This is a genomic window from Streptomyces griseoluteus (assembly GCF_004784465.1).
In the GTDB taxonomy this organism is placed as follows: domain Bacteria; phylum Actinomycetota; class Actinomycetes; order Streptomycetales; family Streptomycetaceae; genus Streptomyces; species Streptomyces griseoluteus.
In genome coordinates, this window is sequence record NZ_SRRU01000009.1 from 225,825 (window position 1) to 282,944 (window position 57,120).

Annotated in this window: 49 protein-coding genes and 3 pseudogenes (2 of these 52 running past the window's edge); 30 read left to right on the forward strand and 22 right to left on the reverse strand. The window is 70.2% G+C overall.

Going from position 1 to position 57,120, the window contains the following annotated elements; genetic code table 11:
* The 4 genes in view from hypF to hypE are tightly spaced (at most 47 nt apart) and all read left to right on the forward strand, a layout consistent with a single transcriptional unit that may run on beyond the window.
* On the forward strand, nt 1-279 hold the 3' end of the coding sequence (hypF, locus tag E5082_RS24410) for a carbamoyltransferase HypF (RefSeq protein ID WP_135793403.1). The gene continues 2,073 nt to the left of window position 1, outside the view; 279 of the gene's 2,352 nt are visible here — the last part of the coding sequence; its start codon lies off the left edge, out of view; the stop codon is at nt 277-279.
* 47 nt (nt 280-326) lie between these two features.
* Nucleotides 327-617, forward strand: coding sequence for a HypC/HybG/HupF family hydrogenase formation chaperone (locus E5082_RS24415; RefSeq protein WP_086695079.1), 291 nt, complete (start codon nt 327-329; stop codon nt 615-617).
* Entirely contained in the window at nt 614-1,759 is a 1,146-nt protein-coding gene (gene hypD, locus E5082_RS24420) for a hydrogenase formation protein HypD (protein ID WP_135793404.1), read from the forward strand. Before E5082_RS24415 ends, hypD begins: the two co-directional genes overlap by 4 nt.
* The gene (gene hypE / locus E5082_RS24425) at nt 1,752-2,825 is read left to right on the forward strand and encodes a hydrogenase expression/formation protein HypE (RefSeq protein ID WP_135793405.1); all 1,074 of its coding nucleotides are present in this window, start codon (nt 1,752-1,754) and stop codon (nt 2,823-2,825) included. The genes hypD and hypE overlap by 8 nt, the downstream gene beginning before the upstream one ends.
* A 55-nt stretch (nt 2,826-2,880) precedes the next feature.
* Here hypE and hypA read toward each other — a convergent pair whose 3' ends face one another.
* From hypA to E5082_RS24470, 9 genes are all read right to left on the reverse strand, one after another.
* Nucleotides 2,881-3,228, reverse strand: coding sequence for a hydrogenase maturation nickel metallochaperone HypA (hypA, locus tag E5082_RS24430; protein WP_135793406.1), 348 nt, complete (start codon nt 3,226-3,228; stop codon nt 2,881-2,883).
* 7 nt (nt 3,229-3,235) lie between these two features.
* Nucleotides 3,236-3,436 carry a hypothetical protein gene (locus E5082_RS24435; protein ID WP_135793407.1) on the reverse strand — a complete coding sequence of 67 codons (201 nt, stop codon included), beginning with the start codon at nt 3,434-3,436 and terminating at the stop codon, nt 3,236-3,238.
* Nucleotides 3,437-3,456: 20 nt separating this feature from the next.
* Nucleotides 3,457-3,663 carry a hypothetical protein gene (locus tag E5082_RS24440; protein ID WP_135793408.1) on the reverse strand — a complete coding sequence of 69 codons (207 nt, stop codon included), beginning with the start codon at nt 3,661-3,663 and terminating at the stop codon, nt 3,457-3,459.
* Between the two features lie 37 nt (nt 3,664-3,700).
* Nucleotides 3,701-4,285: a DUF5947 family protein gene (locus E5082_RS24445; RefSeq protein WP_135793409.1), complete on the reverse strand. Its 585-nt coding sequence runs from the start codon at nt 4,283-4,285 to the stop codon at nt 3,701-3,703.
* Entirely contained in the window at nt 4,282-4,854 is a 573-nt protein-coding gene (locus tag E5082_RS24450; protein ID WP_135793410.1) for a NifU family protein, read from the reverse strand. The genes E5082_RS24445 and E5082_RS24450 overlap by 4 nt, the downstream gene beginning before the upstream one ends.
* Nucleotides 4,847-6,640 (reverse strand): nickel-dependent hydrogenase large subunit, encoded by a 1,794-nt coding sequence (locus E5082_RS24455; RefSeq protein WP_135793411.1) that lies wholly within the window; start codon nt 6,638-6,640, stop codon nt 4,847-4,849. The genes E5082_RS24450 and E5082_RS24455 overlap by 8 nt, the downstream gene beginning before the upstream one ends.
* Before the next feature lie 69 nt (nt 6,641-6,709).
* Nucleotides 6,710-7,801, reverse strand: a complete 1,092-nt coding sequence (locus E5082_RS24460) for an NADH-quinone oxidoreductase subunit B family protein (protein WP_135793412.1) — start codon at nt 7,799-7,801, stop codon at nt 6,710-6,712.
* 84 nt (nt 7,802-7,885) lie between these two features.
* Nucleotides 7,886-9,349 carry a hypothetical protein gene (locus E5082_RS24465; RefSeq protein ID WP_190045217.1) on the reverse strand — a complete coding sequence of 488 codons (1,464 nt, stop codon included), beginning with the start codon at nt 9,347-9,349 and terminating at the stop codon, nt 7,886-7,888.
* Between the two features lie 126 nt (nt 9,350-9,475).
* A complete protein-coding gene (locus E5082_RS24470) occupies nt 9,476-10,135 on the reverse strand; it encodes a DedA family protein (protein ID WP_135793413.1) in 660 nt (219 codons plus the stop codon).
* A gap of 195 nt (nt 10,136-10,330) precedes the next feature.
* On the opposite strand from E5082_RS24470, the gene E5082_RS24475 reads away from it, so the two are divergent.
* Entirely contained in the window at nt 10,331-11,890 is a 1,560-nt protein-coding gene (locus E5082_RS24475) for a tetratricopeptide repeat protein (RefSeq protein ID WP_135793414.1), read from the forward strand.
* Here E5082_RS24475 and E5082_RS24480 read toward each other — a convergent pair.
* Nucleotides 11,857-12,885 carry a LysR family transcriptional regulator gene (locus E5082_RS24480; protein ID WP_135793415.1) on the reverse strand — a complete coding sequence of 343 codons (1,029 nt, stop codon included), beginning with the start codon at nt 12,883-12,885 and terminating at the stop codon, nt 11,857-11,859. The two genes, E5082_RS24475 and E5082_RS24480, sit on opposite strands and share 34 nt — an antisense overlap.
* A 209-nt stretch (nt 12,886-13,094) precedes the next feature.
* Between E5082_RS24480 and snpA (E5082_RS24485) the strand changes: the two genes are divergently transcribed.
* The 3 genes from snpA (E5082_RS24485) (at nt 13,095) to E5082_RS24495 (ending at nt 16,654) form a co-directional block, all read left to right on the forward strand.
* Nucleotides 13,095-13,763 (forward strand): snapalysin, encoded by a 669-nt coding sequence (snpA, locus tag E5082_RS24485; RefSeq protein ID WP_135793416.1) that lies wholly within the window; start codon nt 13,095-13,097, stop codon nt 13,761-13,763.
* Nucleotides 13,764-13,987: 224 nt separating this feature from the next.
* A complete protein-coding gene (snpA, locus tag E5082_RS24490; protein WP_135793417.1) occupies nt 13,988-14,659 on the forward strand; it encodes a snapalysin in 672 nt (223 codons plus the stop codon).
* Nucleotides 14,660-14,893: 234 nt separating this feature from the next.
* Nucleotides 14,894-16,654 carry an MOSC and FAD-binding oxidoreductase domain-containing protein gene (locus E5082_RS24495; RefSeq protein ID WP_135793418.1) on the forward strand — a complete coding sequence of 587 codons (1,761 nt, stop codon included), beginning with the start codon at nt 14,894-14,896 and terminating at the stop codon, nt 16,652-16,654.
* Here E5082_RS24495 and E5082_RS33045 read toward each other — a convergent pair.
* Nucleotides 16,634-16,879, reverse strand: a pseudogene (locus tag E5082_RS33045) (TetR family transcriptional regulator); the annotation flags it as partial. The gene E5082_RS24495 and the pseudogene E5082_RS33045 sit on opposite strands and share 21 nt — an antisense overlap.
* 226 nt (nt 16,880-17,105) lie before the next feature.
* Here E5082_RS33045 and E5082_RS24505 point away from each other — a divergent pair.
* From E5082_RS24505 to E5082_RS24525, 5 genes are all read left to right on the forward strand, one after another.
* A complete protein-coding gene (locus tag E5082_RS24505; RefSeq protein WP_135793419.1) occupies nt 17,106-18,155 on the forward strand; it encodes a YihY/virulence factor BrkB family protein in 1,050 nt (349 codons plus the stop codon).
* A 218-nt stretch (nt 18,156-18,373) separates the two neighbouring features.
* On the forward strand, nt 18,374-18,736 hold the full coding sequence (locus tag E5082_RS24510) for an STAS domain-containing protein (protein ID WP_135793420.1): 363 nt from the start codon (nt 18,374-18,376) through the stop codon (nt 18,734-18,736).
* A gap of 448 nt (nt 18,737-19,184) precedes the next feature.
* Nucleotides 19,185-20,447 (forward strand): SpoIIE family protein phosphatase, encoded by a 1,263-nt coding sequence (locus E5082_RS24515; RefSeq protein WP_135793421.1) that lies wholly within the window; start codon nt 19,185-19,187, stop codon nt 20,445-20,447.
* Between the two features lie 194 nt (nt 20,448-20,641).
* Nucleotides 20,642-20,929, forward strand: coding sequence for a hypothetical protein (locus E5082_RS24520; protein ID WP_135793422.1), 288 nt, complete (start codon nt 20,642-20,644; stop codon nt 20,927-20,929).
* Nucleotides 20,899-21,366, forward strand: a complete 468-nt coding sequence (locus E5082_RS24525; RefSeq protein ID WP_135793423.1) for an SRPBCC family protein — start codon at nt 20,899-20,901, stop codon at nt 21,364-21,366. Before E5082_RS24520 ends, E5082_RS24525 begins: the two co-directional genes overlap by 31 nt.
* Nucleotides 21,367-21,748: 382 nt before the next feature.
* Here E5082_RS24525 and E5082_RS24530 read toward each other — a convergent pair whose 3' ends face one another.
* Entirely contained in the window at nt 21,749-22,627 is an 879-nt protein-coding gene (locus tag E5082_RS24530; RefSeq protein ID WP_229918735.1) for an NAD(P)H-binding protein, read from the reverse strand.
* A gap of 63 nt (nt 22,628-22,690) precedes the next feature.
* On the opposite strand from E5082_RS24530, the gene E5082_RS24535 reads away from it, so the two are divergent.
* The 4 genes from E5082_RS24535 to E5082_RS24550 all read left to right on the forward strand — a co-directional run bounded on the left by E5082_RS24535 (nt 22,691) and on the right by E5082_RS24550 (nt 27,328).
* Nucleotides 22,691-23,287: a TetR/AcrR family transcriptional regulator gene (locus E5082_RS24535; RefSeq protein ID WP_135793424.1), complete on the forward strand. Its 597-nt coding sequence runs from the start codon at nt 22,691-22,693 to the stop codon at nt 23,285-23,287.
* Nucleotides 23,288-23,627: 340 nt separating this feature from the next.
* A complete protein-coding gene (locus tag E5082_RS24540) occupies nt 23,628-24,176 on the forward strand; it encodes a hypothetical protein (RefSeq protein ID WP_135793425.1) in 549 nt (182 codons plus the stop codon).
* Between the two features lie 265 nt (nt 24,177-24,441).
* A complete protein-coding gene (locus E5082_RS24545) occupies nt 24,442-24,915 on the forward strand; it encodes a hypothetical protein (RefSeq protein ID WP_135793426.1) in 474 nt (157 codons plus the stop codon).
* A gap of 1,048 nt (nt 24,916-25,963) precedes the next feature.
* A complete protein-coding gene (locus E5082_RS24550) occupies nt 25,964-27,328 on the forward strand; it encodes a PASTA domain-containing protein (protein WP_135793427.1) in 1,365 nt (454 codons plus the stop codon).
* A 474-nt stretch (nt 27,329-27,802) separates the two neighbouring features.
* On the opposite strand, the gene E5082_RS24555 is transcribed toward E5082_RS24550, so the two are convergent.
* Nucleotides 27,803-28,180: an STAS domain-containing protein gene (locus E5082_RS24555; RefSeq protein WP_135793428.1), complete on the reverse strand. Its 378-nt coding sequence runs from the start codon at nt 28,178-28,180 to the stop codon at nt 27,803-27,805.
* 162 nt (nt 28,181-28,342) lie between these two features.
* Between E5082_RS24555 and E5082_RS24560 the strand changes: the two genes are divergently transcribed.
* Together E5082_RS24560 and E5082_RS24565 are read left to right on the forward strand one after the other, a co-directional pair.
* On the forward strand, nt 28,343-28,822 hold the full coding sequence (locus tag E5082_RS24560; protein WP_135793429.1) for an ATP-binding protein: 480 nt from the start codon (nt 28,343-28,345) through the stop codon (nt 28,820-28,822).
* Between the two features lie 665 nt (nt 28,823-29,487).
* Nucleotides 29,488-30,714 (forward strand): serine/threonine-protein kinase, encoded by a 1,227-nt coding sequence (locus E5082_RS24565; protein WP_229918736.1) that lies wholly within the window; start codon nt 29,488-29,490, stop codon nt 30,712-30,714.
* A 233-nt stretch (nt 30,715-30,947) separates the two neighbouring features.
* Here the strand turns inward: E5082_RS24565 and E5082_RS24570 are convergent, their stop codons facing one another.
* The 3 genes from E5082_RS24570 to E5082_RS24585 form a co-directional block, all read right to left on the reverse strand.
* Nucleotides 30,948-31,364: a YeeE/YedE thiosulfate transporter family protein gene (locus tag E5082_RS24570; RefSeq protein ID WP_135793431.1), complete on the reverse strand. Its 417-nt coding sequence runs from the start codon at nt 31,362-31,364 to the stop codon at nt 30,948-30,950.
* The gene (locus tag E5082_RS24575) at nt 31,364-32,020 is read right to left on the reverse strand and encodes a YeeE/YedE family protein (RefSeq protein ID WP_135793432.1); all 657 of its coding nucleotides are present in this window, start codon (nt 32,018-32,020) and stop codon (nt 31,364-31,366) included. Before E5082_RS24575 ends, E5082_RS24570 begins: the two co-directional genes overlap by 1 nt.
* A 1,771-nt stretch (nt 32,021-33,791) precedes the next feature.
* Entirely contained in the window at nt 33,792-34,259 is a 468-nt protein-coding gene (locus tag E5082_RS24585) for a nuclear transport factor 2 family protein (protein WP_135793434.1), read from the reverse strand.
* Between the two features lie 701 nt (nt 34,260-34,960).
* Here E5082_RS24585 and E5082_RS24595 point away from each other — a divergent pair.
* Nucleotides 34,961-36,088, forward strand: a complete 1,128-nt coding sequence (locus tag E5082_RS24595; protein WP_135793435.1) for an alpha/beta hydrolase — start codon at nt 34,961-34,963, stop codon at nt 36,086-36,088.
* Between the two features lie 270 nt (nt 36,089-36,358).
* On the opposite strand, the gene E5082_RS24600 is transcribed toward E5082_RS24595, so the two are convergent.
* Nucleotides 36,359-37,660: a cytochrome P450 family protein gene (locus E5082_RS24600; RefSeq protein ID WP_135793436.1), complete on the reverse strand. Its 1,302-nt coding sequence runs from the start codon at nt 37,658-37,660 to the stop codon at nt 36,359-36,361.
* Between the two features lie 263 nt (nt 37,661-37,923).
* On the opposite strand from E5082_RS24600, the gene E5082_RS24605 reads away from it, so the two are divergent.
* From E5082_RS24605 to E5082_RS24615, 3 genes are all read left to right on the forward strand, one after another.
* Nucleotides 37,924-39,567, forward strand: coding sequence for an FAD-dependent oxidoreductase (locus E5082_RS24605; protein WP_444545211.1), 1,644 nt, complete (start codon nt 37,924-37,926; stop codon nt 39,565-39,567).
* 47 nt (nt 39,568-39,614) lie between these two features.
* Entirely contained in the window at nt 39,615-40,643 is a 1,029-nt protein-coding gene (locus tag E5082_RS24610) for an amidohydrolase family protein (protein WP_135793437.1), read from the forward strand.
* Between the two features lie 269 nt (nt 40,644-40,912).
* Nucleotides 40,913-41,170, forward strand: a complete 258-nt coding sequence (locus E5082_RS24615) for a hypothetical protein (protein WP_135793438.1) — start codon at nt 40,913-40,915, stop codon at nt 41,168-41,170.
* A 171-nt stretch (nt 41,171-41,341) separates the two neighbouring features.
* Here E5082_RS24615 and E5082_RS24620 read toward each other — a convergent pair whose 3' ends face one another.
* On the reverse strand, nt 41,342-42,844 hold the full coding sequence (locus E5082_RS24620) for an MFS transporter (RefSeq protein WP_135793439.1): 1,503 nt from the start codon (nt 42,842-42,844) through the stop codon (nt 41,342-41,344).
* A 382-nt stretch (nt 42,845-43,226) separates the two neighbouring features.
* Between E5082_RS24620 and E5082_RS24625 the strand changes: the two genes are divergently transcribed.
* Genes E5082_RS24625 through E5082_RS24635 form a run of 3 tightly spaced genes read left to right on the forward strand, consistent with a single transcriptional unit; the run spans nt 43,227 to nt 47,746 of the window.
* Nucleotides 43,227-44,054: an FAD binding domain-containing protein gene (locus tag E5082_RS24625; RefSeq protein ID WP_135793440.1), complete on the forward strand. Its 828-nt coding sequence runs from the start codon at nt 43,227-43,229 to the stop codon at nt 44,052-44,054.
* The gene (locus E5082_RS24630; protein WP_135793441.1) at nt 44,051-46,768 is read left to right on the forward strand and encodes a molybdopterin-dependent oxidoreductase; all 2,718 of its coding nucleotides are present in this window, start codon (nt 44,051-44,053) and stop codon (nt 46,766-46,768) included. The genes E5082_RS24625 and E5082_RS24630 overlap by 4 nt, the downstream gene beginning before the upstream one ends.
* Nucleotides 46,769-46,774: 6 nt before the next feature.
* A complete protein-coding gene (locus tag E5082_RS24635) occupies nt 46,775-47,746 on the forward strand; it encodes an antibiotic biosynthesis monooxygenase (RefSeq protein ID WP_135793442.1) in 972 nt (323 codons plus the stop codon).
* Nucleotides 47,747-47,826: 80 nt separating this feature from the next.
* Here E5082_RS24635 and E5082_RS24640 read toward each other — a convergent pair whose 3' ends face one another.
* Together E5082_RS24640 and E5082_RS24645 are read right to left on the reverse strand one after the other, a co-directional pair.
* On the reverse strand, nt 47,827-48,453 hold the full coding sequence (locus tag E5082_RS24640; RefSeq protein ID WP_229918737.1) for a hypothetical protein: 627 nt from the start codon (nt 48,451-48,453) through the stop codon (nt 47,827-47,829).
* A 104-nt stretch (nt 48,454-48,557) separates the two neighbouring features.
* Complete coding sequence (locus E5082_RS24645; protein WP_135793443.1) at nt 48,558-49,115, reverse strand: TetR/AcrR family transcriptional regulator; 558 nt, start codon at nt 49,113-49,115, stop codon at nt 48,558-48,560.
* Between the two features lie 91 nt (nt 49,116-49,206).
* Here E5082_RS24645 and E5082_RS24650 point away from each other — a divergent pair, with 91 nt between their 5' ends.
* Nucleotides 49,207-50,256, forward strand: coding sequence for a zinc-binding dehydrogenase (locus tag E5082_RS24650; RefSeq protein ID WP_135793444.1), 1,050 nt, complete (start codon nt 49,207-49,209; stop codon nt 50,254-50,256).
* A gap of 526 nt (nt 50,257-50,782) precedes the next feature.
* On the opposite strand, the pseudogene E5082_RS24655 reads toward E5082_RS24650, so the two are convergent.
* Nucleotides 50,783-51,540 (reverse strand): annotated as a pseudogene (locus E5082_RS24655) (MerR family transcriptional regulator).
* 121 nt (nt 51,541-51,661) lie between these two features.
* Here E5082_RS24655 and E5082_RS33050 point away from each other — a divergent pair.
* From E5082_RS33050 to E5082_RS24670, 3 genes and pseudogenes are all read left to right on the forward strand, one after another.
* Nucleotides 51,662-51,751: pseudogene (locus E5082_RS33050) on the forward strand (hydrophobic protein); the annotation flags it as partial.
* Nucleotides 51,752-52,748: 997 nt separating this feature from the next.
* Complete coding sequence (locus tag E5082_RS24665; protein ID WP_135793445.1) at nt 52,749-54,032, forward strand: MFS transporter; 1,284 nt, start codon at nt 52,749-52,751, stop codon at nt 54,030-54,032.
* Nucleotides 54,033-54,626: 594 nt separating this feature from the next.
* Nucleotides 54,627-55,178 (forward strand): hypothetical protein, encoded by a 552-nt coding sequence (locus E5082_RS24670; RefSeq protein WP_135793446.1) that lies wholly within the window; start codon nt 54,627-54,629, stop codon nt 55,176-55,178.
* 366 nt (nt 55,179-55,544) lie between these two features.
* Here the strand turns inward: E5082_RS24670 and E5082_RS24675 are convergent, their stop codons facing one another.
* On the reverse strand, nt 55,545-57,120 hold the 3' portion of the coding sequence (locus E5082_RS24675; protein ID WP_135793447.1) for a serine/threonine protein kinase. Its footprint extends 8 nt past the window's final position; 1,576 of the gene's 1,584 nt are visible here — the last part of the coding sequence; its start codon lies beyond the right edge, outside the window; it ends in the stop codon at nt 55,545-55,547.

Genomic DNA, 57,120 nt, shown 5'->3' on the forward strand with positions numbered 1-57,120 from the left:
GTGCCCGCGCCCGTGCTCGCCGCCCGCTTCCACCGGGGCGTCGCCGGAGCCGTCGCCGGGCTGTGCCGACGGGCCCGCGAGGCCAGCGGCCTGACCACCGTGGCCCTGACCGGCGGGGTCTTCGCCAACGCCCTGCTGGAGGAGGACAGCACCGCCCGGCTCACCGCCGACGGCTTCACCGTCCTGCGGCACGGCCGGGTGCCGCCCAACGACGGCGGCCTCGCGCTCGGCCAGCTCATGGTCGCGGCCCGCGTGCCCCGGCCGGGCCGCGCCCGCTGATCCGCCGGCCCGGCCATCAGACCACCCCAGACGAGACGGAGTGACCCATGTGTCTTGCAGTGCCCGGCAAGGTCGTCGCCATCGACGAAGGCGCCGACCCGCTCACCGGGCTCGTCGACTTCGGCGGAGTGCGGAAACAGGCGTGTCTCGAGTATCTGCCCGATGTGCGGGTGGGGGAGTACGTCATCGTGCACGTCGGCTTCGCCCTCCAGAAGCTCGACGAGGAGTCGGCCCGTGCCTCGCTGGAGCTGTTCGAACAACTCGGGCTGCTGGAAGAGGAGTTCGGCGACGCCTGGGAGCAGGCCGAGCGACAGGGAAGCGGGAGTGAGAACCGGTGAAGTACATCGACGAGTTCAACGACCCCGCGCTGGCGCGCCGCCTGCTGGACGAGATCCGGGCCACCGTCACCCGGCCCTGGGCCCTGATGGAGGTGTGCGGCGGTCAGACCCACTCCATCATCCGCCACGGCATCGACCAACTCCTGCCTGAGGAGGTCGAGTTGATTCACGGGCCCGGCTGCCCGGTGTGCGTCACCCCGCTCGACGTCATCGACAAGGCCCTCGCGGTCGCCGCCCGCCCCGACGTGATCTTCTGCTCCTTCGGCGACATGCTCCGGGTACCCGGCACCGACCGCGACCTGTTCCGGGTCAAGGGCGAGGGCGGCGACGTACGCGTGGTGTACTCCCCGCTCGACGCGCTCGAACTGGCCCGCAAGCACCCCGAGAAGCAGGTGGTGTTCTTCGCCATCGGCTTCGAGACCACCGCACCCGCCAACGCCATGGCCGTCCACCAGGCCCGCAGGCTCGGCCTGGACAACTTCAGCCTGCTGGTCTCCCACGTCCGGGTCCCCCCGGCGGTCGAGGCCATCATGACCGCCCCCGGGTGCCGGGTGCAGGGCTTCCTCGCGGCCGGACACGTGTGCAGCGTGATGGGCACCGCGGAGTACCCCGAGCTGGCCGAGCGGTTCCGGGTGCCGATGGTGGTCACCGGGTTCGAGCCGCTGGACATCCTGGAGGGCATCCGCCGCGCCGTGCACCAACTGGAGCGCGGAGAGCACCGGGTGGAGAACGCCTACCCCCGTGCCGTGCGCGAGGAGGGCAACCCCGCCGCGCTGCGCATGATCGAGGACGTCTTCGAGGTCACCGACCGCAACTGGCGCGGCATCGGCCCCATCCCGGCCAGTGGCTGGCGTCTCGCCGAGGCGTACCGCGCCTACGATGCCGAACACCGCTTCGACGTCACCGGCATCCGCACCGAGGAACCCGCCGTGTGCCGGGCCGGAGAGGTGCTCCAGGGACTCATCAAGCCCACCGAGTGCGAGGCGTTCGGCACCGCCTGCACCCCGCGCACCCCGCTCGGCGCCACCATGGTCTCCAGCGAGGGCGCCTGCGCCGCCTACTACCTGTACCGCCGCATGGAAGGCGGCCCCGCGCCGCGCGGATCGCGCGTTCCGCGTAAGGAGATGAACCCCGTTGGCTGACCTCACCGACGCCCCCGCGATCGACCCCGCCAACTGGACCTGCCCCGCCCCGCTGCGCGACCAGGGCGTGGTCGTCATGGGTCACGGCGGAGGGGGCGCCCTCTCCGCCGAGCTGATCGACCAGGTCTTCGCCCCCGCCTACGGCAACCCCACCCTCGCCGGGCTCGCCGACTCCGCCGTACTCGAACTCGGCGGCGCCCGGCTGGCGTTCTCCACCGACTCCTACGTGGTGCGCCCGCTGTTCTTCCCCGGCGGCTGCCTGGGCGACCTCGCCGTCAACGGCACGGTGAACGACCTGGCGATGAGCGGCGCGCGGCCCGCCTACCTGTCCACGGCGTTCGTGCTGGAGGAGGGCGTCGAACTCACCGTCGTCGACCGCGTCGCCCGCGCGCTGGGCGCCGCCGCCCGCGCCGCCGACGTCACCGTCGCCACCGGCGACACCAAGGTGGTCGAGTCCGGCCACGGCGACGGCGTCTACGTCACCACCGCCGGCGTCGGCCTCGTACCCGACGGCGTCGACATCCGTCCTCAGCGCGCCCGCCCCGGAGACGCCGTTCTCGTCAGCGGGCCGATCGGGCTGCACGGGGTCGCGGTGATGAGCGTGCGGGAGGGGCTGGAGTTCGGCGTCGAGATCGCCTCCGACACCGCGCCGCTCGCCGGTCTGGTCACGGCCATGCTCGCCGTCACCAAGGACGTGCACGTCCTGCGCGACCCCACCCGCGGTGGCCTCGGCGCCAGTCTGAACGAGATCGCCCGCGCCTCCGGCACCGGCGTCCGGATCACCGAGCGGGCCGTTCCGGTGCCGGACGAGGTGGCCAACGCCTGCGGGTTCCTGGGCCTGGACCCGCTCTACGTCGCCAACGAGGGCCGGCTCGTCGCCTTCGTACCCCGCGAGCACGCCGACGCCGTGCTCGCCGCGATGCGCGCCCACCCGCAGGGCGCCGGGGCCGCGCTGATCGGGGAGTGCGTGGCCGAGCACCCCGGCATGGTCACCGTCGCCACCGGGCTCGGCGGCACCCGCGTACTCGACCTGCCGCTCGGGGAGCAGCTTCCCCGCATCTGCTGAGCACACGAACCGGCCCCGTCCGGGAAGGGACGGGGCCGGTTCGCGCGTCCGGGGGTCAGGGCACCGCCTCCACGGCGGTGATCTCCAACTCCCGTCCGCTGCGCAGGTCCTGCGACGGCCGGTCGCAGGCGGGGCACCAGAAGAACGGCGGCATGCCCACCGCGAACTCCGCCGCGCACCCGCCGCACCAGGCCACCGCCGTCACCTGCTCCACCACCAGCCGGGCCGGGGCGAGCGAGGTGCCGTCACGGGCCACCTCGAAGGCGAAGTGCAGCGCGTCCGGCACCACACCCGCCAGCTCACCCACCCGCACGGTCACCGAGGAGACGTCCCCGGCGCCGTCCGCGCGGGCGATCTCCCCGGCCTGCTCCACGATCGCGGTCGCGATCGACAGCTCGTGCACCGGGACCTCACGGGTACCGGCGGAGCGCGCGGCGGCCGCCGGTCATCCGGTAGATCTTGATCTCCCGGATGATGCCGGGGACCTCGCTCACGACCAGCAGCAGGGTCAGACCGGCGAGCACGGCGGCCTGGGCGACGAGCACCCGCCGCCCCGTCCACAGGGTCCGCTCCGTCTTGACGACGGCTCGTGCGGCTTTTCCGATCTTCATGGCGCTCACTTCCTGCCCTCTCATCCCGGTGGGATGTTCGGCATGACGTCGAGAATGGCGTTGTGCCGCCTGGTACGGATCCCCGTGGAGCGGCGCGAGTCGGCGGTGCCGTCCTCGTGATGGCCTACCTGCTCCTGATAGGGGCCCCTGTTGCCCTCGTGCAGGCCCGGCACGTGTGTCGGCGTGTCGGGCTTCACCTGGGGGCGGCCCACTCTGATCCTGCCCATGATCGTCTCCTCTCTGGGCTTCACGCATCTCTGGGCTTCACGAACGCTCGGTGAGCTCCGCGAAGAACCGTTCGACGGCCGGCCACACCCGGCCGCCACCGGACAGCCCCTCCCACTCCGCGCGGACCAGGGCCACCATCCGGAAGCAGTCGTCGACGGGCACGATCCAGTGCTCCTCCTGGCCGCGCACCGTGTTGACCAGCAGCGCCTCCACGTCGGGTACCACGGAGGCGAGCGGCGGACACGCGGCGGCCAGCCCCTGCCAGGCGTCGGAGTCCACCTCCCACCGCATGGCCCCGGCGGGGCTCGGCCCCTGCGCGGTCACCGTGCCGTCGGCGCGCGGCACGAAGAACACCAGACCCACCGGCACCCCCAGTGCCGCCGTGTCGACCGGCGCCAGCCGCACCCGCCGCCGGGGCACCAAGCGGTACCGGCCGCCGCCCGAGCCCTGTTCGGCGAAGAGCACCGAGCAGGGACCGCAGACACAGCGGACCTCGTCGGCCGCCGTCTCGAACAGATGCGGATGCTCCTCGGCCACCGGCGCGGCACACAGCTCGCACGTCTCGGGCCGCCCCGCCCCGGCCGGGCCGGAGCGGATCAGCCGGGCCAGCGCCCCGCTCACCGCGCCTCCTGCGGACGCTCCGCCCGGCGCGTGGTCAGCGTGGCCAGCGGCACGAACGCGGGCGGCTTCGCCCGCTCGGCCGTGACCGCCTCCACCGCCCGCAGCTCCGGAGCCGCGGCCAGTACGGTCGCCCGCACCACCTCGGTGACGTCCCCGCCGCCTCCGCCGCACCCCGACCCGCAGCCACCGCCGCCGGAGTCGACCCGCACGCGGGCCACCTCGCCCTCGACGCCCAGCCACTGAAGGTCCCCGCCGCGCTCACGCACCGCGGGCCGCAGCCGCTCCACCGCACGCTCGGCCCGCCGCTCCGGCGGCTCGGGGTGCAGGGAGTGCAGCACCAGCAGATGCGCCAGCAGCTCGTCACCGGCCACCCGGTCCAGCAGGGCGGCGTCCGCCCCGTCGAGCATCCGGGCCAGCGCCTCCCCGTACACCTCGGTCAGCAGGCCCACCGACTCAAGTGCCTCGGCGGACAGTTGGCCACTGCCGGACTCCAGTCGCTCCAGCAGCTCGTCCAGCCGGGCGAGCCGGGCCTCGACCGCCGGGCCGGCGAGCCGGGCGCCGTCAGCCATGGCTGGCCCCGTAGGTGGGGGAGTGCACGACGTCCAGCGTCTTGCCCTTGCCCATGTACATGTGGACGCCGCACGGCAGACAGGGGTCGAAGCTGCGCACGGTGCGCATGATGTCGACGCCCTTGAAGTCGTCCGGCCCGTTCTCCTCGAAGATGGGCTGGCCCTGGACGGCGTCCTCGTAAGGGCCGGGGGTGCCGTAGATGTCGCGGGGGCTCGCGTTCCACGGGGTCGGCGGGTACGGGTGGTAGTTGGCGATCTTCTTGTCCTTGATCACCAAGTGGTGCGAGAGGACCCCGCGCACGGCCTCGTGGAAGCCGCAGCCGATGGCCTCGTCCGGTACCTCGAAGTCCTGGAACACCTTGGTCTCGCCCGCCCGCAGCAGCTCCATGGACTCCTCCAGGAACTGCAGGGCCATCGCGGCCGCGTACGCCACGAAGTAGGGCCGCGCCCGGTCGCGTTCGAGGGTGTTGCTCCACTTCGGGATGGACCATTCCAGTGTGGTCTCCGGGAGCGACTCGCCCTTGGGGAGCTGGATGCGCACCTTGCCGTTCGCCGCCTTGACGTACCGGGTGTCGACCAGGCCGCTCAGCGCCGTCGACCACAGGCGGGCGAGGGGGCCGCCGCCGGTGTCCAGGGCGAGGTGCTTGTCCGTCTCCTTGTGGTACCAGCGCGGGCTCATGACCCAGCTGTAGTTCCCGTCGAACTCGCGCTTCTGCGGCACCGGGACGGTCGTCTGGTTCCACGGGTGCCGCATGTCGACCGGGTTGCCCAGCGGGTCGTGGGTGACGAACGGCTGCTCGTTGACCCAGTCGTCGTAGAACGAACTCCCCAGCATGATGCGCATGTTGAGGTTGATGTCGATGAGGTTGTTGGTGACCAGCTGGCCGTCGACGATGACGCCCGGCGTCACGTGCATCGCCTTGCCCCACTCGTTCATCGAGGCGTAGCGGTAGTCCACGACGGCGGGGTCCTGCCAGGCGCCCCAGCAGCCCAGCAGGATGCGGCGGCGTCCGACCTCCTCGTAGCCCGGCAGGGCCTCGTAGAAGAAGTCGAAGACGTCGTCGTTCATCGCCACCGCCTTCTTGATGAAGTCGATGACGTGCATCAGCCGGCTGAGATAGTCGGTGAAGACGCTCGGCTGCGGCATGGTGCCGACCCCGCCCGGATACAGCGTGGAGGGGTGCACGTGCCGCCCCTCCATCAGGCAGAACATCTCCCGCGTGACCCGGCTGACCCGGAGGGCCTCCTTGTAGACCTCGCCCTCGAAGGGGTTGAACGCCTTCATGATGTCGGCGATGGTCCGGAAGCCGTGGATCTCCCCGCGCGGGGCGTCGGTGCGCTCGGCGCGGGCCAGCAGGCCGGGGTTGGTCGCCTTGACCATGGCCTCGCAGAAGTCCACGAACACCAGGTTGTCCTGGAAGATCGTGTGGTCGAACATGTACTCGGCCGCCTCGCCGAGGTTGGTGATGTACTCGGCCATCGGCGGCGGCTTGATCCCGTACGCCATCTGCTGGGCGTAGTTGGAGCAGGTGGTGTGGTTGTCCCCGCAGATACCGCAGATGCGCGAGGTGATGAACCCGGCGTCGCGCGGGTCCTTGCCCTTCATGAACACCGAGTAGCCGCGGAACAGCGACGAGGTGCTGTGGCACTCGGCGACCTCGCGGTTGGCGAAGTCGATCTTCGTGTAGATGCCCAGGTTGCCGATGATCCTGGTGATCGGGTCCCAGGACATGTCCACGAGCTGAGCGGGTTTGCGCCCCGTGGGCCGGGATTCGGTGGTCGTCATCTGCGGTACTGCCCCTCGCTGTCGGGGTGGTGCGGGTGGTGGTGGGGTGCTGCGGTGGCCGGACCGGCGTCAGGGACGCCAGTACGGGTCGTAACCGCTGGTGAGCTTGGACTTCTTGTGCCGCCATTTGGGCTCGTGGTTGACCATCTCGTTGGTCATGCCGCGCAGCCGGCGCACGACCGCGCCGTACGGCTTGATGACCAGGGAGGACAGGGTGCCGCCGGGGGGCTCGTCCATGAACGGCATGAACGCGTCCGGGAAACCGGGCATGGTGCAGCCGATGCAGATGCCGCCGACGTTCGGGCAGCCGCCGATGCCGGCCATCCAGCCGCGCTTGGGCACGTTGCAGTTGACCACCGGCCCCCAGCAGCCGGTCTTCACCAGGCACTTGGGGGAGTTGTAGTCGAGGCCGAAGTCGCCCTGCTCGTAGTACGAGCCCCGGTCGCAGCCCTCGTGGACGGTCTTGCCGAACAGCCACTGCGGCCGCAGCATGTGGTCCAGCGGGGGCGGCGGCGCGTCACCGGCGGCGTGCTGGAGCACCCAGATCAGGGTCTCCATGAAGTTCTCCGGCTGGATCGGACAGCCGGGCACGTTGACGATGGGCAGCCCGGCCGTCGACTTGTAGTCCCAGCCCAGGTAGTCCCCGAGGCCCATGGAACCGGTCGGGTTGCCGGCCATGCCGTGGATGCCGCCGTAGGTGGCGCAGGTGCCGGCCGCGACCGTCGCCCACGCCTTCGGGGCGAGCTGGTCGATCCACCAGTTGATGGTCTGCGGCTGTCCGGTCACCGGGTCGTTGCCGAACGACGTCCAGAAGCCGTCGCCCTCGATGATGTCCTGATTGGGCACCGAACCCTCGATGACGAGGATGAACGGGGTGCCCAGCTCGCCGCGTGCCGCCGCCCGGTAGGGGGCGAGGAAGTCCTCGCCGCCCAGGCTCGGCGAGAGCACCTTGTTGACCAGGTTGACCTTGGGAAGGCCGGGGATCAGGCCGAGCACCACGTCCTCGATGGAGGGCTGCATCGCCGCCGTCAGGGAGACGGTGTCGCCGTCGCAGCTCATCCCCTCCGAGATCCACAGGATGGTGATCTCGTCTATCCCCCGGTGTTCCTCGGATCGTTCGATGCGTTCACGGGCCGCGGTGGTGTGGCTCTCGGTGGTCATGTCGCCTGCCTTCGCTGCGGTCGGTCGGCCGCTGGGGAGTGGGTGTCGCCGTCGGGGGCGTCCGGGGCTCGGGTCCGGCGGGGCTCAGGGCGGCGGCTCGGTGCCGTCCCCGAGGGGCTCGAGTTCGTCGGGCCGGAAGTAGTGGAAGCGGCCGTACCAGCCGTGCAGTTCGGCCGCCGGGTCGTCGTCGACGGTCACCGCCAGGTGCACGCTGCCGTCCACGTCGTGGAAGACCGCGGCCACCTCGGCGCTCCGCCCGACCAGGAACATGTCCTGAGCGTCGGCCCCGCGCAGCCGGGGGTTCAGCCGCACCCGGCTGCCGGTGCCGAGCGGGACGCCGTCCACGGTGACGGTGTCGGTCGTGGGGGAGAGGCCGGCGTCGCCGCCCTCCTGCCACCAGGCGGGCCGCGCCTCACAAGCCTCTTCTGCGGCCGGGGCCAGCGAGCGGATCGCGCCGTGCAGGTTGGCGAACACCTCGGGCGGCATCGTGTCGACCCGGTCGAGGATGCGGGCGGCGCGCGGGTCGGTGGCCCGTGCCTCCGCCTTCTCCTCGTCGGTCAGCAGCATGGTGCGCAGCGTCAGGATCTCGTCGATCTCCGCCGCGTCGTGCAGATCGCCCGGACTCTCCGGCGCCACCTGCGGATGGTCGGGGAGGATGATCGGCGCCGAGAGCAGTACCGGCCCGGTGGCGCCGTCCGCGCTCTCCCCGGCCGGGCCGCCGAGCACGGGGAAGGTGAAGGCGCTGCGGCAGCCGCGCGCCCGGTCCCGCAGCGCGGCCGGCGGGTCGGTCTGCGATACGAACTCCAGCCCCTCACCGGCCAGCAGGGTGTGCGCGGCGAGCAGCGCCTGCCGCAGCGCCTCCGCGCGCGGGGCGCGGGCGTCCGGCGCCTCACCCGCGTTCTCGGTGCGCACGCACAGCCGGTACAGGCCGTCCGCGAGCCTCTCGGCCGCGACCGTGGTGTGCGCCCGCACGTGCTCACGGCGGCGCACCACCCGCCCGGCGCCCAGTTCCTCGGTGTAGACGGCCGCCGGCGCGGAGACCTCGGCGGTGCGGGGGCCGCGCAGCAGCTCCGCCAGCGGCCACGCGAGGTCCCTCTCGTACGGGACCGCCTCCTCGAAGCTCAGATGTGCCGTGCCGTCGTCCCCGCGCAGCGACTCCACCGGCCGGTACCGCCCGTCCTCGCCCGGCGCCTCCACCTGCTTGCGCTGGAGCTGGAGGTAGCGCACCCGGACCCGCAGCACCGCGTCCGGAGCCGCCCGTACCAGGCACTCCGTGCGCTGGTACCAGGAGTCCGCCGAACCGGAGATGCCCTCGGCGACCGGGCCGTCCGCCTCCACCCAGGTACGGGGGAGCAGCACCCCGAACTGCCAGCGGACCCGGTTCTTCGCCGAGGAACGCCGGTAGGGATAGAGCAGGTAGCCCTCGTACAGCACGGCGTCCGCGACCGCGCCCACCCGGGTGAACGGATCACCGGAGAGTGCCTCGGGGATGTCCTGGCCGGGCGCGGCGACGCACGCGGTGCCGCCCTCGCCTCCCGTGTCAGCCATGCCGCCTCCTCGCCGCCGGTGCATGGGGCCATGTCTCCCACCGTGCTCCACCACCGTCACACCGCTCACGAACCCTCGCCCCTTAGGCGGACCCCGGTTGAGCCGGGCGGGTGATGCGGGGGCCGCTCAGTCGCCGGTGTCGCGACGGCCCTGTCGGCCCCGGCCGCGCCGGGAGCGGACCACTTCCACCAGGAGCGGCAGCAGCGAGACGGCGACGACCAGCGCGATCAGCGGGAGGAGGTAGTCGTCGACGTGGTCGACCGACGCGCCCAGCGCCCAGCCCGCCAGGACGAGGCTCTGCGACCACAGCACCCCACCGACCGTCTGCCAGACGGTGAAGACGCGCGTCGGCACCCCGAGCGCCCCGGCGGCGGGATGCAGCACGGAGCGCAGCATGGGTACGAACCGGCCGATGACCAGTGCCTTGCGGTATCCGTACCGGGCCAGCAGGCGTTCCGCCCGCTCCACACCCTCCCTGACCCGGTGGCTGGAGGTGCGGGTGAGCAGCGCCCGGCCGCCGTGCCGTCCGATGAGGAAGCCGACCTGGGCGCCCACCACCGAGCCCACGGCGGCGCAGAGCATGACCTGCCACAGGACCAGCCGGGGCTGCTGTTCCCCGCCGTGCTGGACCGCGCAGAGCACCCCGGCGGGGAACAGCAGCGTGTCACCGGGCAGGAAGAAGCCGACGACCAGCAGCCCGGACTCGGCGAAGGTCACCGCCAGCACGCCCAGGGCGCCGAAGGCGGCCAGCAGGGAGGCGCTGTCCGTGGGATTGACGGCGTTCACCCGCCCATCGCCTCCCGGCCCGCCGATCGGTCGTCCGGCATCCAGTCTCACGTGAGCCGCGCTCACGCGCCCGCGCGCCGTCCGGCGCCCACACCCTCGCGCGGCGTGCGCACCTTCGCGCACACCCTCTGTCGTGCACCCGACACGCGCCGTAGACTCATGGCGAGCGCGGGGCGGTTGACAGGGGGAGCCGACATGCCGGAAGCGCCGTTCGGTCCGTACCAGGGGTTCACCGTTCCGCCGATGCCGTCCGGGCCACCGCCCGCGCCGCCGAGCGCGCTGCGGGCCGCCGCGGTGGCCCTCCTCAACCTGAGCGGACTCGGCCTCGGTTATGCCCTGCTCCGAAGATGGAGCGCGCTGGCACTGTGCCTTGCCGCCACCGCCGTCCTCCTCTTCGCCGCGCTGCCCGCCGACGCCGACGGCCTGCCCGACGGGGTGCTGGTCGGCTACCTCGTCGTCCTGCTGCTCGCCGCGGCCCACGGCGCCCGCCTGGGACTGCGCACCCCGCTGTCCCTGGGCGCGCCCCTCGCCCTCGTGCTGGGCCTGGTGCTGCTCGCCGTACCGGCCGGCGGCGCGCTCTGGTACGACGGTGCCCGCGCGGAGGCCGAACAGCAGGCGCTGCTCGGCCGGCTGCAGAAGGCCGACGACCTGGTGGCGGCGGCCGGACGGCACACCTTCGCCGCCTCCCGCGCCGACTACCGCTCGGCCCTCGCCGTCTACCGCGACCTCGCGGTCGACCACCCCGGCTCCCGCGCCGCCGACCGCGTCCCCGCCCGGATGCGCGCCTACTACGCCGGCGTCGGCGCCGCGTACGGGCGGGGTGAATACTGCGTGGCCGTCGAGCCCCTCCAGTTCCTCCGTACGGTGCCGCGCACCATGCCTGCCGACCAGCTCGGCTCGCTCACCCGCTGGCCCGACGACCGGCTGGCCACCTCGCTCTACGAGTGCGGCAAGGCCGACCTCGGCGACGGCGGGGAGGCGTGGGTCGACCGGTTCCGCGAGCTGCTCGCCGACTTCCCCGGCTCACCGGCCGCCGCCAAGGTGGTGCCGGCCGTCGACGCGGCCGTACGGACCGCGCAGCAGGGGGTCGGCGGGAACGCGCCCTGCACCGCCGTGGACCGGCTGCACACCCTGGACACCCGGCTCACCGACCTCGCCGCCTCGGCCGGCAACGCCTCCACCGACCTCACGGCGGTCGCCGCCCGCGCCGGGAGGGGCGGGGACGCGGGCGCCTACGAGTGCGGGGTGGACCAGTACAAGGACGGGGACTTCGCCGGGGCGCGGCAGAGCATGCGGAGCTATGTCTCGGACAGCAAGGGCGGGGGGAAGCGGGAGAGGGCCAGGAAGATCGCCATAGCCGCCGAGGTCGCCCAGACCCTCCCGGCGGCCGGGAAGAAGCTGCCCACCACGGCCTCCGGCGGCAGCATCTCCGTCACGGTGAAGAACGACAGCCCCCACGACATCACCGTGCTCTACACCGGCCCGGTCACCGGCAGCTTCACCCTCAAGGCATGCGGCGGCTGCACCGCGTACTCCCTCGCCGCGACCATCACGGCGGGCTTCAAGCCGTGCTCCGACAGCGGGCGGAACTACCCGCAGCGCACGATCCAACTGCCCACCGGCACCACATACTTCGTGCACCAGCCCCAGGGCGCCGGTGCCGGCTCGCCCGCCTCCGACACCGCGCGGCTCAGATCGGGCTATGTGTACACCGAATGCGCCTACACCACGCGGACGTTCGGGTCCGGCACCTGATCGGGTCCTGCGTCCGGCCCCGGCACCGTCCGGGTGACGGTGCCGCACAGGTCGGCGGGACGCGGCTCTGGGCCGCGCTCCAGCCAGTCCCGGTACGCGGGGGCCTGGAGGGCCACCTCCCAGTAGGCGTCGGCCAGTTCCTCGAAGCCCCGGTCGAGGTCGGTCTCGGTGCGGGCCGCGAGCAGCAGCCGCACCCCGATCGGGTCGCCGTGCAGGGGGCGGATGGCGAGGTCGGAGCGGGGGTGCGCGGTGGGCTGGCTGACCGTGACCACCTCGCCCGTGGCGGCCAGCGAGTACGCGGTGAGGTAGTCGCCGTGCAGCAGGTCCGGCTCGATCCCGGCCTCGCGCAGCACCCGGCAGATCGCGTCCCACTCGCCGTCCACCGTGGAGTCCACCATCCACCGTTCCTCGGCCAGCTCGGTCAGCCGCACCTCGCTCCTGGCCGCCGCCGGATGGTCGGCCGCCAGCGAGACGAACTGCGGCTCCCGCTCCACCAGCACCCGTAGGCACAGCCCCGGCGGGACCCGCAGCGGACTGCCCTCCACCTCGTGCACGAAGGCCAGCTCCAGCGCGCCCTCGGCGACCTGGCGCAGCAGCGCGTTGGCGGAGGCGTCCATCTGGAGCGAGGGCTCGGCCGCCGGGACACGGGAGCGCAGCCGGCGCAGCCAGCCCGGCAGGGCGCGGCTGGCGGTGGCGCCGATCCGCAGCCGCGGCCCGGCCGAGGCGCGGGCGGCCGCCGCGCGGGCCTCGGTGACGAGGGCTTCGAGCTCCCCGACCAGCGGCCGGGCCCGGCTCAGCACCAGCCGGCCCAACGGGGTGGCGCGGCAGCCGGTGTGGCCGCGGGTGAAGAGCGGGCCGCCCAGCGCCTTCTCGATCCGGCGCAGCTGGGTGCTCAACGAGGGCTGGGCCAGGCCGAGTTCACGCGCCGCCTGATGCAGGCTGCCCGCATCCGCGATGGCGCACAGAACCCGGAAGTGCCTCACCTCTAGCTCCATGACGGGAGCCTAGGGCGGGTTTGCATGCGCACGCCAGACGCATAAATCGCCGCGCACTGCCACGAGTTGCCGGTGATAGCCCGGTGCTACCGCAACTTGCCATTAGCCGGAGCCTGTTGATCTATCCAAGACTCGGAAGCAGCCGGTCGTTCACCCCCACTCGAACGACGGGCCACCCCCACACGCACCGAAATGAGGAGCACCCCCACATGCCGTCCTCCCGCATGCCCGCGAAGAGCACCGGAATGATCGTCGCCCTCGGTCTCGGCCTGGCCGCCGCCACGTTCGGAGCCGCCGCCCCGGCGTCCGCCCGGCCCGCTCCCGTCGCCGCGCACGCCGGATACACCGGCTCGGCCCAGGCGGCGTCCGACAACCAGGCGTTCTTCGACGCGGTCCTGAAGTCGGTCGCCGAGAAGCGGACCGAGAACCCGGGCCTGAAGTCGGTCACCGTCACCTACAACCCGTCAGCCGCGCCGAGCTTCAGCTCCCAGATATCGAGGGCCGCCTCGATCTGGAACAGCTCCGTCTCCAACGTGAAGCTGTCCGCCACCTCCGGCACCGGCGACTTCTCCTACCGGGAGGGCAACGACTCACGCGGCTCCTACGCGTCCACCGACGGCCACGGCCGGGGCTACGTCTTCCTGGACTACGCGCAGAACCAGCAGTACGACTCGGTCCGCGTCGTCACGCACGAGACCGGGCATGTGCTCGGTCTGCCGGACCACTACGAGGGTCCGTGCAGCGAGCTGATGTCCGGCGGCGGCCCCGGCCCGTCCTGCACCAACTCCAGCCCGGACGCCAACGAGCGCGCCCGCGTCGACCAGCTCTGGGCCAACGGCTTCGCCAAGGCACTGGCCAAGGTGAACCAGGCCCGCTGACCCCTCGGCACACCAGGCCGTACCCCGGACCGCGGACCGTCGCCCCCACGCGACGGTCCGCGGTCCGTCGCGTTCCCAGGGCCCGCACGCGGTGCCCCCGATAGCTCGCTGCTATCCCAACTTGCCATCATCCGCAGGCCGTTGGCCTGCCCGAGACTCAGGGGCAACCGGCCGTTCACCCCCATACGGACGGCCACCCCCACGTACGAAAACGAGGACCCCACATGACGTCGTCCCGTACGTCCGCCAAGACCGTCAGATCCCTCCTCGCCCTCGGTCTCGGCGTGGCCGCCGCCGCGCTCGGCGCCGCCACCCCCGCCTCCGCCCAGCCCGCCCCCGTCGCCGCCCCGCACGCCGGGTACACCGGCTCGGCCCAGGAGGCGGCGAACACCAAGGCGTTCTTCGACGCGGTGCTGAAGTCGGTCGCCGAGCAGCGGGCCGAGAACCCGAGCCTCAAGGCCGTCACCGTCTACTACAACGCCAGCCAGGCGCCGAGCTTCCGCTCGCAGATATCGAGCTCCACCTCCATCTGGAACAGCTCGGTCTCCAACGTCAAGCTCGCCTCGACCACCGGCACCGGCAACTTCTCCTACTACGAGGGCAACGACTCGCGCGGCTCCTACGCCTCCACCGACGGCCACGGCCGGGGCTACGTCTTCCTCGACTACGCGCAGAACCAGCAGTACGACTCGATCCGGGTCACCGCGCACGAGACCGGCCACGTGCTGGGCCTGCCCGACCACTACAGCGGCCCGTGCAGCGAGCTGATGTCCGGCGGCGGCCCCGGCACCTCCTGCACCAACCGCTACCCGAACGCCACCGAGCGTTCCCGCGTCAACCAGCTCTGGGCCAACGGGCTCGCCAAGGCGCTGGCCAAGGTGAACCAGGACCGCTGAGCGTCCTCCTGAAACGCAAGGGCCGTCGTCCACCGGGTGGACGACGGCCCCGGCGTTAGTACCGGCTCAAGAGCGTCATCAGCCGGAGCGCCGGTACGTGGCGAGGCTCAGGCACCGACAGATCCATGATCACGGAATCGCGGCGGCACAAGCACAGAACTAGGATCGGTCGCAAGGCACAGATCACAGCGCATGAGGGGCTGCCCCAGCCGACCATCCCGCAGGAGGTCCGCAATGGCGACGCTGCTGTCCGTCAACGTAGGCCTGCCCAAGGATGTCTCCTGGCAGGGAAGGACCGTCCGCACCGGGGCCTGGAAGGCCCCCGCCCAGGGCCCCCGCATGGTCCGGCGGCTCAATGTCGAGGGAGACGGCCAAGGAGACCTGGGCGGGCACGGTGGCGAAATCCGTGCCGTCCTCGTCTACCAGCTGCAGTCCTACCAGTACTGGCGGACGCAGCTCGGTCGCGACGACCTGGCCTTCGGGATGTTCGGGGAGAACTTCACCGTCGACGGACTGGCCGACGACGACGTGTGCATCGGCGACCGCTACCGCATCGGCGAAGCCGAATTCGAGGTCACCCAGCCCCGCGTCACCTGCTACCGCGTCGGCATGCGCCTGGGCGAGCCCGCCATGGCCTCCCTGCTGGTCGCCCACCACCGCCCCGGCTTCTATCTGCGCGTCCTGACAGAAGGCCGTGTCCAGGCCGGTGACGAGATCACCCTCACCCGCAGGGGCCCGGAGGAACTCAGCGTCGCCGACACCGACGCACTGCTCTACCTGCCCGACCGCGACCCCGCGAAGCTCCGCAAAGCCCTGAACATTCCAGCCCTGAGCCCCGGATGGCAGCAGTCCTTCCGTGAACTCGCCGCCGCCCGGGAGCCCGCACGAGAACCGGGACGGCCCGGTGAACGCGCCGCCGCTCAGCAGCCCGAAGAGGCGCCGGGATGGCCCGGGTTCAGAGCGATGCGCGTCGCCCGCATCGTCCGCGAGACCCCCGGCGTCTCGTCGATCTACCTCCGGACCACCGACGGCACACCTCTCCCCGAGGCCCGCCCGGGCCAGTACCTGTCGCTCCGCCTACCCGTCGCCGGTGCCGCCCCCGCGGTGCGCAGCTACTCACTCTCGTCCACTCCCGAAGAAGGCACCTACCGCATCAGCGTCAAGCACGAGCCCCACGGGAAAGTCAGCGGCTACATCCACGCCAGGCTTCGTCCAGGGGACCTGATGGGCGTCGCCAGCCCTCGCGGAACGTTCGTACTGGAAGAAGGGACCCGCCCGATCGCTCTCGTCTCCGCGGGAATCGGTGCCACTCCGGTGCTCGCCATGCTCCACCACCTGGCGGCCCGAGGAGATCCACGTCCTGTCTGGTGGATCCACATCGCACACGACCGCGCCCACCACGTCTTCGCGGACGAGGCCCACACGCTTCTGGAGCAACTCCCCAACGCCCACGAGCACATCTACTACACCTCGGGAACCCCACGCCCCGAGAAGTTTCCCATCACCCAGGGCCGCCCTACTGCCTCATCCCTCGCGGGCCTGGGCATCCCCGCCGACGCGGACGCCTACCTCTGCGGACCAGTCGCCTTCATGGAGGACGTTGCCGGCTTCCTGCGCGGTCGCGGGCTGAGCCCGGACAGGATCCACACGGAACAATTCAGCGCCCTCCCAGCCATCAACCCTGGCATCGCGCCCACAGCCGCCGTCCGGCCGCACCCGCCAGCCGGCCCCACGGGCACCGGCCCCCTCATCACATTCGCTCGCAGCGGCGTCACCACCCCATGGTCGACCGCATACGCTTCCCTCCTCGAGCTCGCCGAAGCCTGCGACATCCCCACCCGCTGGTCCTGCCGCACTGGCGTCTGCCACACCTGCGTCACCCAGGTCGTAGCAGGTGACATCACCTACACCACCCCACCCCTCGAACTGCCCGAAACCGGCACCACCCTCGTCTGCTGCAGCGCACCGGCCACCGAGCTGGTCCTCGATCTGTAATGGGCGCACCAGTCCTCCGGCGCCGGAGATCCCGGCCGCCTCTGCGTTCCCGGTCGGCCGGAGCCAGCCTTCCAGCGCGATGCGAACCGCCGCGGCGACGCTTGCCGCGAGGACGCGGGCAGTGTGCGCTCCGGTGCCGTCCAGGCGTTCGGCGATCACCGTTGTGAGAGGAGGCTCGATGCCGGCGGTGGTGTCGAGGAACGCGTTGCGCAGCGCAGTCCTCGACCACGGTCCCGGTGCGGCTGAACGGCATGTACGAGCGGCCTGGACCGCGAGCATGGAGTGGTCCCCGGCGACTTCCGTGCGGCGGTCCACAGTTTTCCGTGCTGGTGCACGCCGCAGTTCTAGATCATCAACCCCTGTCCAGCCCTCCGTGAGGCTCTGACCGCCTGAGCGACCCTGAGACGCCTCTGATGGCTTAGGCGGGGCCGTGACGGGTTACCCGGCAAGTATGGCGAAGCTGCATCTTCCAGGGCGGAAAGCACACCACCGCGGCGAGGAGGCGCCGGCGCCCGAAGAGGTCGGTCCCGGGCCCGAGGTGGAGCGCCGGGCACCGGACACGCCGGCCAAGCTGCCCAAGGGGGCCTGGGGCGGAGTGCTCAAGGGAGCACTGCGGGAGTTCAAGGACGACGAGCTGACCGATCGCGCGGCAGCCCTGACCTACTACGGGGTGCTGTCGTTGTTCCCGGCGCTACTGGTGCTCGTGTCCCTGCTGGGTATCACCGGCAAGTCCACGACCGACGCGGTCCTGGCCAACATCAGAAAGCTTGCTCCCGGCTCGGCCCGGGACATCATCACGAGGGCCGTGGAGCAGCTGCAGAGCAACGCCGGCATCGGCTCCCTCATGGCCGTCGTCGGCATCGTGCTGGCGGTGTGGTCGGCCTCCGGCTACGTGGCGGCGTTCATCCGCGCTGCGAACGCCGTCTACGACATACCCGAGGGCCGCCCGGTGTGGAAGCTCCTCCCCGTACGGCTGGGCGTGACCGTCGTGCTGATGGTGCTGGCCGTGGCCAGCGCGCTGATCGTGGTGTTCACCGGCGGCCTGGCGCGCCGAGCCGGGACGGCGCTGGGCATCGGGGACATGGCGCTGACCGTGTGGTCGATCGCCAAGTGGCCCGTCCTGGTGGTCCTGGTCACCGTCATGATCGCGATCCTGTACTGGGCGAGCCCCAACGCGAAGGTGAAGGGGTTCCGCTGGATCACCCCAGGCAGCTTCCTCGCCCTGGTGATCTGGATGATCGCCTCGGCCGGGTTCGCGTTCTACGTCGCGAACTTCGGCTCCTACAACAAGACGTACGGCACCATGGCCGGCGTCATCGTCTTCCTCGTGTGGCTGTGGATCACCAATCTGGCCATCCTGCTGGGCCTGGAGTTCGACGCCGAGACCGTACGCCAGCGGGCCATCGCAGGCGGCCTGCCGCCGGACGCCGAGCCCTACACCCAGCCCCGCGACACCCGGAAGTGGGACGAGGAAGACCGCCGCCGCCTAGGTGAAGCATGAACGGCGCCTCCTGATCCGAGGGTGTACCTGGCCGGCTAGACCGCAGGTCAGCGTTCCGAAGACCGCGGCGTTTCCGCGTCCAGGGCCCTACGGACGCATGGCTCAGGGCATGTCCACCGGACGCCGACCTCCCCGTGGTGGCCTTCGTCGGTCGCGTGAACGCGCCGGGCATGATTGTCTGGTGACAACTATTTGTCCTCGGGCCTAGAAGGAGGAGCGTGCATCCTCCGGTGTGGGCTTCCAGCCATGCGGCCCGAGCACTCGCGGCCCCCGTGCGGACCGTGTGGGTCATCAGGCTGTGGGGCGACTTCGACGCTCACTCCATCCACGTCGTCGAACGGGTCACCTACGAGTTGCTGCAGTGCAGCGTCACGCCCGTGGTGTTCGACCTGCGTCAAGTGACCTTCGCCAACACGGCGCTGCTGAACCACCTGATCGCGTTCCGCCTGTACCGCCGCGTCGGCCTCGTCGGAGCCGACCGGCTGATGCGACTGATGATCGAGGTGAGCGGGGCCGCGCTCCCTGTCTTCCCCGACCTGGACGCCGCCCTCACCGCCCTGTCGGCGGACGAGGCGCCCTAGGCGTGACCGTGAGCGGGGACCGGGCACGCAGTGAGGGGAGGGGCGCGACGGCCACTCCCCTCACTGCGACGCAAACGGGAAGGCCCTGGACGGCGCCGCTACCGCCGCGGCGCCCGCAAGAAACCCGTCCAGCGGCATCCGGAGCCGCATCGGTCAGGCGGCAAGGCGCGCGAGCGGCTGCTCACCCATCCGCCTGGACGCGCACTGGGCCGGCTGTGTCCTGGTTGCCCAGCACGGGCGCAGCAGCGAGAGCCCCGACGAGGTCCTCGCGCAGGCCGCCAAGGAGCTGTATTTCCAGGACCGGGGGGCGCCGCGCCCCGCGCCTGGACGTGGAGCTGACTGGCATCGACTGCATCGCCGCGACGTTCTGAGGGAGCGAAAAGATCGGCGGGCGCGAGAGCAGGACAGTTCGTAGATTGAAGAGGAAGTAACTCGCCGGGACACGCCTATGACGGTACCGAAGATCGACTACGCGGCGGTGTTCGCCGTCCTTCCGAGCCCGTGCCTGATGCTGGGCACGGACCTGGTGATCGCCGCTGCCAACCCGGCCTTCTGCGAGGTGACAGGACGCAGCCGGACCGAGCTGGTGGGGCAGTACCTCTTCGACGTCTTCCCCGACAACCCCGCCGACCCGGAGGCCGACGGGACAGAGACGCTGAAGGCGTCGCTGCACCGGGTCCTGTCCTGCGGCCAGACCGATCACATGGCGCTGCAGAGGTACGACATCCCGGTCGCCGGCAACCCCGAGGTGTTCAAGGAGCGGTGGTGGACCGCGATCAACGTGCCCGTCCTCGGCCCGGACGGCGAGGTCGCCTGGATCCTCCACCGGTCCGAGGACATGACCGACGTCGTGCGCGCCCGCCGCACGGCGTACCCGCCGTCGTTCAGCCCCGGCCGGGAAGCGGCCATGGAAGCGGAGCTGTACGCCCGGGCACGGCAGCTGCAGCGGCTGAACGAGGACCTGCGGCAGGCGCACGCCCGTGAACGGCGCATCGCCGTCGCCCTGCAGGAAACCATGCTCCACACTCCTGACCTGGCCCGGCACCCGGGCGTCGCCGTGCGCTATCTGCCCGCGACCGGAGCACTGAACGTGTGCGGTGACTGGTACGACGCGGTCGACCTGCCCGCGGACCGCTTCGCCCTCGCGGTCGGCGACGTGGTCGGCCACGGGCTGATGGCCGCCACCGTCATGGGCAGGCTGCGCAGCGCGCTGAGCGCCGCCACCCGCACCGTCCACGGCCCCGCCCAGGCCCTGGAAGTCCTGGGACTGTATGCCCGCTCGGTCGAGGGAGCCCTGGCCGCCACCGCCGTCCAGGTCCTCGTCGACTGCCGCAGCCATCTGCTCATCTACAGCAGCGCCGGTCACCCCCCGCCCGTCCTGCTGCACGCTGACGGCACCTGTGACCTGCTCGACCAGGCCACCGACCCACCGCTGGGCGCCCGCCCCGAACACGTCCCCCGCCCCCAGGCCAGCATCACCTACACCCCGGACGACACCCTCATCCTCTACACCGACGGCCTGATCGAACGCCGCGGTGAAGACATCGACGCCGGCCTCACCCGCCTGACCGACATGCTCTCCGCCTGCACCGGGTTCGGTGCGGAACACCTCGCCGACGCCCTCCTCGCCGGCCTGGACCTCGCCAGCGGCGCAGACGACGACATCGCCATGGTCGTCGTCCGCCTGGACGCGCTGACCGGACCACCCTGACCGGGACGGTGCCGGAGATCGTGACGGGCCGACTGCCGGAGCGTCGCTGTTCACCGCGAACCGGTGGGCAAGCGGATCAGCCCCGCCGCTGTCACGCCCGCGAGGTTCCCCGCCACTGTGCACAGCGAGGACGGCGGCGGGTCAGGGACGGGGTGACCACGGCCAGGGCAGGCGTCACCACACTGGGAGACGTCATGAGCCCCCACACTGAGTCCCTCACCGGCAAGGTTGCCGTCATCGGCGATGGGGCGAGGAATCTCGGCGGACTCGTCAGCCGTACCTTCGCCGGCCACGGCGCGAACGTCGTCGTGAACTACCACTCCGACGGGAGCCGCAAGGACGCCGAGGCCACGGTCGCGGCCGTAGGGGCGGCGGGGTTCAAGGGGACGGTTTCTTCGGCGGGTTGGTCGATAAGGATGGGCTGGCGGGACCTCAGTTCTAGAATCGGGCCATGGGTAGGACAGACCGCGCCAGCCGGGTGATCGCGGCACCACCGGCGACCGTCTACGGAGCCCTCCTCGACCGGGATTCCCTCGAGGTCTGGCTGCCGCCGGACGGCATGCGCGGTCGGGTCGAGCGGTGGGATCCCCGGCCGGGTGGCGGGTTCCGGATGGTCCTCACCTATCTCGACCCCGCCGACAGCCCCGGCAAGACGTCGGATGCGACGGATGTCGTCGACGTCGGGTTTGCCGCCCTGGTGCCACCGGAGCGCGTGGTGCAGCGGGCGGTGTTCGAGGCCGACGATCCGTCGTACGCGGGCACCATGACGATGATTTGGCATCTCACTGCCGCCGGTGAGGGGACCGAGGTGACCGTCACCGCCACGGGCGTGCCACCAGGCATCAGCCAGGCGGACCACGAGGCCGGGATCGCTTCCTCGCTGGCCAACCTGGCGTCCTACGTCGAAGCGGCCGACTGACTCAGTTCGGCTGATGCGCTGGGCCCGGCCGCGTACCGAGGAAGCGGTCGAGCCCTCACACCCGTCATCGCGCGCATCCCGTCAGATGACGGCGGGGTAGTTGCCAAGATCAATAGAAGGTGGCTGCGTTCGAAGCGGGCTCCGGCGCGGACGAGGGATGGCCGGGACCGATCGCTCGGTGATCTCGAAGGCGTCCACCGGGCTGTTCATGGTCGGCGTGACGCTGGTCCTGCTGGGCAGCCTGACTGCCACTGGCACCTTGGCCGCCGCCCTGAGACACAGGAGCGAGTCCAACCCGTGTGACGACCCGCCCAGACCCTCACCAGTCGCCGCCGCGCCTGCGGGGATGGTCCCAAGCCGTTGCAGAGCGACGAGTGGTTGGTTACGGGCCCTCCGTGAACGCGGTGGCGTGGTCGGCGGCCCACTGGCGAAATGTTCGCGGTGCCGTTCCGAGGATGTCGGCCACCGCAGTGGTGATGTACGCGGGCTGTCCGACCGCCGCGCCCCACGCGGCGAGCAGCATGTCGACGACCGAGCTGGGCGCCGTGCCCTCCGACAGGGTTCGGAACTCGTCCGGCGTCATCTCCTCGAATGCGAGACGGCGGTCCAGGGCGTCACCGATGACGTCTACCTGCGCGGCCTGGGTAAGCGATTCGGGGCCCGTGAGGATGTAGTCGGCTCCGGCGTATCCGTCCTGATAGAGAGTCCGCGCCGCGACGGCTGCGACGTCGCGGTCGTCGACCGGTGCCGTCTCGGCAGCGCCGTAGGGCCACCGAACGACCTTGCCGGTCCGGATCGCGGGTGCCCACCAGGCCAGCGTGTTCGACGCCAGCATCCCCGGCCGGAGGATCGTCGACTCGAGTCCGGTGGCCGCGATGAGCCGCTCGATGTCGGCGTGCAGCACCGCCATGGGATTGGGCTGCTGGAAGAAGGGGTGCGGCGTCTGGTGAGGGGAGGAGAGGAAGACGACCCGCCGCACGTGGGATGCGAGCCGCTCGACGACTGCCGCGGCGGTCTGAGGCGGGGCGGTCCAGACGAGGAAGACCGCACCGGCGCCGCTCAACGCCGGTTCGAGCGACTCGGGCACGGTGAGATCGCCGGTGAAGACCTCGACCTTCGCCGGCAGTGTCACTGCCGTCCCGGAGCGATGGGTGAGGGCGCGGACCGGCACGCCCGCGTCGAGGAGTTGGTCGATGGCGAGGCGGCCGACTCGGCCCGTCGCCCCGGTTACGAGCACGGGCGGAATGTCCAGCTGATTCATGCCGCCCATAAAAACGTTACTCGGTTAAAAAAGCAACCCGGTAACGAATGTTACGCTGGTCAGATGAGCGAGTCGACGGGACTGCGGGCCCGCAAGAAGGAGCGGACGCGCGACGCCATCGGCGACGCGGCCGTCTCGCTGTTCCTGGAGCACGGCTTCGACCGCGTCTCGGTCAACGACATCGCCGCGGCGGCCGAAATCTCCAAGCCGACCCTCTTTCGGTACTTCCCCACCAAGGAAGATCTGGTGCTGCACCGGTTTGCGGACCACCAGGGCGAGGCGGCACGCGTCGTGCGTGACCGCAGGTCCGGCATCAAGCCGGTGACGGCGCTGCACCGGCACTTCCGGGCCGGCCTCGATCGGTACGAGCCCGTCACCGGCCTGAACGATCATCCCGAAGTGGTGGCGTTCCATCGGTTGGTGTTCACCACACCGACCCTGGCGGGCCGGCTCACGCAGTACCAGCTGGAGGACGAGGCAGCACTCGCGGACGCCCTCGGCGAAGGCATCCAGGCACGCTTGCGGGCCGCCCAGGTACTCGCGGTCCAACGGGTGCTCGCCCGTACCAACTGGCAGAAGATCGCTGACGGTCGAGCTGCCCACGACGTCCACCCCGAGGCCGTGGCCGACGCCGACCAGGCATTCAGTCAACTGCGGTGACAGGCTGGGAAATCCGCCGCGCGCCCCCGACGCCGTACCGCGCAGCCGGCTCCGCGCCGCCCGCTTCTAACACGGCTCAGTTCAGCGGGTCCGTAGCGACGCGCCGTAATTACGGGAGTGAAGAGGCGTCAGAATGTCACCCAGAAAGCTTAATAGTATGTCAATCACTTTTTTGGCTATTTGATTTGATGTTCCGTCAGATCGCGGAAAGCGCTCAAGAATGCCCTGTTCGGAGCTGCACCCCCAACTTCCGATATGCCGGTCATGTCGGCCGTAGGTAAGTTCATCCACGAGCCGGTTCGACGAGCCGGCGCCCCTCTGTGCGACAGGAGATCGTGAGATGGAGCTTCGTTCGACCGTGATCACCGCTGCTGTGTCGGCTGCCGCGGCTTTGGCCGCGACCGGTATCACGTACGCCTCGACCGCTTCCGCTTCGGCGCCCCAGGAGGCTCCGGCCGTCGTCGCCGCCGCAACCGGCGGCAGTGGGCAGAACGGAACCAGCAAGGGCGACGAGGGCAACAACAGTAAGGGCAACGAGGGCAAGGGCAACGAGGGCAAGGACAACGACCGGGACGACGACGACAACGAGGGCAAGCGCGGCTACGAGGGTCGTATCCAGGTCAACGAGCGGTCGTACTCCCCTCACGCCGGTGACTGCATCACCGTGGTCAGCGGCCTGGGCGCGAAGACTCTGAACATCCGCAACGAGAGCCGCAAGGGCGTTGAGGTCTTCCGTGGGGTCGTCTGTGACAACGGCGCTCCCATCGCCACCGTCGGCCCGCACAGCTCCAGCTACGGCGTACGCCCGGGCTGGACCGAGGGCATCGACATCGACAACGGTGTAGTGGCCAGCTTCCGGGTGGTCAAGCGTCACCACGACGAGTACTAGGCCATAGCCAAGCACCTACTGGGACCCCGGCCCGCCGGAATCGGGCCGGGGTCCCAGTTTGACCCAGGTGAGTGGCGGTCACCTCCCCCACGGCCCTGCCGGTGCCGCATGCCGGGTGCACGGCATCCGGTGTCCGCGCGGCCGTCCCCGCGCCTTCACAGCCAGCCCCACCTGCGGCTTTACGCCGGTCGGCGTGGGTTCTCAGTGCGCCGCCCCCGGCTGTGTGCCCGGCGCTTTCCCGGTCCGCAAACGGGTGAGGAGTGACATGAGCATCCGCCTGGTGGAAGACGTGAGCGACGGCACCTACGTCCTGGACCGCCTCACCGTCACGCTGACGCCGGCGCTGCCCTGGCTGGGACACCAGGTCTGCTGGGAGATGAACGGCCACCTCAAGGAGCCCGTCGACCTGACCCGGGTCACCTGCAACGTGATCATGAAGTTCGGGCCGGTGAAGATGCTCGAGAGAAACCACAGCTTGCCCGGCCTGCTCGAGAGCCTTGGCGCGAGGCTCTCGGGTGACCTCAGGCCGGCTGCCGGACCGTGGCGGCAGACATGGAACCTTCAGCTCCCCGAAGCGGTGCCGGTGGCCGAGCACCGGATCCTGCTGCGCGCCCGGACGGACAGCGGACAGAACTTCCTCGCTCTGGACATCGCCCTGGACTTCAGCCACAGGTTCCGTCCATCCCCGGCGGACGGCGCAGCAGGCTCCCGCGTGCTGCACGGCTCACACCGGCGCTGACGGAGTCAATCGGGTCGCACGTGCGGGAGGCGGCCCTGCACATGGCGGGGGAGTGACGGCGACGCCGGCACATGAAGGCGACAAGCCGCCGTCGTGGCCTCGCACGCCACAGCCGACACAGGCAGCGGTGAACACGACTGGACGAGAGGGGCCGGCGGTCGGCAGACCGTCATAGGCATGGAATCCGTCCGCGCATTTCACCCGAGTGGCCTACATTTTGCCGTTTCGGGCATGCGGCGGTCCCCTGTTCGGCCCACTGTGGAAGCGGACCGACAACCGCCGCGTCCTTCCCCACCGGGAGGCGTCATGGCCGTGTTAGCCCTGCTCGTCCCGGTTCTGCTCATGCTCACGATGCTGGCGCTGGATGCGTTCGAGGACCACTTGTTTCCCCCCTCCCCGCCCCCCTCGCCTCCAGACGAGACAGCAGAGCAACCAGACAGCCCGTCCTGACGCATCATCATTACGCGGCCACCCGGGAGCGTTCTTCCCAGCCCACTGGCCGCGGTGGCGTCAGTCGGGGCGACCGCTGCGCCCAGTGCTCAGGCTGACCCCGCGGATGCCAAGGGCGCCTCGACGGTCGGGGCGAGCGCTCCTGCTCTCACCCCGCGGAGGAAACTCACCGCCACTACCTCGCCGACCTCGCGGACCCGGCGAGCGAGAGCTACTTCGCGTCGCGCCACTTCGCCGTGACCGCGAAGAAGCCGTCGAAGCCGTGGCGTTCGGTGATCACCGGGCCGGACGTCAAGGCCGCGTCTTCGTTCACCATCGAGGCGAAGACCTACGCCTTTCTCCGCACCACGTCCGGGGCGGACAGCCCCGCCGACAGCGCGAAGGCGAGCAGTAGGAGGGCGGGTGGATGGCCTGGGGGCCGTCGGCGACCCTTTGTCTGAAAACAGTCGTCCTGTGCGGTGGGGTCGGAGCGCGGTCCGACGGAGGCCCGTCTCCCACCGTCGGTGAAAGCGCCTGGTAAGACGGGGTGAAGGTGCGGAGCAGGTCAGGTTGTGTACTGGTGTTCGGTAGTGGATCAACGGCCGCTAACATCCCGTGCATGTCCGAAACCGCCGTGCTGCGCCTTCTGAAGAACGACCACCGCACCGCCAGGGCCGCCGCCGGCGAGAGCATCTCCTTTCCCGACGACTGTGCGAAGGCGCTCCTCGGTGAGCTGATGTCCGACGAAGTGGTCAAGGCCCTGTACCACGACGGCTGGGGCTACGCCGCGCTTACCACCTGCGGCCTCGTCCTCGTCAGAAGTCTGCCGACGCTGAAGGTGGCCCGGATTCCCGCGCCTTTGCTGATCCTGCGTCACGCGTACGGCGTGTTCGGCTCGGTCGACGTCCTGGTCGACGGCAAGCCGCACAAGCTGCACGGCTCGAAACTGGACCCGAAGGGAGAACTCCTCGGCACGGCCGGGCAGCTCCTGCCCCCCGGCTCGCCGTTGCGCCCCGGCCGCGGCAGACGGCTGTCCACGTGGGTGCGCAGGCACCCTGTCTCCGTGGCCGCGGCCGCGGCCGTGGTCGCCCTCGCCGGACTGAACCCGGGCTCGGGCGGGGAGAAGGCCGTGGCGCAGGACCGGACGTACCGCACCGCGGACGTGCCCGACTTCGAGGGGACGTTCCTCGCCTCGGCGGTGGCGAAGGCGCGTCTCGACGGGTGGAGGAAGGTGTCGGCCGCCGACGCCTCCTCCGCCCACCGGCCGGTGAAGCCCACCGCGCCGGGCTGGCGGGTGTGCTTCCAGAGTCCGTCCGCGAACGTGCCGGCCTGGCCGTCCCTCTCCCCGCTGACGCTCTACGCGGTGCCGGAACGGGAGGCATGCCCGGCATGGCTGCACGACTCGCGCCGGATTCTGATGCCCGGCCTGGTCGGTGAGCGGTTCGACGCCGCCTCGCGCACTCTCGTTGACCTGGGGCTCGACGACGTCGACGCCTTCCACGCCCACACCGGCGAGCGCCTGAACGAAGGCGGGTCGCGGGACCTGGACGACTGGCAGGTGTGCCGGCAGCACCCGGAATCGGGCAGCGAGGTCTCGACCACGACGCGCCCCGACCTGTGGCTGAGCGGTCCCGGCATCTCCTGCACCGAACCCAGCCCCAGCCCGGTGCCGAAGCCGAAGCCGAAGCCGAAACCCAAGCCTCGTCCTCAGCCGTCCTACGGCACCTCGGGCGGGGGCAGCGGGGGAGGCGGAACCGGTGGGGGCTCGTCCAGCCGCACGGGTTCCGGCAGCGGCGGTTCTTCCGGCACCTCGGGCGGCACCGGCGGTTCGAACGGCGGCAGCGCCACCGGCGGCCGGGTGGGTGTTCAGTTCGGACAGTACTGCGCTCCCGTCGGCGCCACCGCGACGACCGGCGACGGGCGGCCGGCGAAGTGCTTCATGGGCAGGGACGGCCAGGCTCGGTGGGGGTACAACTCCGGGTGACGCCACACGCCCCCGCTCATGCTGGCGGGCCGCATGCGGTCACCCGCGCCAGGCGTGCGTGGTCTGGCCAGTGAGGGCGGCGCGCCACCACGTCGAGCAACAAGGCCGCGCCGTTGATCCCTGTCGTCAGGGACAGCCCGGCTTCAATTCCGTTCCCGACAGCGCCCGTTACCCGCATGCGCTCCAGCCGGTCACTGGCAGCCTCGGCCCGGCGTCCGCCGGCCGGTAGGCGGCATGGTCAGGCTGCAAATTTCTGCGGAGCGGTTCGACGCCTGCCGTCTGACGCCGGCGTTGCGAAGGGTCACGCTGGAAGTCGAACGGGTTCCAGCGAGCTCTTCAGGTCCCATGGCCGGGCGGCCCGCGGCTCCTGCAGGCAGTCCAGGGCCGTCTGGTACCTCTGGGGATCGAGCCGCGCCTCGTGGGCGGCCATCCAGTGCTAGCTGGCGCCCTCGGTCTTGGTCGGCCGGCGAGGGGTCAGTCGGCCAGCGCTTGATCGAGGGTTTCGTGGCAGTCGATGAGGGTGTCGAGGCCGACGAGTTGCAGGGTGCGCAGCACCACGCCTGTCGGGCTTGCCAGGCGGAGCCAGCCGCCGGACTCGGTGAGGGCGCGGTGGGCGGCGATGAGGATGTTGATGCCAGTGGAGTCCAGGAAGGCCACTTGGCGCAGGTCCACGACGACACGGGGGCGGGGCGTGCCGGCGAGGTCCAGGGCGTGGGCGAGCGTGTCACCTGTGTGATGGTCGATCTCTCCGGCCACTGTCAGTACGTGGATGCCGTCAGTGGTGGCGGCCTCGATTGACAGCTGCTCCGGGTGCACAGCCTTGTTGATGTCCGCCACTTCTTCCTCAGCCATGTCGGTGATCCTGGCACAGCCAGGTCTTCATCCGGAATCCGCTGCCCCGTAGGGATCGGGGTGATGCCCGGGTGAGACGCAGGCAACACAAGGGAATCGTGTATCACTCTCGCTGGGGCGGGTAAGCGCGCGAACGTGAACGGGGTATTGAAGGTGGTCACGATGGAAGCAGTGCCTGTGGATGAGGACGGCACCACGCCGGGCGACCGGGTCCTGCACGCCACCGCGGCCCTGGACGGGGACGGCACGGTCATTGCCCAGGCCCGTCATCTGGCCGCCGACTTCCTGGCCCGCGTGCAGGCCGACCACGGCCTGCCCGTCTCGCAGCGGGCCATGGATCTGACCCAGCTGGTGGTCAGCGAGCTGGTCACCAACGCCATCAAGTACGCTCCCGGCCCAGTGCTGCTCGATGTGCGGATCGCCGGTGACACGGTCGAGGTCGCGGTGTGGGACTCCGACCCGGTACTGCCCGTCGCCCGCGCCGCGGACGTCGGCCGGGTGGGCCAGCACGGGCTGGAGATCGTCATGGCCGTCTGCCAGAGCTTCGAAGCACAGCGGGAACCGGTCGGCAAACGCATCACCGCCCGCATCGCCCTGCTGGACGACCCGGGCGGCGCCATCGCCGGCCACCGCCCCCTGTAGCAGCGGGACAGGCGCACAAGACGCACGGGACTTTTGCGCGAGCGGGCCGGCAGTAGCCGTACGCGGATCGGGTATCCCTACCGTGCTGTCTTCCGGGAGGGGGCCCGGCGCCGTGGTCATCGTTGCCCGCCCTGCGGCTGCCGACGGTGGCCTTCATGTGTCGTAGGTGATCAAAGTGTGACGACTTTCGGCGTGCATCTTCATGAAGGTGCTGGTCTCGCGATCATCCCCGTCCCCCTGTGACACTCCTGTCGGGTCGCACGCTGATCTAAGTGACCCCTGGGCGGGGTCATGGGGTGCCCAGCCTCCGGGGGGAGACATACGGGCGCCTCAGGGGCAGGCCCGGTTTCCCCCTGTAAACCGGGCCTGCCCTTGCTCTCGCTTGTCCGAATCGTCCGGCACGCTGCCGCTGTGCGGGACTGTGACACCAGCGCTGCTCTTGGCGCTGTATGAGTGGACCCAAGGGTCCGTGACGCTCGCTGTTCCCCGTTTGAGGGAGCAACTGCGTACGAGGGCAGGCAGGTACGTCCCCCGTCGTCTGCCTGCCCCGCATGGGGTGCCGTCGAGGGCCGCCGCGCTCGGCCGCAGTACCGGCCGGCCGGGCACCTGCGGCCCTTATGCGTGGGGGGTGTGGAAGTGCGAACGTTGTGGTGATCGGGGTGTGTATGCAAGGGCTGCTGGCCAACCGCTACCAGTTGGAGGAACGGCTGGGGCGCGGGGCGATGGGGGAGGTGTGGCGGGCCGCCGACCAGCTCCTGGAACGCCCCGTGGCCATCAAACTGCTGTTCGCGCAGGCGGCCGCGGAAGCCGAACGCTTTCGACTGGAGGCGCAGACCGCGGGCCGGCTCAACCACCCCAACGTCGTCGGCATGTACGACTTCGGCTCGCACCATGACCAGTTCTACCTCGTCATGGAGCTCGTCGACGGCTGGACTCTCGCACAGGAACGGTCCTTGCGTGGTGTGCTGAGCCCGCAGGGCGCGGCGGCAATCGCCGCTCAGGTGGCAGCCGGTCTGGCCGCGGCGCATCAGCGTGCAGTGATCCACCGGGACATCAAGCCCGCCAACGTGATGCTGAGCAAGCACGGCACAGCGAAGATCGCCGACTTCGGGATCGCCCGCTTCGCCGACGAAGCGGCCAGTGCCCTCACCGCCACCGGGAAGACCCTCGGCACGGCCGACTACCTCGCCCCCGAACGCGCCCTCGGGCGCCCCGCCCAGCCCGCCTCCGACGTCTACTCCCTCGGCTGCGTGCTCTACGAACTCCTCACCGGCAAACCCCCGTTCCGCGGCGCCACCTCACTGTCCGTGGTGCAGCAACACGTCAACGGCATTCCAGCACCGCCCAACCGGCTGCGCCCCCAGATACCGCAGCAACTCTCCGACTACGTGCTGCTCCTGCTCGCCAAGGACCCGGCCCACCGGCCCACAGCCGAGCAGGCTTCCTACTGGCTCGCCGGCTCCCACCGGACACCGACCCGGCCGGCACCTCGCAGCACGACGATCACGCCTGCGCCGCCCCTGGCTCCCGCTCCCGGCCCGCGGTCCCTTCCGTCCCAGAGCGCGACGCACCCCCGCCCGCGCGGGCGCCGCAGACTGGCCACCCAAGCTACGCTCTGCGGCATCGGCCTGGCGCTCTTCGCCGCCGCAGCAGCACTGGGAGCCTCGATGCGATCCAGCGAGAACGCCCCCTCGTCGCCCGCCCCGGCAACGGCCGCCCCGGCAGCGGTCACCTCCGCTCCAGCAACACGCACACCGTCCCCGTCGGCCGCATCCTCTGCCACGTCGGCCGTCACCGTGCCGCCCCCGCGGAACCGCGATGACGACCAGGACCACGAAAGCCGGGACAAGCAGGGGCGAGGGAAGAGCAAGAAACAGCACTCCCACGATTGAGCCGTGCCGTCCGCTGCACAACAGTCCCCGCGCCTCCAGGTATTCGGCGCCGCACCGGCCGCCCGGCCCACGAGCCGGGATGGTCGGGGGCGGGCGTGGACGTGATGGGCCGTGCGGCCGGCGGCAGATCGGCGATCCGCTGACTCGGGCCGGGCCGAGGCATCCGTGGGAGGGGGCGCGGTGCGCCGCCTCCCACGGACCCTCCAGCAGGGGAGTGTTGACGGGCGTCCTGGTTACAGGCCGCAGGAGCCGCGGTCCAGGTGGAAGTAGCGGGCGTTGGCCCAGCGGCACAGCCTGATGCCGACGGTGACGCCGACGATGGTGACCAAGGCGGGGAGGTATCCGCCGGCGACTTGGACGATCGGGATGGCCGGGCACCCGCCGGAGATCGCCCAGCCCGTGCCGAACAGCACAGCACCCGGGACCACGCCGGCGTGGATGCGCCCAGGGGTACGGCGGATTCGCAGCAGAGCGAACGCGCACACGATGATCACGACGGCGCCGGCGAAGGAGAGGAGCATGCGCAGGTCCTGGAAGGTGAACATGCGGTTCAGCTCGGTGTAGTCGCCGAAGCCGATGTTGGAGACGGTGAAGCCGAGAGCCAGGCCGGTGATGATGTTGGCCAGCAGAATCGCGCCCCGAGTACGCATCAGATCACCTTCCACAGCAGGAACGACACCGCGACGGCGGTACCGAAGAACACGGCGGTCGCAACGAGGCTGACCGGGCGCAGACGACCGCAGCCGTTGAGTCCGTGGCCGGAGCTGCATCCGCCGGCCAGCCGAGTGCCGAAGCCGACAAGCACGCCTCCGACGAACAGCAGGACGACCATGGTGATCGGATCGGCAGTGACCAGGTCGTGAAAGCCCGGTCCCATGTCGAAGCGGAGGTGGAACCGGCCCGAGGTGAGTGCGGCGATCAGCCCGCCGAGGAAGATCGACACCAGCAGGGCAGCCTGGGTGACCAACGGAGCTGGACCCGGGTCGGCGACCGGGGCGTCCTCACTCACCGTCGGCTCGGCATCCGATGCGAGTGGCTGAGGCGTCCCGTAGGCACCCGGCGGCACTGCGGGCGCGCTCGGGCCGGTGCCGAAGTGCTCCGCCGTAGCCGCGGCCAGGGCTTCCGCCAGGGCACGGTCGTCGGCGAACTCCGCGTCCATCTCCTCCAGGCGTCGCTCCCTGCGCCAGTGCAGCACGCGGTCCCACGCGGACGACACCCCGAAGGACCGGTCCGTGGTGAGGGCGTAGTTGATGGTGATCAAGGCGAGCCCGGCAGCGCCGGCCCACCAGGGCCAGTAGCCGCTCATGCGGGGCCTCCCATCCATTCGGTGAATCGAGCCCACAGGCCGCGCTTCGGGCGGTTCCCTTGCGGTGCGAGCCGGGACGGGCCGTCGTGGGGCTGGGGAAACTGAGGGGATGACGGCCGGTGGACCGAGACGGAGATCGGCGCGGATGCCGGCCCGAGCCCACTACCGGTCTCTGGCATCGCCGCAGGTCCTGACGGCTGGGGCGGCCGAGCCGGTTCGGGCTGCGACCAGGACGCGGCCTCAGACGCCCATTGATGGTGCTGGGCCGGTGGGGTCTGCCGGGGCTCTTGGCCGGCGACGCCGGACCGGCCCGTGTGGGTGGACGCGTCATCGAGGTGCCGCGCGCGGGCTCCGTTGGGCAGCAGACTGATCGGCACACGCTCCCCGGTCAGCGACATCTCGTAGCGCGCGCAACCGAGCCACTGATCCTCGCTGTCGCAGTAGTAGTCGCGCCACCCCTGCAAGCTGGATCTGAGCAAGGGGAAAAGGGGGCAGCCTGCGGCGTGCGAGCAACTCACGTTGCTCCCTTCTGACCGGCGCACACCACTCATTCGCCTGAGCGGTTGCCCGTTCTCGGTTTCATGCCCTCACCGCACCAGGCCGACGATCCCTGAAAGGGGCGGTGACGGCCTGTCAATGCGGAACGCTTCCCTTCATTACTCGGCCGGGCGTGATGGAACCACTGTGCCGGTGCCTCGAGCAACCTCAGGGACATCCGTCACCGTTACCGTTCGACCTCGCCGGGTGAGATATGTCATGCGGCACCCCAGGCCTTTCTGTCCCTCATAGTTGGATAAGGGCGTCAAAAGTCCCTGGTCGTGCGGGGGCTGACGCACGCTCATGGCTGGGCCTGTTGCCGAAGGATGCCCTTGATTCGTGGAGACCGTGTCCATTCGGAGATTCATTGTGGGGGAGATGTGAAATCCCGTTGTGACGAAACTGTTGATATTAATGAGCCGTACATCAGGTCGGCGTCAACGGAGGAAACCATGTGCCAACGTGCTGTCTGCGGGTCGTGCCGGAAGGCGACTTACGAGGGTTGCGGAAGACACGTGGAGCAAGTACTCGACGGCGTGCCGACACTTCAGCGATGCTCGTGCGAGCCCGCGGCGCGCACGAGTGCACGCACACAGGAGCCGGCACCTCCAACGCGGCCGGCACAGGTCCGGCCGGACACCAAGGACGGCCGGTGGGCCCAGCTCATCGCCTGGATGAAAAGCCCGGCATGACGTCAGCACAAGCTCCCCCCTGTGAGACGGTTCGGCGACGTCGGTCGGCTGACGGATACGCGCTCCGGTTGCCCGGAGCGCCTGGACTGGGCCGGTGCCTCGACTCCCTCACAACTGCCGGAGGGCGTGCAACGGCGTCGCGCCAGGGGGGCGCAGACAACCTGGGGGTAAGTACGCACCCGCCGCGCACGAGGTCATTGACGCCCTCCCCGGTTCGGCCGTCCAATGCGGCCGTGCTCCGCGGCGGTGCCGCCGAAGGCATGCGAGCCGCACTTTGATATCCGTCCCGGCGTCGCAGGAGGATGGCGTCTGCTGGCCGTGCCCGGGCGACGGCCACACCTCGCGGTCCGCAGTGCCGGAGCAGGGGCTGGTGCTGAGGCGTCGGGCGCCGCTCCGGCTTCATCGGATCAGTCTGTTTGGCTCTGTGCCGTGTGGATGGTGTGCTTGCCGTCGGCGTGATGGCCGTCAGTGACAGCAGGTCACGGCCGTCTGTAAGACCCCGGCGCTGCCGCTGGTGGGCAGAGGGCGAGGATGCGTGATGGTCAGAACCCGAGATCGCTCAGGCCGGGGTGGTTCTCCGGACGCCTGCCCAGGGGCCAGTGGTACTTGCGGTCGGATTCAGCAATCGGGAGATCGTTGATACAGGCGAGGCGGACCCGCATCAGGCCGTCCTCTCCGAAGTCCCAATTCTCGTTGCCGTACGAGCGGTACCACTGGCCGGAGTCGTCGTGGCATTCGTAGGCGAACCTCACGGCGATCCGGTTCCCGGTGAACGCCCACAATTCCTTGATGAGTCGATAGTCCAGCTCGCGGTGCCACTTGCGGGTCAGGAAGGCCACGATCTCTTCGCGTCCGTTGACGAACTCCGCTCGATTGCGCCAGCGCGAGTCCACCGTGTAGCCCAGCGACACCTTCTCAGGATCGCGTGAGTTCCAAGCGTCTTCTGCCAGCCGGACCTTCTCGATCGCCGTCTCCCGTGTGAACGGTGGCACCGGTGGACGTGTGGTCATGGCTGTTCCTCCCGGATGATGGGGTCTGCGAGTCACCCATGAACGGAGCGCGGGCCAGGCGACTGTAATCGGCCAGGCCCGTCACCTTCTTTGAGGCTAGCTGCGGTCTACCGCATGGGCCTGGGGGACACGTCGGTTGCGGAGTCCGCTTTCTACCGCGAGGCAGGGGCGCCTGATATGCCGACGCTGGTACTGCTGCACGGTTTTCCGACCAGTTCGCATATGTTTCGGGGTAGATGCCGGAGTTGGTCGACCGTTACCACTTGATGCTGATCCCCGCTATGGGTGGCCAGGCAGTCCTTGAGCCCGTCAAGGCCACTCAAAATAGCGGGTTCAAGCAGGGTGAGTGCGGGGAGCACGGGTTGGGGTGGCAGACCGGACAGCGTTCGGCTCCTTCGTTCAGGGCGGCGCGCGGCGGCCGACTTGCGCGCAGGCGGCGGCACCCTCCCAGCGCTTCGTGACCACCTGGCGGCCCCCCAGTCCGAAACGGTAGAGCCGGCCGGACAGGACGAAGGGGGAGCGGAGTGTGGCGACATCGAGCTCGTCGAGGGGGCCCAGGAGCGCGCTCGCCAAACCATGACTGGCTCGTAGTCACCCCACCAGGTGTGTGCGTTCACTCGCCCGGCGTCATGAAGTGGCTGTCGGGGTGAATGTTCGATGAGTGTGTCCCGGGGGCCGAAGTTCACCCGAAGGAGACACTCATGCAGGCATCTTCCGGGCGACAGCGTCGCAGGATCGTCCTCGGGGTCGCCACCGCACTGGCGACGGGCGTGGCCCTGACCGGCTACTCCGCTCTCCCGCAGGCCAAGGCGAACCTGCCCTTTCAAGCGATAGCGGGGGGTGACCCCGCCGGTGGCAAGGACGTGCCCTGCGGCGACCCAGCCGTCAAGCTCGACCGCATCACCCAGGGTTTCGTGAACGAGCTGGCCGCCCAGAACCCGCCGCCGCTGTCGACGCTCAGCACCAAGGCCGCGCGTGACGTCCTGAACAAGCTCCAGGCCGGCCCGGTGGAGAAGCTCCCGGCGGACGTCACACAGAAGACGATCAAGGGCGGCCCGACCGGCGAGGTCTCGCTGACCATCCTGCGCCCCAAGGGCGCCACGGGAACCCTGCCGGGCCTCGTCTACATCCACGGCGGCGGCTGGGTGCTGGGCAACGAGATGACCCACGACCGCCTGGTGCGCCAGCTCGCCGACGGGGCCAACGCGGCGGTCGTCTTCGTCAACTACACGCCGTCTCCCGAGGCGCGCTACCCCGTCGCCATCGAGCAGGCGTACGTGGCCTCGAAGTGGGTGGCCGAGCACGGCCAGGAGATCGGCATCGACCGTACGCGGCTGGCCGTGGCCGGTGACTCGGTCGGAGGTGACATGACCGCCGCCGTGACCATGATGGCCAAGGAGCGCGGCGGCGTGAAGTTCCGCGAGCAGGTGCTCCTGTATCCGGTCACGGACGCCAACTTCAACACCGCCTCATACCAGCGCTTCGCGGAGAACTGCTGGCTCACCAAGGCCAACATGAAGTACTTCTGGGACCAGTACGCCCCCAGCGCGGCCGACCGTGAGCAGCCCCTCGCCTCGCCCAACAGGGCGACCACTCAGCAGCTCCGCGGGCTTCCCCCGGCCCTGGTCGTCACCGACTCCGACGTCCTGCGGGACGGTGCGCTGGCCTACGCAGCCAAGCTGCGCGCCGCCGGGGTCCCGGTCGAGCACCTCGACTACCCGGAAACGGTGCACGACTTCATGATGCTCAACGCCCTCCGGGACACCCCCTCGGCGAAGGACGCGGTGGCCAGGACCAGCGCCGCCCTCCGCAAGGCCCTGCACGGCTGACGGTTCACCGGCACACCTGTCGCCCGCGGTGAGGACCCCCGTGGGCGACACCGGCCTGCAGCACCGAGGGTGGCGATGCGGTTCGTCGTCGGCCTGGACGTGAACGCCGCGTCCCTCGCGGCCGCGTCCCGGACGCCGGTCGACGCGAGCCGCGACATCGCCGGCCCTGCCCGATGCGGACGGACGGCGTTCGAACGCGCCGCGACCCCGGCTTCGCGCCGGTCGTACCAGCGGCGCGCTTCGCCGGGGTCGCGGGCTACGCCCGTGATGTCACGCGATGTCGACCATCTCGGCCACGCCGTCCAGCATCTGGGAGGGGTCCAGGACGACGGGCAGCTCGGTCAGGCCCCGGAACGCGGGGAAGGGGACGGTGAGCCACTGGGCCTTGTCCGCCGGCAGGGCCAGGGAGAGTTCCGGGAAGCGACGGAAGAGCGAGGCCAGGGCGATCTGCATCTCCATCCTCGCCAGCGGTGCGCCGAGGCAGTAGTGCGGCCCCGTACCGAAGCCCAGGTGGTTGCTCTGCACACCCGGCCGGGCGATGTCGAAGGTGTCGGGGCTCTCGAAGGCAGCGGCGTCCCGGTTGGCCGAGGTGACCGCGATCTGCACCAGCGAACCCTTGGGAATGAGCGTCCCCGCGATGGTGATGTCCTCGAGGGCGTGGCGGAAGGTCGCGTTCTCGACCGAGCCCTCGAAGCGGATGATCTCCTCGATCGCGTTCGGGAGGAGGTCAGGTGAGTCGATCACCTGCCTGAGCTGCTCGGGATGGGTGAGCAGGGTGTAGACGGCGTTGCCGATGAGGTACGCGGTCGTCTTGTGGCCCGCGAACAGCAGCACCCACAGCGTGGACAGCAACTCACCGTCCGTCAGCGACTCCTGTTCGTCCCGCGTCTGGATGAGGACGCTGAGCAGGTCGTCCTCAGGGGCCTTGCGCTTACGGGCGATCAGGACCTCGAAGTACTCCCGCAGAGTGTTCTCCGCCTCGGCCAGCCGGTCCTTGTCCTTCTTGCTGAAACCGGTCCGCGCGACGACGCTGCACCACTGCTGGACCTCCTGCCTCTCCTCCTCGGGGACGCCGATCAGTTCGCAGATCACCTGGAGGGGCAGCGGGAAGGCGAAGGCCGACAGGAGATCGACGGGCTGCGGGGTGGAGCACTTGTCGAGCAGCGCGTCGGTGATCTCCTGGATCCGCGGGCGCAGGGCCTCGATACGGCGGGGGACGAAGGCCTTGCTGACGATCCGGCGCAGCCGCGTGTGCTTCGGCGGGTCGGCGAACAGCATGTTGTCGTCCAGGGCGATGGAGGAGTCGCCGAAGATGGACCGGTAGGCGTCGATGGCCGCGTACATGTCCTTGCTGATCCTCGGGTCGGCCAGGGCGGCCTTCGCGTCCTCGAACCGGGTGATCAGGTACGAGTCCACACCGTGCGGCGGGGTGATGCGGCAGACCGGCGCGTTCTCCCGCAGGTGCTGGTAAAGGGGGTGCGGGTTGGCCCGGTATTCCGGGCAACCACGGGATGCCGCGTCCACGGCCCGAGCTGTCTCTTCCGCGGTCTCCTGCTCCTGCATCTGAGTCATCGACGGCCCTTCTTCTCTTCCCACGGTGGCACGGGTCGGCTGCAACGCTGGAATGCATTGACGCCACTCGGAACCGGAAAACGCGATTCACCCTGACGCGGACCTGTGTCGTCGGCACGGCAGGGAAGCGGAAAAAGCACTGCGCCGTCCGGGGGAAGGCTCGATTGCCGACCCCAGGGGCCTGTGACAGGTTCGGACCCAGGGTCGCCACGCATACGAATCGCTGCCCGAACTACCGCTGCGTCGATGAAGGAGGACGGGCCGTGGACACGCGCGAAAATGAAATGGTGCCGGTACTGATCGTGGGCGGTTCGCTCGTCGGACTGTCCGCGTCGGTGTTTCTTGGAAGACTGGGCGTCAGCCACATGGTCGCCGAACGCCGGGCCGCCACTTCCGAGCACCCCCGGGGCCGGGGGAACAACATGCGGACGATGGAGTTGTTCCGCACCGCCGGCCTGGAACCGGACATCAGAAAGGCCGCGGCCAACCTGTCCGGCAATCACGGCATCATGCAGACGGACAAACTGTCGGGCGGTCAGAGCCGATGGCTCTCGGCCCGGCTCACCGGCGGGAAGCCCCCCGAGAAGGACGTGTGCTCCACCCTGCGGTGCGCGTGCAGCCAGAACGACCTGGAGCCGGTCCTGCTGGACCACGCCCGTCGACTGGGCGGGGACGTGCGCTTCGGTACGGAGCTGGTCTCCTTCACCGAGGACCGGGACGGCGTGACGTGCGAACTGCGCGAACGGGAGAGCGGCCGGACGTACACGATGCGCACGGCCTACCTCCTGGCGGCCGACGGCCCGCGCAGCCCCGTGCGCGAGCGGCTGGGCATTGGGCAGAGCGGAGGGGGCGATCTGTTCCACAACGTCAGCGTCACCTTCCGCAGCAAGCTCCTGAGCGGGGTGGTGGGCGATCAGCGCTTCCTCGTCTGCTACCTGAACGGGACCGAGGGCGACGGGGTCCTGCTGCCCGTCGACAACGAGGAGAAGTGGGTCTTCCACATCCCGTGGTTCCCCGAGCGCGGCCAGACGCTCGAGCACTTCACCGACACGCGCATCGCCGACCACATCAGGGCCGCCGCCGGCGTACGGGACCTGGACGTCGAGGTCACCGGGCGTGCCCCGTGGCACGCGGCGGACCGGGTCGCCGACCGCTACCGGCAGGGCCGCGTCTTCCTCGTCGGTGACTCGGCCCATGAGATGCCCCCCACCGGTGCGTTCGGATCCAACACGGGCATCCAGGACGCCCACAACCTGGCCTGGAAGCTCACCGCGGTACTGCACGGCTGGGGGGGAGAGGGCCTGCTGGACACCTACGAGAACGAACGGCGCCCGGTCGCCCTGGCCACGATCGCCCGGGCCATCGAGCAGGCGGCACGCGAGGAGCACCCCGGTTACGCCGCCGCGCAGGGCGCGAACCAGAGCACGGACCTGATGACCGTGGCCCTCGGCTACCGCTACCTCTCCACGGCCGTGTCCGGCGCGGACACCGAAGCGCCGACCATCCCGGAAACGCTCCGCCTCCAGGCCGACCCCGGCACCCGCGCCCCGCACATGACCGTCGTGCACAACGGGGACACCAAGTCGACCATCGACCTGTACGAGCGGTCCTTCGTCCTGCTCTGCGGACTTGCGGACGGGCCCTGGCCGTCGGCCGCCCACGCCGCGGCGGCCAAGCTCGGCGTCCCCCTGGTGCCCTACCGGGCCGGCGCCGGCCCGGACTTCGACCTCGACACCTCGCCCGCCCTCGACGCCGGTGCCGAGGACTGGGCCGCCACGCACGGCGTCACCCCGCAGGGCGCTGTGCTCGTGCGCCCCGACGGAATGGTCGCCTGGCGCGCCGGCGGCCTTCCCGCGAACCCTGAGGACGAGTTGACGCACGTTCTGCAAGGCCTCCTCAGCCGCTGATCCCGTCTCACACGCCCTCGAACCGTTCCACCACCAGGAGCCCATCCATGTCTCAAGCCGCCGAGACCACCGACCTGCACGCTCCGGGCGACATAGGCCTGGGCACCGCACTGGGCGCCGACGACGCCCGGCACGAACGAATAGACGTCCACCACCACTACACCGCCCCCGAATGGGTGCGGTGGGCCGAGGCGAACGGGATCGCGGACCGTGACAAACTGCCGCCGTGGACCCGGTGGGACGAGGCCACCGCCCTGGACCTGATGGATCGGACCGGCACGCGCACCAGCATCCTCACCGTCGCCATGCTGGGACGCTTCCAGGACGCCGCGACACGCAAGGAGAGCACGCGGGTCGCCCTCGACGCCGCCGGCGACCTGACCGTCCGGCACCCCGGCCGCTTCGCCTTCTTCGCACCCGTCTTCCTCGACGACGCCGAACTCTCCCGCTGGTCCGTCACCCACGGGATGGACCAGCTCGGCGCGGTGGGCGTCAGTGCGCGCACCAGCACGGGCAGCACGTATCTGGGCGACCCCGAACTCGACCCGATCATGGCGGAGCTCGACGAACGCGCCGCTGTGATCAGCACGCACCCCATGCAGGTGAACATCTCCGGCGCCCCCGAGGGTGTACCGCCGTTCGTGTGCGACTTCCTCATGGACACGACCCGCGCCGCACTGAGCCTGATCATGAACGGCACGCTGGACCGTTTCCCGCGGCTCACGTTCATCCTCCCGCACGGCGGCGGGTACCTCCCCTACATCGCGAGCCGGATCGAGGTCTTCGGGCGCCAGCTCGTCCCCGCCGTCGACCCCGGCCGCGTCCGCGACTACCTGCACCGCTTCTACTACGACACGGCCGCACCCATGTCCCCGTCGGCCACCCCCACTCTCCTGGCCGCCGCGGGTTCCTCCCGCATCCTCTACGGCAGCGACTGGCCGCCGACCCCCACCCGCGTGGTCGCCGAGGTGACAACTCCCGCTCTGGACAGGGATCCCGCCCTCGGCGACCAGGAGCGCGGTCACATCAACCGCGGGAACGCCCTGCGTCTCCTGCCCGCCCTCGCGCCGGCCTGAGCCCGCCTGGCGGCGGTCCTCGTACCTCTTGCGCGAGTGCCGCGGAGGGACGCTGCCCGGCCCGCTCGGCGCTCGGACGGACATCGGCCGTGCGGCTCCTCCCACCGAGCCGCACGGCCGACGCGCGGGTTCGCCGCGGACGCCGCCCGCGTGCCTCCGGGTTCTCATCATCAGTTGTGTGCCGGTGATGTCGGAGTAGCAGCGGTGGCAGCCCGATCCGGCCGTACCTAGGCTCGCTAGCGGAAACGACAACGCGGGAAGGAACCAGAATGCCTCAGCTGGACGAAGAAGAGATCCGCGTCAGCGCGATCGATACGGCGGATCAACCCCGAACGCTCGCAGGCGCACTGCGTTCCGCCGTGAAGGACACCATGCTGCTGCCGGTGTTCCTGGTCCTCACCGCCATGATGGTGGCACTGTGGCTCATGGGTATGCCCTTCATGCAGGCCTTGACCATTTCGACCGCGTTGAAGATTTCGATGGTTCTGTTCGAAACGCACCGGCGGCCTTGCACGTCGAAGAGTTGACGCGCGGCGCCCCTCTCGGCTCCGGGAGCCGGAGGGTGCCTGCACGGGACTGACGACTCGGGGGGCAGGTTCCTTCTTCGACGGGCGCTTCTTCGACGGGCAATTCTCCTGGGCCGGGGCGCCTCTCCCCGGGGCGGCTGGGCGGCGCACTTCTGCGGTCCCCGCCCGGCCTCAGGCTCCGCGACCCGCCTTCTCGCCGGCCCCGCTCTCCCCGAGGCCCCGCGGCACGGCCGCCGCGAGGCCGTCGCGCCCCGGATGCGCCCGGCGCTGGCGCAGGTCGGCCACCGCCAGGACCAGGGCGACGAGGATGATCGCCGTGGCGGTGAGCAACCCCAGCTGAAGGGCTGTCGTGGAGCGGCCGTGGTTGGCGACGTGCGCGAAATAGACGGAACCGACCACGGCGATACCGGCGGCCGATCCGATGCGCTGCCCGGTCTGCAGCACCCCGCCCGCCGCACCGGCACGTCGTACCGGCACGAGCGTGAGCGTGAGGGTCGTGTTGGGCGAGACCGTGAGTCCGGACCCGATTCCCCCGACGACCAGCGGCAGCGCCATGGCCCAGCCCACGCCGTCGCCGGGCACGAGCTGAACGGCGACGACGACCCCGAGCAATCCGAGAGCGACCCCGCTCAGGCCGATGACGACCAGGCCGCGGCCGTAGCGCATCACCAGCCGTCCCCCGATGGCCGCGCCGACCGCCGAGGCGGCCGCGAAGGGCAGGATCGTCACACCCGCGGCGAGCGCGCTGTATCCCGCGGTGTTCTGCAGGAACAGTGACAGGACGAAGAAGATGGTGGTCAGCCCGGCGAAGAACATGAGGCTGATCAGAGCGCCGAGCGTGAAGGAGCGCAGGGAGAACAGCCCGAGGTCGACCAGCGGTGCCTTTCCGAGGCGTCCCCGGGCCCTCTCCCACACCCAGAAGGCCCCGAGCAGCGTTGCGGCCACCGGAATCAGCAGCCACTTCGCCCGGCCCTGCCACTGCTGCTCCTGCACCAGGGGCAGCAGCAGCGCGAGTACCCCCGCGCCGAGCAGCAGTACGCCGAACGGGTCGAACTTCTCCCGTCGGACGTCCGGCACCGGGAGACGGGGCAGCAGCCGGTTCCCCGCGACCAGGGCCGCCACCCCGATCGGCACGTTGACGAAGAACACCCACCGCCATCCGTCGGCCGTGCCGAACGCGTGGATCAGCAGTCCGCCCGCCAGCGGGCCCACCGCGGTGGACACGGCGACGACGCTGCCGTGGAAGCCGAACGCCCGGGCTCGCTCGGCACCCTGGAACATCTGCTGGATCAGCCCCGAGGTCTGCGGTGCGACCACACCGGCGGCCGCACCCTGGATCAGCCGGCACACCACCAGCCAGGTGGGGCCGGCGGCGAGGCCGCACGCCACCGACGCGGCCGTGAACACGGCGAGTCCGAACAACAACGCCTGGCGACGGCCCCGCAGGTCACCCAGTCGTCCGGCCGGTGCCAGCGCGAGCCCGAAAGCGAGGGCGTACCCGGACACCACCCAGGACTGGGTGGCTTCGGAGGCACCGAGCCCGCGCTCCATGGAAGGCAGCGCCACGTTCACGATCGAGACGTCGAGCAGCGAGATGAATCCCGCGGTCAGACAGACCCCGAGCGCTTTCCACCGCCGGTCGTCGAGAGCGGGCCGGGTCATTTCTGTGGTCATGTGATCACGCTATGCAGCCACGGCCGGTCGCACCAGCCGGGAAAGGGAGCCGGGACGCGGGCTGGCCGAGCCCGGCACGGCTTCGTGGGGGGCGCCGGCGGTCGCGCCCTCGATGGCGGCCCCCTCCCTGCAGGGTCAGTGCGGCGCAAGAGCCTCGGTGTGACTTTCCGGAGCGTGTCGGTCACTCTCAGCTGTCCTTGGCCGGGCGTCATCCGCATGCTGCGATAAACTGAGGCTGAACTGTGGGCGCCCGCCGTCCCCTCGCGGCTCGGCCGCCCGACGGTGCGGCACGGTGGTACCTGCTCGGTCAGCGGGAAATCCATGCCAACAGCCCCAGGGGACGGTTGCCTTCCCGTAGGCCCGTTCTCCCGTAGGTCGGTTCATGGACCTCAACACCATCACCGAAGTAATCCGGCAGCCGTCCGAGCAGCCAGGCATGGACTGGCATGAGGGCGACGCCTGGCTCGCAGGCGGAACATGGCTCTATTCCACCGAACAGCCGGACCTGCGACGGCTGATCGACCTCACGGCGTTGCGCTGGGAGCCTCTTGTTCCGACGGACGAGGGTCTGGAGATCAGCGCCACCTGCACCATCCGCGACCTCTACACCTTTCCGTGGCCGGAGACCTGGACCGCCGGAATTCTCTTCCGGAAGAGCTGCGAGGCATTCCTGTCCTCGTTCAAGGTCTGGAACGCGGCGACCGTCGGCGGAAACATCTGCATGTCCTTGCCCGCCGGCCCGATGATCACGTTGACGGTCGCGCTCGAGGCGCGGTACGAGCTCTGGGCGCCCGACGGCTCCGTACGCTTCGTCGACGCCCTCGATTTCGTCACGGGCGACCACCGCAACATTCTCGCCCCCGGGGAGATCCTCCGGCGCATCACCATTCCGGAGTACGCGCTGCGCAAACGCACCGCGCACCGTCGCTTCACGCTCACCCGGCTCGGCCGCTCGACGGTGTTCCTCGTCGGCACGCAACGTCCGGGAGCGAACGACCTGCTGCTCACCGTCACCGCCGGCACCACACGGCCGCTCCGCACCGCCTTCGTGTCACTGCCCGATGCCCGAACCCTGCGGCAGCGCATCGACGCCGTGCCCGCCGACGTCTGGTTCGCCGATCCCAACGGGACCCCCGACCACCGTCTGCACCTGTCACGGCACTTCGCCGAAGAGATCCGCCGCGAACTCATGGCTGGGGACCTGCCATGACCTACATCGTGAACGGCCGGAGATTCGACCGGGAACCGGCCCCGGGCCAGTGTCTGCGCACGTTCCTGCGTGCACTCGGCCACTTCGGCGTCAAGAAGGGGTGTGACGCGGGCGACTGCGGCGCCTGCACGGTGTGGCTGGACGGCGTACCGGTACACAGCTGCATCACCCCCGCCTTCCGTGCGAACGGCCGTGAGGTGACCACGATCGAGGGCCTCGGGCGACCAGGCGCCCCGCATCCCATGCAGCGGCAGTTCGAGGACGCCCCGGGGTTCCAGTGCGGTTTCTGCACCGCAGGGATGATCATGACGTCGGCGACCTTCACCGAGGATCAGAAGGCGGATCTGCCACGGGCGTTGAAGGGGAACCTCTGCCGCTGTACCGGCTACCGGGCGATCGAGGACGCCGTGAAGGGCGTCAGTGCGGTGGAGACGGCAGCACCGGGCAAGGCTGTCGGGAGGAGCGTCGGCGCGCCCGCGGGCCATGACGTGGTGACCGGTCACGCCAAGTTCACCATGGACACGCGGATCGACGGCATGCTGCACCTCAAGGTGCTGCACTCGCCCCACGCCCACGCCCGGATCCTCTCGATCGACAAGAGCGCCGCCCTCGCGGTGCCCGGCGTGCATCGGGTCTACACCTGGGAAGACGTACCCCGCAGACGCTTCACCACGGCGATCCACACCGACCACCTGGTCGACCCGGACGACACCTACATCCTCGACGACACGGTCCGCTTCGCCGGTCAGCGCGTCGCCGCGGTCCTGGCCGACACGATCGGGGCGGCGGAGGAGGGCTGCCGGCGTCTCGCGGTCGAGTACGAGGAACTGCCGGCGGTGTTCGACCCGGAGGCGGCGATGGCCGACGGCGCACCCCAGCTGCACGGCTCGCACGATCCGTTCGTCCGCGACCCCGGCCACAACATCCTGGTCGAACTCCACTCGCACATCGGTGACGTCGACGCGGGGTTCGCCGCGGCGGACGTGATCCACGAAGGCACGTACTCCTCCCCGCGGGTGCAGCACGCACATCTGGAGACCCACGGTTCGATCGCCTGGATGGAGGACGGTCGACTGAACGTCCGCACCAGTTCCCAGTCACCGTCGATCGCGAAAGTCAAGCTGGAGTACCTGTTCGCGCTGCGCCCGGACCAGGTGAGGGTGTTCTGCAAGCGCGTCGGCGGCGGATTCGGCGGCAAGCAGGAGGTGATCGCGGAGGACCTGGTCGCGCTGGCCACCCTGGACACCGGACGGCCCACCTGTTTCGAGTACACCCGTGAGGAGGAGTTCACCACGGCCTCGCCGCGGCATCCGATGAGCCTGACGGTCAAGCTCGGCGCGAAGGCCGACGGAACGCTCACCGCCTTCCAGGTACGCAACGTGTCGAACACCGGTGCCTACGGGAACCACGGCGGCGAAACGCTGTACGCGGGCGGAGCCGCCGTCATGATCTACCGCTGCCCCAACAAGAAGTACGACGCGTACTCCGTCTACACGAACACCGTGCCGAGCGGGGCGCTGCGCGGTTACGGCATGACGCAGCCGGCCTTCGCCGTGGAGTCGGCGATGGACGAACTGGCCCGCGCCCTGCACATCGACCCGCTCGAACTGCGCCGGCGCAACATCGTGCGGCCGGGTGAGCCCCTGCTCGCGATGCACGAGGGCCCCGACGACGTGATCTTCACGGAGGACGGCCTCGGCCGGTGCATCGACCTGGTGGGCGACGCCCTGGCTCGTACGGCCGACCAGCCGCCCCCCGGCCCCGAGTGGCTCGTCGGAGCCGGCGTGGCCAGTTCCCTGCACGAGACCGCGCCCCCGACGGACCACCTCTCCGAGGCATGGGTCACGCTGGGCGACGATCTCATCTACGAACTGGCCGTCGGAACCCCCGAGTTCGGGGAGGGAACCTCCACGGCCCATGTCCAGATCGCAGCCAACCAGCTGGGTACGACACCGTCACGGATCCGTCTGGTGCAGTCCGACACCGACCGCACGGGATTCGACACCGGTGCCTTCGCCAGCGCGGGCCTCTTCGTGGCGGGCAACGCGGTCCTGCGAGCGGCCAATGCCGTGCGCGACCGCATTCTGCAATTCGCCGCCGCGTACACGGACATCCATGTCGTGATGTGCACGATGGACGACGACGGTGTCGTCTGCGGGGACCGGCGGGTGTCGCTGGCCGGACTTGTCGCGCTGGCCCGGAGGCGTGGAATCCGCTTCACCGCCGCCCGCAAGGCATACGGCTCACCCCGCAGTGTCACCTCCAACACGCAGGGGTTCCGGGTCGCGGTGCACCGTGTGACGGGTGAGATACGGATCCTGTTCAGCGTGCAGGCGGCCGACGCCGGGGTGATCATCAACCCGGCGCAGGTCCGGGGACAGGTGGAGGGCGGTGTCGCCCAGGGAATCGGCTTCGCGCTGACCGAGAACCATCAGGTCGACGGCAACGGCGTCATGGTCAACCCGAACCTCCGGAACTACCGCATCCCCACCTATGCGGACTGCCCCCGTACCGAGGTCCTCCTGGTGGGCTCGGCGGATTCGGCCGGGCCCCTGCGGGCGAAGGGGATGGCGGAGTGCTGCATCAATCCGGTGGCTCCCGCGCTCGCGAACGCGGTACATGACGCCACGGGTGTCCGCTACCGTGCGCTGCCGCTGACTCCGGAACGCATTTACGGCCGACTCTCCGCGGAGCAGTCGGTGGCGACGGGTTGAACCACCATGAACACCGACAAGAACGTAGCCGCTGTGGCGACGGCGATCATCGGCCAGAAGGTCCTGCCCGGCATGGAGCGGGAGTTCGAGTCATGGCAGGAGGATCTCAACGCCGCGGCCGCCTACTACCCCGGTTTCCTCGGCGCCGAGGTCTCCCCGCCGACGGCGCTGCAGTCCGACTGGGTCGTCGTGTACCGGTTCGACTCGGTGTCACATCTGCAGGCGTGGATCAACAGCGCGACCAGGCAGACGTATCTCGACGTGGGCGCCAAGTACTTCGACGGTCCAGCGACCCAGCAGGTGGTCAGCAGCGGCACCCAGTCACTGGATCCGCTGGTCACCGTGGTGGTCACTCACCGCGTCTCGCCGAACCAGGTCGACGACTTCCTCGCCTGGCAGCACGACATGGTCCAGGAGGAGAGCAAGTTCGAGGGGTTTCGCGGGACCGAGCTCTTCCGCCCCATCGAGGGGCTTCAGGAGGAATGGACCACGCTGTACCGCTACGACAGCGCGGAACACCTCGACGCGTGGCTGACGTCGCCCCAACGGCAGAGGATCCTGGCCGAGGGCGAGAAGTTCAGCGACTTCCACCTGCATACGATCGACAACTCGTTCGGCAGTTGGTTCGCCTTCGAGGGCAACGGCAAGGAGGCACCGCCGCCACCCTCCGAGACCAGGACCTCCCTCGCGGTCTGGGTCGGCCTGTACCCGACTGTCGTGCTGCTGACGCTTGCTCTGTCCCCGCTGCACATGCCGCTCTGGATCGGCCTGCTCGTGGGCAACCTGCTGTCGAGTTTCCTCATGAGCTTCCTGACCATGCCCTACTACGTGAACCCGTTGCTCGGGCGATGGCTGCGGCCGGCACGGGACGAACCGGCCAGGGCCAAGCTCCGTGGTCTCGGTATCGTCGCGGTGGCGATGGCCTTCTGGGTCGTCGTCTTCTACCTCGTCACGGTCCGGTTCTGGACGCTGCCCTGACCGGCGCCATCGGTAGCCTGCCGTCCGGAAAAGCCCCGCGGCTTCTTCACGAGGCGGTGCCGGTCGCCCCCGTGGGGCGGTCAGAGTGTGGCGGAAGGCGTGTCACCGTTCTGGGCTTGGCGGGCCCGTTCGGCGAGCACCGTGGCCAGGTCCCGGGCACTGTCCTCGGTGACGGCGTCTTTTTTGTCCTTGTTCGTTGAATCCGTCATCGTCCACAGCAGTGTCGTGCCGACCCGGGCCTGGGTGATGGTGCCGGGCTCGCCGTGGAAGCCGAAGGCGCCGATCCGGGCGTCGCGTTTCTCACCGACCGGGCCGAGGCTGAAGGTCCTGGCCCGCTGTCCCGTCCTCTTGCCGTAGTAGTTCCAGAGCACGTCGTACGCCTCGCCGGCGGCCCGTTCGCTGTCGTAGGCGACGATCAGGAAGGTGGCCACGGCGGTGCTGTCGTCGCGTCGGAAGGCCGAGGTGCCGTAGAAGCGGGAGTTCTCGCAGCCCGCGTTGTCTTTGATGGGGCAGGCCGCTGAACGGTAGAGCTTGTCCATCTTTACGGCCGAGGGTCGGGTGGAAGCCTTCCAGCCCGTCATGGCCCCGCCATCCGGCAACGTCTTTTGTACTTGTTCCTTTGTGAGGGCCACCGCCTTGCCGTTCCCGGTGTCGATCTGCGTGCCACCGCCACAGCCGGCCAGCAGCAGCGCCGCAGCGATCGCCAAGAACCATCGGTCGTTCCTCATGAACACGCCCACCACCCCTCGAGTGGTGATCCTACGCGGACCGTTGACCGGACAGCAGGCGCTCGACTTCGGCTGACGCCGTCTTACCGGCGGGGGTGTTCACTGGCTCGCACCAGGGCTCGTGCCAGGTCGGCGGTTTCCGAGAGAGTGTCGATCGGGAGCGGCTGGGTGGCGAGAGCGCCTTCGTGCAGCACGAAGAGTTGGGTGGCGAGGGTGGCGGGGTCCGAGCAGTCGGCTGCGACGGCGAGCTCCTTGAACAGGTTCAGCAGCCAGAGCTTCTGGTTCGCGGCGATGCGGTGCGCGGGATGTGACGGGTCGGGGAGTTCGGCCAGCGCGTTGATGAACGCACACCCGCGGGTATTGGTCTTGCTCCAGGTCCGCAGCGCGTCGAAGGGTGCGGTGACGGCCTCGACGCGCCGCTCGCACCTGTCGACGGTGGAGCGGACCAGTGACCGCCAGCGCTGGTCACGTTCCGCCAGGTAGGTCGCCACGAGGCGGTCCTTCGAACCGAACTGGTTGTACAGGGTTCGCTTGGTCACGCCTGACTGCTCCGCGATCAGATCCACGCCGACCGCTGTGATGCCGCGGTTGTAGAACAGTTCCTCGGCCGCCGCGACGATGCGGCGGCCGGCCGGTGTCATGGTCCGCGCTTCCTGCACCGGACGCCCTTCACTGATCGGTGTAGCGGAGCCTATGTTCACAGATCAGTATACCTTGGAGGAGGTTCATGTGATGGGCGTGCCCGAGACCATGCGCGCGGTGCGGATCGCAGAGCACGGAGGTCCGGAGGTTCTCGAGGTGACGGAAGTGGCCGTGCCCACTCCGCAGGCCGGAGAGGTACTGGTCCAGGTCAGCGCGGCGGCGCTGAACAACACCGACCTGTGGACCCGGGAGGGCGCCTATGGCCGCCCCGGAGACCCGGAAGCACTGTCGGGCTGGCGAGGCCCCGTCGCCTTCCCGCGCACCCAGGGCGCCGACGTGGCCGGCCGGGTCGTGGCGGTCGGCGGCGACGTGGACCAGTGCCTCGTCGGTCGCCGAGTGGTCGTCGACCCCGCCATCTACGACGCCGAGGGACCGGATGCGAACCCCGTGGGCCTGATGGGGAGCGAACGCGACGGCGGTTACGCCGAGTACGTGACCGCGTCGGCGGAGCGTGTACATGACGTGACAACCTCCCCGCTCTCGGACGAGCAGCTCGCGACGTTGCCGACCGCCTACGGCACGGCGCTGGGCATGATCGAGCGGGGCCGGCTGCAGGAGGGAGAGACCGTCATGGTTTCCGGAGCCTCCGGCGGTGTCGGCATCGCGCTGGTGCAGATCGCCCGTGCGCGCGGCGCGCGGGTGCTCGCCATCAGCAGCGAATCCAAGATCGATGCGGTACGCGAGGCCGGCGCGCACGAAGTCGTCGACCGCGCACGAGACGTTGCCGAGCAGATCCGCGCTGCCGCCCCGGACGGCATCGATGTCGCACTCGACGTCGTCGCCGGGGATCTGCTGAGCGAGGGGCTGCCGCTACTGCGCGAGGGCGGCCGGTGGGTCATCGCCGGCGCACTCGGCGGCTACACCGTGACCTTTGATGCGCGCCGTCTCTACCTGCACAATGCGCAGATCATCGGCTCCGCGATGCACACACCCACGCACTTCGACCTCCTCATGGACCTTGCGCGTCAGGGGGAGATCCAGCCCGTTGTCGCGGCGAGGTTCCCACTGGATCAGGCTGCTCAGGCGCAGGACGAACTCGCCCGCAGGGCGCACGTGGGAAAGATCGTCCTGCACCCGTAGCGCATCCGGAGCCGTACCGTATCGACGGTTCTGGGAGGGGCTGGTCAAGGCCAAGGGCCAAGGGCCTCAGGGGCGGGGAGGAGCCGCCGAAGGCGACGAACGTCATCGACCCGATGAGGGTGCTCGGGGGAAGCCTCTGGCCTGCCCGCTTCGGCCGCGCAGGCAAGAAGCCGGCTGCTGCGCTCGCAGCCGACGTCGCTATAAGAGGTGGCGCGCATGAGTCGTGCTGGGCCGCGCGATATCTCCTGCCGCATCGGGAATGCCCGCCGGGTCGGTGTGGTTGAACAGGGCGTGATGGTGAAGGGGACAGTGTCCCCGGGCCTCATTTATTGCCTGCAGGGACGATCGTTCGGCTGAAGCCCTGCAGAGCCTTTCGCCGCGTAGGCGACCGCCCTTCACGATCACGACCCTTTCGCGGCAGTCCCGGCCGGCATGCCGGCCGGGACTGCCGCTTTTTCGGTGCAGGCTGCGGAGCGCCGTGCCCGGCCCGCAGTGAACGCACGCCGGGACCCGTTGCTGTGTGTGTTCAGCTCAGCCGGGTGGTGGCGTAAACCTCGATGGCATCGCGCTGGTACGCAGCCAGACCCGGGGCGATCGCTTCGTACGCGGCGCGCCAGGCGTCGTTGTCCACGCAGGAGCGACCCATGGCCCGGTACTCGTCGACGGTCACGGTGCGGAGCGCGGTCAGGGTCCGGTACTGGGCGTCGATCTCGGACTGCACCGGCTCGGCGTCGACACGGTGTCCAGCGGCCATGAGCTCGGCCAGCCGGACCATCTGTGCCGTGCGCTCGCGCTGCCCGGCCTCGACGTCGTGCGGCTCATCCCGGCGACCCGGCGGGCCACCGCCTGGGCGTGCTCGGGGAAGTCGCGCAGGGTCTCCTGGTACTGGGCAGGCGTCACGCCCTCGAACAGGTTCTCCGGTCGGTTGATGGTCATGGCTCTGCCGTCCTTCCTGGACTGTTCCAGTTCGGCGATCGTGCGCGAGACGGTGCCGGCCAGGGCGTCGAGGCGGTCGCGTTCGGCGAGCAGCCGCCGGTGGTGGCCGCGCAGGGCTTCCAACTCGTCGACCTGTTCGGCCAGGATCCGGCCGATCTCGGGCAGCCCCAGGCCCAGGGCCCGAAGGACGAGGATCTGCTGCAGCCGCAGCAGCTGGAGCTCCCTGTAGTAGCGGTGGCCGTTGGTTCCGATCCGGGCGGGCGGGAGCAGGCCGATCTCGTCGTAGTGCCGCAGGGTTCGGGCGGTCACGCCGGACATCCGTGCGACCTCCGCGATCGGCCAGTCCATCACCGTCTCCCTCGCACATGTGTCGCCGGGCCGGTCTCTCCGGCCCTGTCCAGGACGGTAGAAGCTGCCGCAACGGCAACTGCAACCCCGAGACCGATGCTCCTCGCAGTCGAATGGCACGGCCTACACCGTGCTCGTCGTATGTCTGCTGGGCTTCGTCGTCCGCGCCGCGGACCTCGGCGGCCGCAAGGGTCGCTGGTACCGCTGGTAGACGACAGAACACACACCAGGCGCGAGGAACGCGCCACACGCGAGGTGATGGGGTCCGGCCGAATACGGCCGGGCCCCACTCGCGTAAGGGACCCGCCTGTACGAGCAGTTGGGAGGGATCGGGCGTATCGGACGCACCGCAGGGTAGGTGAGTCATGCACCGGCCCCGCAGGCCCAGCAGTGGAACCCTGCTCCTCCTGTCTGCGGGGCCGCTGCACACGTCTGTCGCCCGCGCGCGCGGGAGCCGGACATGCCCCGGCGTGCCGACCGGGCGTCCCCTCCTCCTCGCGAAGCCTCCGCCCGCCCCCCGCTACCTCGGAGATGCGGACGCCTCGGCGACTCAGGCGGCGCACCAGCCAATGGGTCGTCCGGGAGCTGCGCGGCACCGCCCGTCGACCCCCGACGGCCCAGCGCGGGCGCAGAGACATGCCGACTGCCGGCCGCCATGGTGGCCGTCGAACGTGTGCAAAGCGGCGCACACTGCCCGGCGACGTCGCCGCCACCGGCCCGGCCGGCGCCTGGCGCACCCATCGCTCCCCGCGCCTGGTCGTGCGCTCTTAGCGCTAGCGGCCGTCCCGTGGTCGCGCGGTCTGACGGTGCTGACCGGCCGGTGGGTGGGTCACCACTATGACTTGGCCGCCCGTTGGGAGGCTTGCGCACCCAGCATGCGACCACATGTGAAGTAGGGGATTCCGGTTCAGTGGTGATCTTGTGAAGGTGTTCCGCCACCCGTAACGCGCACATCCCGGAAGGCGCTGAACACAGTGACTCCTGACGGATCACGCTGCTTGCATTCCAAGGGAGTTGCGGGCGATGCCAAGACAGGTGCGGGCTCGTTTACGCCCCCCAGGTGGGGGCCCGCCCGTGTTGACCTCGCAGCGCACCGTTATGCCGTGCCCATGGTTGGGGGGACTGTGACGTCGACGCTCTCCTCAGCGTGAGCAGCGGACGACGCCCCAGCCGTCCGTCCACGCCCGCCCAGTGAAAGCCCCCACGCCTTGACCGTCCCCTCGCACGAGGCCCAGCCGGCCGGCCGGCACGCTGCCGTCCCCACAGGCAGCCTGTTCCGGCAGATCTACGCACCACGCGTCTGCGATGGCCTCGCCTACTCCATGTCGACCTACGCCATGCCTCTCGTCGTGCTGGCCACCACCGGCTCCGCGTCTCTGACGGGCCTGGCCTTCGCACTGGAGTGGATACCTCGGGTGGCCGCGTTCGGCTTCGCGGGCGCCCTGGTGGACCGCAGTGGCGCGGCGATCGTGTCCTTCCTCGCCTCGTTCGCCCGCGCCCTGCTGGTGGCGGGCGCCGCTGCCGCACTGATCGCACTGCCGCCGGGTACGGTCGAGACCGTCACCGTCATGGCACTGGCCGCCGTGACGGGGGCGCTGACACAGTTCAGCTTCATCGCCAACGAGGCGGTCGGCGCCATCGTCAGCCGCCGCACCGACAGGCAGGCCCACAAGGTGCAGTCGGTGCTGATCGGCATCGACCAGACAGCCACCGTCATCGGCCCGGCTCTGGGCGGCCTTCTGCTGCTCACCGGCCCGACTCTCATGCTGGCGTGCCTGAGCGTGCTGTCTTTCGTGTCCGCCGCACTCGCGCTGCAGACACCGCCCACCCCTCTGCGTGCCGCACGTCACGGTGGACCGGCGCCGGGCGGCGGCCTGCGGGAAGGGTGGCAGACCCTGCGCTCGCTGCCGTCCCTGCGACGGCTGGTGGCCGGGCTGGCCTGCTCCAACCTCATGCTCGGACTGCTGCAATCGGCCAGCCCCGTCCTCGTGGAGGACCGCTTTGGCCGCTCCCCGGCCGCCGCCGGCGCGCTCTGGTCCATCGCCGCTGTTCTCACCTTGGCCGTGGTCGCCTGCTGCCGGGCGGGCCTTGACCGGCTCGGCCTGTGGGGGATCGGTGTCATCAGCGCATCCGTCGCGGCTGCCGCCTGCCTTGCCGTGCCGCAGGCCCTCTCCTACCCCGGCTACGTGACCCTCGTGGCCCTCTTCATGGCCGCCGACGGAGGACTTACCGTCGTCCTGCGCACCCTGCGTTCACAGGTCATCCCACCTGCGGCCTTCGGCACGACCCTGTCCCTGACCGTCCTGTTCCTGCTGCTGCCCTTCCCCGTCGCGGGCGTGTTGCTCGCCCTCACTCCGCCGCCGTACCTGGACGGGCTCATCGGGGCGTGCGCCGTGGTGCAGGCGCTCGCTCTGCTCGTCACCTTCCTACGCCTGCGCCACGACCCGATTCTTCGAGCCAGGACATCGCCGGCCCGCCACGAGGCCGCCTGACCCGGCCATTTATCGGGCTGGGCTTGGGCGGCTCGGTCCGGCCGGAGGACCTACAGAGGCATCTGCACGAGTCACCCAGCGGGCGTATGCGGATTCGCATGGCCAGTGAGGCATTCATCGAGGCCGTCACCCTCCCGCATGCAGGAACCGCTGGGCGACGGACAGCGGACGTCCTGCGGCACCGAAGACGGCGCCGCACACCGCAAACCCGCCCGCCGACCCACAGATCCGCACAGCCGCCGGACGGCCGCCCGCGGCGCACCTGCCCGATCTCCTGCCGGTCTGTGCGGCCCGTCGGCGGGCCCCGGCGCGGCCCTGCCTAGCACGGCTCAGTTCATCGGGTCCGCAGCGACGCGCCGTAATCACGGGAGTGAGGAGGCATCAGAATGTCACCCGGAAAGCCTAATAGTATGTCAATCAGCTTTTTGACTACCTTATTTGATGTCTCGTCAGTTCATGGCAAATAACCCGAGAATACCCTGTTCGGAGCTGCGTCCCCAACTTCCGATATGCCGGTCATGTCGGCTGTAGGTAGGTTCATCCACGAGCCGGTCCGACGGGCCGGCGCCCCTCAGTGCGACAGGAGATCGTGAGATGAAGCTTCGTACGACCGTGATCACCACTGCTGTGTCGGCTGCCGCGGCTTTGGCCGCGACCGGTATCACGTACGCCTCGGCCGCTTCCGCTTCGGCGCCCCAGGAGGCCCCGGCCGCCGTTGCCGCCGTTGCCGCCGCAACCGGCGGCAGTGGGCAGGGCGGGAACAGCAAGGGCAACGAGGGCAACAACAGCAAGGGCAACGAGGGGAACGAGGGCAAGGGCAACGACCGGGACGACGACGACAACGAGGGCAAGGGCGACTACAAGGGCCGCATCCAGATCAACGAGCGGTCCTACTCCGCCCACCCCGGTGACTGCATCACCGTGGTCAGCGGCCTGGGCGCGAAGAGCCTGAACATCCGCAACGAAACCCGCAAGGGTGTCGAGGTCTTCCGCGGGGCCGTCTGCGACAACGGCGCTCCCATCGCCACCGTCGGCCCGCACAGCTCCAGCTACGGCGTGAAGCCGGGCTGCGTCGAGGGCCTCGACATCGACAAGGGTGTGGTGGCCAGCTTCCGGGTGGTCAAGCGTCACCACGACGACTACTAGGCCGTAGCCGAGCCCATACTGTGAAGCCCCGGCCCGCCGGAATCGGGCCGGGGTCTCAGTTTGACCCACGCGCGTGGCGGTCACCTCCACCCCGCCCCGCCCGTGCCGGATGCCGGGTGCGCGGCATCCGGTGCCCGCGCGGCCTTCCCGCGCCTTCACAGCCAGCCCCACCTGCGGCTTTATGCCCGTCGGTGTGGGTTCTCAGTCCGCCCCCCGGATGTGTGCCCTGCGCTTTCCCGGTCCGCAAACGGGTGAGGAGTCAGTTCATCCGGCTTCCGCCCCGCACACGGCGCGCGGCCCCTGAGAGCGCAGCCACGGAAAGCAATGGTCGCAGGCGACCCACCGGAAGCAGCCGAACATGGCGGATCAGCGCAGCCCTGGCCGGAACGTCGTGAGGAACACCTCCAGTGCCTTGCGGTTCACCGCCGCGCCGAAGTCGGCGGCCGGGGTCGTCCACCGCAGGGAGAAGCTGCGCCGCCCACCGAGGAGCAAGCCGCGGCCGAAGGTGCGCACCCGGTCCTCACCCGTCCCGGAGAGCCAGTCCATGTCGGCGGCTCTGCGTCCCTGGTACGTCGTCGCCCGGATCTCACCGACCCGCCGGTACCCGCCCGTCCGCTTCAGGCCGGGCTCGACCTCGTCCCGCCACACGGCGACCGGGTCCGGCCCGACGCGCTCGCTGTAGGTGACCGCGAGGGAGCGCGCGTCACCGCTCGCGCCGAACGTCACGCGGTAGGCCGGACCCGGCACCCGCGTGGTGCGCAGCCGCGACCAGTCCGCGGGAAGGGCGACGGAGAACCCCTCCGGGGCCCGGTACAGGTGGTAGCCGGACGGCAGAGCCGGCGGCGTGGCGGTCGCGGACGGCCGCGACGGACCGCCCCCAGCGCTCCCGCCCGGCGGTGAGGCGGTGACGGAGGCGGGAGGCCGGTTCGCCGTGCCGGCGGCGGAGGAGCCCCCGGAGCCGGTGCCGGGCAGCCGGTGCGTCGCGGCCAGGACGGCGAGACCGATGGTGACGACGGCCATGGCCGTGCCCGCGGCCAGGGTGCGCCGGCTCCAGGACCGGCCCGCGTGCCGGGCCGCGGTGCAGACGCCGCGCAACCGGGGCCTTGGCGGCGCCGCGCCGACCGTGCCGGGATCCTCCCTGAGGGCGCGGGCGAGCGCGTCACGGACCACGGGGGCGGAGAGCCGCTCCCGCGCGTCCTTGCGGAGCAGACCCTGCACGGCCTGGGCGAGCGGCCCGGCCCGCAGCGGGTTGCGTAACGGCAGCCGGTCCACGCTCCTCAGCGTGGCCTCGAAGAGGCCCCGGTCGCGGAACGGTGGGCGGCCCTCGACCATCGTGTACAGGACCGCGCCGAGCGCCCACAGATCGGTCGCCGGGCCGACACGCTCGTCCCGGGCCTGCTCCGGGGAGGCGTACGACGGTGCGGTGAGCCGCGGCGCCAGGGTCGCGCCCACCAAGCCGTAACCGGCCACCACGACACCGCCCTCCGCGCGCAGGAACACCTGGCCGGGGCTGAACTCGCCGTGGGTGATGCCCTCGGCGTGCGCGGCTTCCAGTACGTCGAGCAGTTCCAGCCCGATGCGGGCGGTGCGTACGTACGAGAACACGCCCTTCTTGGTGATGAGTTCGCCCAGCGGCGTGCCGTCGATCCACTCGGTGACCGTCCACAGCGTGCCGGCCTCGGTGACCGCGTCGACGACCGTGGCGACCCGGCCCGGCCGCAGCAGGCCCATGGTCTCCGACCTCCGCAGGACGCGAGCGGTGATGCGGCGGGCGGTGTCCTCGTCGGTACCTTCCGGGAGACCGACCTGCGTCAGCAGACGGGGGCGCTCCGCCTCGACGTCCTCGCCGTACCAGCAGACGCAGTTCGTCTCGCTGTGGACGACCTCGAGGATCCGGTAGCGCCCGGCGATCAACCCGTGTGCGGAGACGTGCGCCTTGCCC

Coding starts and splice junctions, on each gene's coding strand:
- E5082_RS24540 (WP_135793425.1), top strand. CDS start 23,628: ATGGAGCTTCGTTCGACCGTGATCACCGCTGCTGTGTCGGCTGCCGCG.
- E5082_RS24645 (WP_135793443.1), bottom strand. CDS start 49,115: ATGACACCGGCCGGCCGCCGCATCGTCGCGGCGGCCGAGGAACTGTTC.
- E5082_RS24520 (WP_135793422.1), top strand. CDS start 20,642: ATGAGCCCCCACACTGAGTCCCTCACCGGCAAGGTTGCCGTCATCGGC.
- E5082_RS24570 (WP_135793431.1), bottom strand. CDS start 31,364: ATGCGTACTCGGGGCGCGATTCTGCTGGCCAACATCATCACCGGCCTG.
- E5082_RS24535 (WP_135793424.1), top strand. CDS start 22,691: ATGAGCGAGTCGACGGGACTGCGGGCCCGCAAGAAGGAGCGGACGCGC.
- E5082_RS24440 (WP_135793408.1), bottom strand. CDS start 3,663: ATGGGCAGGATCAGAGTGGGCCGCCCCCAGGTGAAGCCCGACACGCCG.
- E5082_RS24450 (WP_135793410.1), bottom strand. CDS start 4,854: ATGGCTGACGGCGCCCGGCTCGCCGGCCCGGCGGTCGAGGCCCGGCTC.
- E5082_RS24625 (WP_135793440.1), top strand. CDS start 43,227: ATGGACCTCAACACCATCACCGAAGTAATCCGGCAGCCGTCCGAGCAG.
- E5082_RS24600 (WP_135793436.1), bottom strand. CDS start 37,660: ATGACTCAGATGCAGGAGCAGGAGACCGCGGAAGAGACAGCTCGGGCC.
- snpA (WP_135793417.1), top strand. CDS start 13,988: ATGACGTCGTCCCGTACGTCCGCCAAGACCGTCAGATCCCTCCTCGCC.
- E5082_RS24575 (WP_135793432.1), bottom strand. CDS start 32,020: ATGAGCGGCTACTGGCCCTGGTGGGCCGGCGCTGCCGGGCTCGCCTTG.
- E5082_RS24550 (WP_135793427.1), top strand. CDS start 25,964: ATGTCCGAAACCGCCGTGCTGCGCCTTCTGAAGAACGACCACCGCACC.
- E5082_RS24515 (WP_135793421.1), top strand. CDS start 19,185: ATGACGGTACCGAAGATCGACTACGCGGCGGTGTTCGCCGTCCTTCCG.
- E5082_RS24460 (WP_135793412.1), bottom strand. CDS start 7,801: ATGACCACCGAGAGCCACACCACCGCGGCCCGTGAACGCATCGAACGA.
- E5082_RS24415 (WP_086695079.1), top strand. CDS start 327: ATGTGTCTTGCAGTGCCCGGCAAGGTCGTCGCCATCGACGAAGGCGCC.
- E5082_RS24650 (WP_135793444.1), top strand. CDS start 49,207: ATGGGCGTGCCCGAGACCATGCGCGCGGTGCGGATCGCAGAGCACGGA.
- E5082_RS24545 (WP_135793426.1), top strand. CDS start 24,442: ATGAGCATCCGCCTGGTGGAAGACGTGAGCGACGGCACCTACGTCCTG.
- E5082_RS24525 (WP_135793423.1), top strand. CDS start 20,899: ATGGGTAGGACAGACCGCGCCAGCCGGGTGATCGCGGCACCACCGGCG.
- E5082_RS24480 (WP_135793415.1), bottom strand. CDS start 12,885: ATGGAGCTAGAGGTGAGGCACTTCCGGGTTCTGTGCGCCATCGCGGAT.
- E5082_RS24670 (WP_135793446.1), top strand. CDS start 54,627: ATGAAGCTTCGTACGACCGTGATCACCACTGCTGTGTCGGCTGCCGCG.
- E5082_RS24465 (WP_190045217.1), bottom strand. CDS start 9,349: ATGGCTGACACGGGAGGCGAGGGCGGCACCGCGTGCGTCGCCGCGCCC.
- E5082_RS24530 (WP_229918735.1), bottom strand. CDS start 22,627: ATGAATCAGCTGGACATTCCGCCCGTGCTCGTAACCGGGGCGACGGGC.
- E5082_RS24615 (WP_135793438.1), top strand. CDS start 40,913: ATGCCTCAGCTGGACGAAGAAGAGATCCGCGTCAGCGCGATCGATACG.
- E5082_RS24560 (WP_135793429.1), top strand. CDS start 28,343: ATGGAAGCAGTGCCTGTGGATGAGGACGGCACCACGCCGGGCGACCGG.
- E5082_RS24565 (WP_229918736.1), top strand. CDS start 29,488: ATGCAAGGGCTGCTGGCCAACCGCTACCAGTTGGAGGAACGGCTGGGG.
- E5082_RS24585 (WP_135793434.1), bottom strand. CDS start 34,259: ATGACCACACGTCCACCGGTGCCACCGTTCACACGGGAGACGGCGATC.
- E5082_RS24595 (WP_135793435.1), top strand. CDS start 34,961: ATGCAGGCATCTTCCGGGCGACAGCGTCGCAGGATCGTCCTCGGGGTC.
- snpA (WP_135793416.1), top strand. CDS start 13,095: ATGCCGTCCTCCCGCATGCCCGCGAAGAGCACCGGAATGATCGTCGCC.
- E5082_RS24435 (WP_135793407.1), bottom strand. CDS start 3,436: ATGAAGATCGGAAAAGCCGCACGAGCCGTCGTCAAGACGGAGCGGACC.
- E5082_RS24610 (WP_135793437.1), top strand. CDS start 39,615: ATGTCTCAAGCCGCCGAGACCACCGACCTGCACGCTCCGGGCGACATA.
- E5082_RS24620 (WP_135793439.1), bottom strand. CDS start 42,844: ATGACCACAGAAATGACCCGGCCCGCTCTCGACGACCGGCGGTGGAAA.
- E5082_RS24630 (WP_135793441.1), top strand. CDS start 44,051: ATGACCTACATCGTGAACGGCCGGAGATTCGACCGGGAACCGGCCCCG.
- E5082_RS24455 (WP_135793411.1), bottom strand. CDS start 6,640: ATGACGACCACCGAATCCCGGCCCACGGGGCGCAAACCCGCTCAGCTC.
- E5082_RS24635 (WP_135793442.1), top strand. CDS start 46,775: ATGAACACCGACAAGAACGTAGCCGCTGTGGCGACGGCGATCATCGGC.
- E5082_RS24495 (WP_135793418.1), top strand. CDS start 14,894: ATGGCGACGCTGCTGTCCGTCAACGTAGGCCTGCCCAAGGATGTCTCC.
- E5082_RS24475 (WP_135793414.1), top strand. CDS start 10,331: ATGCCGGAAGCGCCGTTCGGTCCGTACCAGGGGTTCACCGTTCCGCCG.
- E5082_RS24505 (WP_135793419.1), top strand. CDS start 17,106: ATGGCGAAGCTGCATCTTCCAGGGCGGAAAGCACACCACCGCGGCGAG.
- E5082_RS24555 (WP_135793428.1), bottom strand. CDS start 28,180: ATGGCTGAGGAAGAAGTGGCGGACATCAACAAGGCTGTGCACCCGGAG.